At 65.9% G+C, this 57,671-nt stretch carries 48 protein-coding genes and 1 tRNA gene (1 of these 49 running past the window's edge); 23 read left to right on the top strand and 26 right to left on the bottom strand.

Features of this window, described 5'->3' with window-relative positions:
• Window positions 1-713: 713 nt before the first annotated feature.
• Window positions 714-1,535 (bottom strand): 3'(2'),5'-bisphosphate nucleotidase CysQ, encoded by an 822-nt coding sequence (locus G6035_RS11415; protein WP_256127917.1) that lies wholly within the window; start codon window positions 1,533-1,535, stop codon window positions 714-716.
• Complete coding sequence (locus G6035_RS11420; RefSeq protein WP_176617220.1) at window positions 1,535-2,431, bottom strand: hypothetical protein; 897 nt, start codon at window positions 2,429-2,431, stop codon at window positions 1,535-1,537. Before G6035_RS11420 ends, G6035_RS11415 begins: the two co-directional genes overlap by 1 nt.
• Window positions 2,432-2,931: 500 nt before the next feature.
• Here G6035_RS11420 and G6035_RS11425 point away from each other — a divergent pair, with 500 nt between their 5' ends.
• Window positions 2,932-3,906, top strand: coding sequence for a sulfite exporter TauE/SafE family protein (locus G6035_RS11425; protein ID WP_256127918.1), 975 nt, complete (start codon window positions 2,932-2,934; stop codon window positions 3,904-3,906).
• Window positions 3,896-5,257 (top strand): adenylyl-sulfate kinase, encoded by a 1,362-nt coding sequence (cysC, locus tag G6035_RS11430; RefSeq protein ID WP_176617221.1) that lies wholly within the window; start codon window positions 3,896-3,898, stop codon window positions 5,255-5,257. Before G6035_RS11425 ends, cysC begins: the two co-directional genes overlap by 11 nt.
• Here the strand turns inward: cysC and G6035_RS11435 are convergent.
• The 15 genes from G6035_RS11435 to G6035_RS11505 all read right to left on the bottom strand — a co-directional run bounded on the left by G6035_RS11435 (window position 5,220) and on the right by G6035_RS11505 (window position 26,733).
• Window positions 5,220-7,937, bottom strand: coding sequence for a LuxR family transcriptional regulator (locus G6035_RS11435; protein ID WP_176617222.1), 2,718 nt, complete (start codon window positions 7,935-7,937; stop codon window positions 5,220-5,222). The two genes, cysC and G6035_RS11435, sit on opposite strands and share 38 nt — an antisense overlap.
• 222 nt (window positions 7,938-8,159) lie before the next feature.
• Window positions 8,160-11,054, bottom strand: coding sequence for a LuxR C-terminal-related transcriptional regulator (locus G6035_RS20620; RefSeq protein WP_371130986.1), 2,895 nt, complete (start codon window positions 11,052-11,054; stop codon window positions 8,160-8,162).
• Entirely contained in the window at window positions 11,051-13,708 is a 2,658-nt protein-coding gene (locus tag G6035_RS11445; RefSeq protein WP_176617223.1) for a LuxR C-terminal-related transcriptional regulator, read from the bottom strand. The genes G6035_RS20620 and G6035_RS11445 overlap by 4 nt, the downstream gene beginning before the upstream one ends.
• A gap of 230 nt (window positions 13,709-13,938) precedes the next feature.
• Window positions 13,939-14,523, bottom strand: coding sequence for an aminoacyl-tRNA hydrolase (pth, locus tag G6035_RS11450; RefSeq protein WP_176617224.1), 585 nt, complete (start codon window positions 14,521-14,523; stop codon window positions 13,939-13,941).
• Window positions 14,524-14,533: 10 nt separating this feature from the next.
• Window positions 14,534-15,115 (bottom strand): 50S ribosomal protein L25/general stress protein Ctc, encoded by a 582-nt coding sequence (locus G6035_RS11455; protein WP_176617225.1) that lies wholly within the window; start codon window positions 15,113-15,115, stop codon window positions 14,534-14,536.
• Between the two features lie 356 nt (window positions 15,116-15,471).
• On the bottom strand, window positions 15,472-16,308 hold the full coding sequence (locus G6035_RS11460) for a type IV toxin-antitoxin system AbiEi family antitoxin domain-containing protein (RefSeq protein WP_176617226.1): 837 nt from the start codon (window positions 16,306-16,308) through the stop codon (window positions 15,472-15,474).
• 314 nt (window positions 16,309-16,622) lie between these two features.
• Window positions 16,623-17,603: a ribose-phosphate diphosphokinase gene (locus G6035_RS11465; protein ID WP_176617227.1), complete on the bottom strand. Its 981-nt coding sequence runs from the start codon at window positions 17,601-17,603 to the stop codon at window positions 16,623-16,625.
• 31 nt (window positions 17,604-17,634) lie between these two features.
• Window positions 17,635-19,083 (bottom strand): bifunctional UDP-N-acetylglucosamine diphosphorylase/glucosamine-1-phosphate N-acetyltransferase GlmU, encoded by a 1,449-nt coding sequence (glmU, locus tag G6035_RS11470; protein WP_176617228.1) that lies wholly within the window; start codon window positions 19,081-19,083, stop codon window positions 17,635-17,637.
• A 158-nt stretch (window positions 19,084-19,241) separates the two neighbouring features.
• Window positions 19,242-19,313 (bottom strand) — tRNA-Gln (locus G6035_RS11475).
• Window positions 19,314-19,529: 216 nt separating this feature from the next.
• On the bottom strand, window positions 19,530-20,363 hold the full coding sequence (locus tag G6035_RS11480; RefSeq protein ID WP_176617229.1) for an endonuclease domain-containing protein: 834 nt from the start codon (window positions 20,361-20,363) through the stop codon (window positions 19,530-19,532).
• Window positions 20,364-20,518: 155 nt separating this feature from the next.
• Window positions 20,519-22,306, bottom strand: coding sequence for an ABC-F family ATP-binding cassette domain-containing protein (locus tag G6035_RS11485; protein ID WP_176617230.1), 1,788 nt, complete (start codon window positions 22,304-22,306; stop codon window positions 20,519-20,521).
• Window positions 22,307-22,330: 24 nt separating this feature from the next.
• Complete coding sequence (locus tag G6035_RS11490; RefSeq protein WP_176617231.1) at window positions 22,331-23,341, bottom strand: 4-(cytidine 5'-diphospho)-2-C-methyl-D-erythritol kinase; 1,011 nt, start codon at window positions 23,339-23,341, stop codon at window positions 22,331-22,333.
• Window positions 23,342-23,350: 9 nt separating this feature from the next.
• The gene (gene rsmA, locus G6035_RS11495) at window positions 23,351-24,229 is read right to left on the bottom strand and encodes a 16S rRNA (adenine(1518)-N(6)/adenine(1519)-N(6))-dimethyltransferase RsmA (protein ID WP_176617232.1); all 879 of its coding nucleotides are present in this window, start codon (window positions 24,227-24,229) and stop codon (window positions 23,351-23,353) included.
• 198 nt (window positions 24,230-24,427) lie between these two features.
• Window positions 24,428-25,582 (bottom strand): transglycosylase family protein, encoded by a 1,155-nt coding sequence (locus tag G6035_RS11500; RefSeq protein ID WP_371130987.1) that lies wholly within the window; start codon window positions 25,580-25,582, stop codon window positions 24,428-24,430.
• Window positions 25,583-25,824: 242 nt separating this feature from the next.
• Entirely contained in the window at window positions 25,825-26,733 is a 909-nt protein-coding gene (locus tag G6035_RS11505; RefSeq protein ID WP_176617233.1) for a TatD family hydrolase, read from the bottom strand.
• A 102-nt stretch (window positions 26,734-26,835) separates the two neighbouring features.
• Between G6035_RS11505 and G6035_RS11510 the strand changes: the two genes are divergently transcribed.
• Genes G6035_RS11510 through G6035_RS11520 form a run of 3 tightly spaced genes read left to right on the top strand, consistent with a single transcriptional unit; the run spans window position 26,836 to window position 31,863 of the window.
• Window positions 26,836-27,906 (top strand): MoxR family ATPase, encoded by a 1,071-nt coding sequence (locus G6035_RS11510; protein ID WP_176617234.1) that lies wholly within the window; start codon window positions 26,836-26,838, stop codon window positions 27,904-27,906.
• A 13-nt stretch (window positions 27,907-27,919) separates the two neighbouring features.
• Window positions 27,920-29,317 carry a DUF58 domain-containing protein gene (locus G6035_RS11515; protein WP_176617283.1) on the top strand — a complete coding sequence of 466 codons (1,398 nt, stop codon included), beginning with the start codon at window positions 27,920-27,922 and terminating at the stop codon, window positions 29,315-29,317.
• Window positions 29,314-31,863, top strand: a complete 2,550-nt coding sequence (locus tag G6035_RS11520) for a DUF3488 and transglutaminase-like domain-containing protein (protein ID WP_176617235.1) — start codon at window positions 29,314-29,316, stop codon at window positions 31,861-31,863. The genes G6035_RS11515 and G6035_RS11520 overlap by 4 nt, the downstream gene beginning before the upstream one ends.
• A gap of 22 nt (window positions 31,864-31,885) precedes the next feature.
• On the opposite strand, the gene G6035_RS11525 is transcribed toward G6035_RS11520, so the two are convergent.
• The gene (locus G6035_RS11525) at window positions 31,886-33,379 is read right to left on the bottom strand and encodes an NAD-dependent succinate-semialdehyde dehydrogenase (RefSeq protein WP_176617236.1); all 1,494 of its coding nucleotides are present in this window, start codon (window positions 33,377-33,379) and stop codon (window positions 31,886-31,888) included.
• 300 nt (window positions 33,380-33,679) lie between these two features.
• The gene (gene rsmI / locus G6035_RS11530) at window positions 33,680-34,687 is read right to left on the bottom strand and encodes a 16S rRNA (cytidine(1402)-2'-O)-methyltransferase (protein WP_176617237.1); all 1,008 of its coding nucleotides are present in this window, start codon (window positions 34,685-34,687) and stop codon (window positions 33,680-33,682) included.
• Window positions 34,688-34,810: 123 nt separating this feature from the next.
• Here rsmI and G6035_RS11535 point away from each other — a divergent pair, with 123 nt between their 5' ends.
• The 4 genes from G6035_RS11535 (at window position 34,811) to G6035_RS11550 (ending at window position 38,201) form a co-directional block, all read left to right on the top strand.
• Complete coding sequence (locus G6035_RS11535; protein WP_218063143.1) at window positions 34,811-35,413, top strand: DUF1214 domain-containing protein; 603 nt, start codon at window positions 34,811-34,813, stop codon at window positions 35,411-35,413.
• A gap of 1 nt (window position 35,414) precedes the next feature.
• Window positions 35,415-36,071 carry a DUF1254 domain-containing protein gene (locus tag G6035_RS11540; RefSeq protein WP_176617238.1) on the top strand — a complete coding sequence of 219 codons (657 nt, stop codon included), beginning with the start codon at window positions 35,415-35,417 and terminating at the stop codon, window positions 36,069-36,071.
• Between the two features lie 11 nt (window positions 36,072-36,082).
• Window positions 36,083-36,388: a hypothetical protein gene (locus tag G6035_RS11545; RefSeq protein ID WP_176617239.1), complete on the top strand. Its 306-nt coding sequence runs from the start codon at window positions 36,083-36,085 to the stop codon at window positions 36,386-36,388.
• Window positions 36,389-36,467: 79 nt separating this feature from the next.
• Window positions 36,468-38,201, top strand: a complete 1,734-nt coding sequence (locus G6035_RS11550) for a dolichyl-phosphate-mannose--protein mannosyltransferase (RefSeq protein ID WP_176617240.1) — start codon at window positions 36,468-36,470, stop codon at window positions 38,199-38,201.
• Between the two features lie 290 nt (window positions 38,202-38,491).
• On the opposite strand, the gene G6035_RS11555 is transcribed toward G6035_RS11550, so the two are convergent.
• Both G6035_RS11555 and G6035_RS11560 read right to left on the bottom strand, forming a co-directional pair.
• The gene (locus tag G6035_RS11555) at window positions 38,492-39,841 is read right to left on the bottom strand and encodes a TIGR01906 family membrane protein (RefSeq protein WP_371130988.1); all 1,350 of its coding nucleotides are present in this window, start codon (window positions 39,839-39,841) and stop codon (window positions 38,492-38,494) included.
• Window positions 39,842-39,926: 85 nt separating this feature from the next.
• A complete protein-coding gene (locus G6035_RS11560; RefSeq protein WP_176617241.1) occupies window positions 39,927-40,919 on the bottom strand; it encodes a stage II sporulation protein M in 993 nt (330 codons plus the stop codon).
• A 54-nt stretch (window positions 40,920-40,973) separates the two neighbouring features.
• On the opposite strand from G6035_RS11560, the gene G6035_RS11565 reads away from it, so the two are divergent.
• From G6035_RS11565 to G6035_RS11615, 11 genes are all read left to right on the top strand, one after another.
• Window positions 40,974-41,777: an RDD family protein gene (locus G6035_RS11565; protein ID WP_176617242.1), complete on the top strand. Its 804-nt coding sequence runs from the start codon at window positions 40,974-40,976 to the stop codon at window positions 41,775-41,777.
• A 182-nt stretch (window positions 41,778-41,959) separates the two neighbouring features.
• On the top strand, window positions 41,960-42,187 hold the full coding sequence (locus tag G6035_RS11570; protein WP_256127919.1) for a Flp family type IVb pilin: 228 nt from the start codon (window positions 41,960-41,962) through the stop codon (window positions 42,185-42,187).
• A 476-nt stretch (window positions 42,188-42,663) separates the two neighbouring features.
• A complete protein-coding gene (locus tag G6035_RS11575; RefSeq protein ID WP_256127920.1) occupies window positions 42,664-42,897 on the top strand; it encodes a Flp family type IVb pilin in 234 nt (77 codons plus the stop codon).
• A 125-nt stretch (window positions 42,898-43,022) separates the two neighbouring features.
• A complete protein-coding gene (locus G6035_RS11580; RefSeq protein ID WP_176617243.1) occupies window positions 43,023-43,400 on the top strand; it encodes a TadE/TadG family type IV pilus assembly protein in 378 nt (125 codons plus the stop codon).
• Entirely contained in the window at window positions 43,388-44,398 is a 1,011-nt protein-coding gene (locus G6035_RS11585; protein WP_256127921.1) for a pilus assembly protein TadG-related protein, read from the top strand. The genes G6035_RS11580 and G6035_RS11585 overlap by 13 nt, the downstream gene beginning before the upstream one ends.
• Before the next feature lie 23 nt (window positions 44,399-44,421).
• On the top strand, window positions 44,422-45,186 hold the full coding sequence (locus G6035_RS11590; protein WP_176617245.1) for an RcpC/CpaB family pilus assembly protein: 765 nt from the start codon (window positions 44,422-44,424) through the stop codon (window positions 45,184-45,186).
• Complete coding sequence (locus G6035_RS11595; protein ID WP_176617246.1) at window positions 45,183-46,382, top strand: AAA family ATPase; 1,200 nt, start codon at window positions 45,183-45,185, stop codon at window positions 46,380-46,382. Before G6035_RS11590 ends, G6035_RS11595 begins: the two co-directional genes overlap by 4 nt.
• Window positions 46,379-47,848, top strand: a complete 1,470-nt coding sequence (locus G6035_RS11600) for a CpaF family protein (protein WP_176617247.1) — start codon at window positions 46,379-46,381, stop codon at window positions 47,846-47,848. Before G6035_RS11595 ends, G6035_RS11600 begins: the two co-directional genes overlap by 4 nt.
• Complete coding sequence (locus G6035_RS11605; protein WP_256127922.1) at window positions 47,845-48,804, top strand: type II secretion system F family protein; 960 nt, start codon at window positions 47,845-47,847, stop codon at window positions 48,802-48,804. Before G6035_RS11600 ends, G6035_RS11605 begins: the two co-directional genes overlap by 4 nt.
• Window positions 48,805-48,814: 10 nt before the next feature.
• Window positions 48,815-49,708, top strand: a complete 894-nt coding sequence (locus G6035_RS11610; RefSeq protein ID WP_176617248.1) for a type II secretion system F family protein — start codon at window positions 48,815-48,817, stop codon at window positions 49,706-49,708.
• A 64-nt stretch (window positions 49,709-49,772) separates the two neighbouring features.
• Window positions 49,773-51,128 carry a glycosyltransferase family 87 protein gene (locus G6035_RS11615; protein WP_176617249.1) on the top strand — a complete coding sequence of 452 codons (1,356 nt, stop codon included), beginning with the start codon at window positions 49,773-49,775 and terminating at the stop codon, window positions 51,126-51,128.
• Here the strand turns inward: G6035_RS11615 and G6035_RS11620 are convergent.
• The 3 genes from G6035_RS11620 to G6035_RS11630 form a co-directional block, all read right to left on the bottom strand.
• The gene (locus G6035_RS11620) at window positions 51,125-51,628 is read right to left on the bottom strand and encodes an A24 family peptidase (RefSeq protein ID WP_176617250.1); all 504 of its coding nucleotides are present in this window, start codon (window positions 51,626-51,628) and stop codon (window positions 51,125-51,127) included. The genes G6035_RS11615 and G6035_RS11620 overlap by 4 nt on opposite strands.
• Before the next feature lie 30 nt (window positions 51,629-51,658).
• Window positions 51,659-52,903, bottom strand: a complete 1,245-nt coding sequence (locus tag G6035_RS11625) for an Ig-like domain-containing protein (protein ID WP_176617251.1) — start codon at window positions 52,901-52,903, stop codon at window positions 51,659-51,661.
• A 220-nt stretch (window positions 52,904-53,123) separates the two neighbouring features.
• Window positions 53,124-53,693, bottom strand: a complete 570-nt coding sequence (locus G6035_RS11630; protein ID WP_256127923.1) for a hypothetical protein — start codon at window positions 53,691-53,693, stop codon at window positions 53,124-53,126.
• Between the two features lie 48 nt (window positions 53,694-53,741).
• On the opposite strand from G6035_RS11630, the gene G6035_RS20145 reads away from it, so the two are divergent.
• The 3 genes from G6035_RS20145 to G6035_RS11645 all read left to right on the top strand — a co-directional run bounded on the left by G6035_RS20145 (window position 53,742) and on the right by G6035_RS11645 (window position 54,827).
• Window positions 53,742-54,050, top strand: a complete 309-nt coding sequence (locus G6035_RS20145; protein WP_256127924.1) for a helix-turn-helix domain-containing protein — start codon at window positions 53,742-53,744, stop codon at window positions 54,048-54,050.
• Window positions 54,051-54,162: 112 nt separating this feature from the next.
• The gene (locus G6035_RS20625; protein WP_176617254.1) at window positions 54,163-54,393 is read left to right on the top strand and encodes a helix-turn-helix domain-containing protein; all 231 of its coding nucleotides are present in this window, start codon (window positions 54,163-54,165) and stop codon (window positions 54,391-54,393) included.
• A 44-nt stretch (window positions 54,394-54,437) separates the two neighbouring features.
• Complete coding sequence (locus G6035_RS11645) at window positions 54,438-54,827, top strand: hypothetical protein (protein WP_176617255.1); 390 nt, start codon at window positions 54,438-54,440, stop codon at window positions 54,825-54,827.
• Between the two features lie 557 nt (window positions 54,828-55,384).
• Here G6035_RS11645 and G6035_RS11650 read toward each other — a convergent pair.
• Together G6035_RS11650 and G6035_RS11655 are read right to left on the bottom strand one after the other, a co-directional pair.
• On the bottom strand, window positions 55,385-56,302 hold the full coding sequence (locus tag G6035_RS11650; protein ID WP_176617256.1) for a diacylglycerol kinase family protein: 918 nt from the start codon (window positions 56,300-56,302) through the stop codon (window positions 55,385-55,387).
• Window positions 56,299-57,671: the 3' portion of a glycerol-3-phosphate dehydrogenase/oxidase gene (locus G6035_RS11655; RefSeq protein ID WP_176617257.1), read on the bottom strand. It continues 199 nt past the right edge of the window; the window shows 1,373 of its 1,572 coding nt (coding positions 200-1,572); its start codon lies beyond the right edge, outside the window; the stop codon is at window positions 56,299-56,301. Before G6035_RS11655 ends, G6035_RS11650 begins: the two co-directional genes overlap by 4 nt.

Raw genomic sequence — 57,671 nt, forward strand, 5'->3', positions numbered from 1 at the left:
CAATCAACCAACTCGTTGCTTCGAGGGTATGACACCGCCCACCCGTTCTTCCATATCGTCTAAGCAAAACGGTTATAGATAACGAACCTGCACAGCTCGTCCGCGCCACTATCGTATTCTCCTGCGCCAGGAGCGCCCGGCAGCTCGGCTCCGTGTTGCGCGGCCACTTCCTCGATCGGGTCCGGATACAGCCCAGATCGGTGAAAGCGGTCATCCACGACAACAGCGCCTTGGAATACCCAAGCTCCTCGGTGAAGTACTACATTGTGGCCGGCGAGGCGGTCGGGTCGATTTCCTGAAAGGGGACGTCCAGGGTGGCGGGCTCCACGGTCCTTTACTACACGTTGCTGACCGACGTGGGTTCGCCCTAGGTGGGCGGGCAGAATCGGTTGGCCGCAAACCACATGCCGTTCCGTTCGGAGACTGCACCCCGATGCGCATAATAGATGGGCGGGACGGCGGATTCCTTCTGGGTGATGTAGTCCCAGACATCAAGTTCAGGCCTGCTGGACGACAGGCGTTTGGAACCGGTTCCTGGCACCGCCGCGGCCCTCATAGACGAGGTTCCTACCGTTTGCGTCCCGCGCGAAGGCCGCCACTCCCCGGATGCTGTAGGCGGCCTCCTCTTTCAAAACCAGCAGCTGGGAATTGTGCCGGCTTGGGCCCGCGTCAAAAGCATGGTTCACGTCTTGTTCTTGCCCCCCGGGAGGGTTTCACTCGTCGGTGCCTTGGTTCACCCAGGCAAGGCCATGGAGCATCAGGGCGGCGATGTCTTGTTGACACAGCAGCAGGTCAGGCAGGTACGGCACCGCCTGGTTGTACAGCAGCGCCGAGCCGTCAATCCTGCTGGCGTGCATGCCGGCATCGCATGCTGCAAACACCGGCGCTGCCGAATCCCATTCGTACTGCCCTCCGGCATGGACGTACGCGTCCGCTTCACCGGTGGTGACCAGCCAGGCCTTGTACCCGACCGAGCCCATGGGCAGCAGGTCGGCCTCGAGATATTCGGCAAGCCGTTCCGCGAAGTCCGGCGGCCTGGTGCGGGAAACCGCGATGCGCAGGCGGTCCCGGCGGCCGCCGCCATGAATGGGCTGCCGGTGTCCGTCGCCAATCATGCAGCCTTCGCCTGGCACGGCCACCGCGCCGGCCACGAGCTGCCCGCTTTCCCACAAGGCCACGTGGACCGCCCAGTCCGGTCTCCTTTCGGAGAACTCCCGGGTTCCGTCCAGCGGGTCGATGATCCAGACCCGGCTGGCCGATAGGCGCTCCGGGCTGTCCGCCGCTTGCTCGGAGAAGATGACGTCACCCGGGCGCTCACGCCGCAGCGCCGAGTCCAGGAATTCCTGAGACATGGCGTCACCCGTGTTCTTCAACGCGCGGCCGGACAAGTGGCTGGCGGCAGCATGTTCCTGCAACTGCACCAGCAGCTCGCCGGCGTCGCGGGCCAGGCTGACGGCAAGCGCCTGGTCCTGGCAGGTGCGCAGCATCGCCAGGACCCGTCTGCCAGGGTCCTGCACTATCTGGTGGACCGTCATTAGTACGCCCCCTTCGGAATGGTATGCATCCCGGCCGGGCCGCGGGCCACCACGGCAAAAACGGGCAGGAGCACCACCGATCCGGTGGCGGATCCTTCCAGGTCCCAGCCCAGCCTTTGGAGGAACTTGCTGCCCCGGTTCACGGGCCCGGCCACAATCACGGCGTCAGCGTTGAGCCGCTCCACGGCCTTGACCGCGGTCAGGATCGAGGCCACGACAGGTATGCCCTGGCCGCCCACCTCCAGGAATTTTTTTCGGTTCCCCTCCGGCAGGGCGGCCCCGATGACCTCGTAGGCGGCCCCGGACTTTTTCTGGATTTGCCCGATCACGTATTCCACGTCACCGCGGCGGCCCAGGACAATGACGCGGGAGAGGAAGTGGCCAAACTGCCGTTGCCGGGTTAGCCACTGCCGCAGGCCCCAGCGAGAGACAAGGAGCCCGGCAATGCCCAGCGGAAGCGCCAGGCCAATGTAGCCCCGGGCCACTTCGAGCTCAAACGCGAGCGCCAGCATGGCCATGGTGCCCAGCACGGACACCGTGGCCGAGGTGACCCGCCGGTATTCATCCAGCCCGATCCCCACCACGCGGGCATCGCGGCTGCGGTAGGCACTGAGGATCGCCAGCCACAGGACGGCCACGGCGAAGGACAGGTGCACGTAGTCAACCTTCAGCGGGCCGAGGACCATGTGGCCGCCGGCGGCGCCAAACCGCAGGAATGACGCCAGCAGCAGGACGGCGGCCAGCACAATGATGTCTGAGGCCCACAGCAGGTACCGGTAGCGTGCGGCCCAGGGGGCCCCGGACTCGCGGGCAGTGGATCGAAGGCCGGCCGGGTGTTGTGCCCGGCCGGTTTTTTCCTGGGCAGCCGCATCAGCGGGGCCGTCCAGGGGGCTCAAGGCAGTCCCCTGGGATCTGAGACGGTGAAACGGGGGACCGGCGACGGCTGGGGGAAAGCCTTGGTCTCAGAAGGCTTTTCCGCCGCCGGCCCCGACCTGGGGAGCAATCCATCCACTGGGAGGTATTTCCCGGGATGAACGGCTCGGGTGCGGGGATCGCGAATCAGGGCCGCGAAGGGGATGGATTGGGGCGTCTGCCAATTGTGGTTCCAGTTGCCAGACAGCATTCCCAAGACCCCCTGAGACCCGACGATTCGTATCGAAAAGTTGCTATGGCTCAACGCTATTGCGGCCTGCCGCGCTGCACACGCGTAGCCTTCACTCGACTTCAGCCCGGCTGCTACGCGGACGGCATGCGGGACTACTTGCTTCGCTCCCGCCGTCCACCGATTGCCGCGTGGGTGCCCCCGGCAGGGGCCCGGGCCCCTCGTGCCCACCACTCGGGAGCGGCAAAAATTACGCATTTCCGGTGCCCGGCCGGGCTGGCACAATCTCCGGATATGGACATCTGGATGGGAGCCGCCGCCTTCGGTGTGGGGATCGTCGTTGGCCTGACCGGCATGGGAGGCGGGGCGTTGATGACGCCGGCCCTGGTGCTGGTTTTTGGCGTGCCCCCGCTGGCTGCCGTGTCCAGCGACCTGGTGGCCAGTGCCGTGATGAAACCCGTGGGCTCGCTGGTGCACCTGCGCCGCAGGACGGTGAACCTGGAGCTGGTCAAGTGGCTGGCGGCGGGTTCCGTGCCGGCGGCGTTTGGCGGCGTCCTCATCCTGAAGTGGATGGGTCCGGGCGACGCCGTGCAGGACGGTGTGCGCAACGCCCTGGGCGGCGCCTTGCTGCTTTCCGCGCCGCTGTTGGCCGTCCGTTCCTACCTCAAGCTGGTCCAACGGTCCGCGGCACGCCCGGGCCCGCCGGCGTCGGACGCGCCCCCGGGCCTTCGTCCCCGGCCGGTGCCCACCGTGTTGCTGGGCATGCTTGGCGGCGTGGTGGTGGGCATGACCTCCGTGGGTTCCGGATCCATCATCATCATCGGCCTGATGGCGCTGTACCCGGCCATGAAGGCCAGCCAGCTGGTGGGGACGGACCGGCTTCAGGCCGTCCCGCTCGTGGCTGCGGCCGCCCTGGGGCACACCCTGTTCGGGGACCTGGACCTGGCCCTGACCGTTCCCCTTCTGTTGGGCAGCATCCCGGGCGTGTACCTGGGGGCCCAGCTCTCCAGCAGGCTGTCCGGCGGGTTCATCAGGCGGGCCCTGGCGTTTGTGCTGCTGGCCTCCGGGCTGAAAATGCTTGATTTTCCCGACCAGGCAACGGCGATTGCGCTGGCACTGCTGCTGCTTGCGGCCCCGCTGGCGTGGATGGCGGTGCGCCGCCGGCACGGCCTGCCGGCCCTGGCCACCACGGAGAACCGACGACGCCGGGCGGCCGCCGCTGTAGGCACCGGCCCGGCGGAAGGGGGCACTGCCCACCATGGCGACTGAACAATCCGGGGCCCCCGCTGCCGTGCTGGCCCTCTCCGGCGCACGCCTCGATGAACTGGAACTGCTCACCGGCGGGCTCCTGGCCCCGGCCGACGGCTACTGCCTGCCGCACGCCGTCCCCGGCCACTGGCCCGCACCGCTCACCCTGGCCGTCCCGCCGGACCTGGGGCGCGACGCCGTTGCCCGGGGCTGGCTGCTGGTGGGCGACCCCGACGGGACACCGCTGGCCCGCCTGGGCGTGGAGGGTTCGCAGGCCTCCGCCGACGGCAGCTCCCTGTACCTGGCCGGCCGCCTGACGGGCCTGCGCAGCGCCGAGCACCCGCCGGCCCGCAGGCTGCGCGTGACCGGGCCCCTGCACGCCATGGGCCCTGGCCGTCCCGGGACCGTCGCTGCCGTGTTCTCCGAGACGCCCCGGCCGTGGCAGCTGGCCGAGGCCATGCCCACGGCATTGCGCGCCAAGTCCGTTCTCTGGCTCATCGCCCTCTGCGGACCGCAGCCGCACGGCCGGTACACCGTTGCACCGCTGCTGCACGAACTCGAATCCGCGGCAGCCCACATCGACGGGGCCCGGACAGGCCTGCTGGTGCTGCCCGCAGACCCGGTGGGCCCTTCCCCGCAGGACCGGGTGCTGAGGAAGCGGGTGTTGGCCAACCTGGGGGCGGACCACACCCTGGACTACACGGTTGCCGGTTCGACGCCCGGCCGGTCCCGGACCGGCGTCGGGAACCGGCACGACGGCGCCGGGAACCGGCACGACGGCGGCACCCCGGCACCGGCCGGCACCGTGGTGTTCCTGACCGGCCTCTCCGGTTCGGGCAAGTCAACCGTGGCCCGCGCCTTGGCGGAGCGGCTGCAACGGCACGCACCGTCACCGCCCATACTGCTCGACGGCGACGACGTGCGCAGGATCCTTTCGCCGGGACTCGGCTTCTCCCGGGACGAGCGGGAGGCCAACATCCACCGGATCGGCTGGGTGTCGTCGCTGGTCGCGGCCGCGGGCGGGCTGGCCATTTGCGCCCCGATTGCCCCTTTTGACGAAACGCGCAGGCAGGTGCGGGCCATGGCGGAGGGCGTGGGCCGGTTTGTGCTGGTGCATATTTCAACGCCCCTGCCGGTGTGTGAGGCCAGGGACCGGAAGGGCCTGTATGCCATGGCCCGGCGCGGCGAGGTCCGGGACTTCACGGGGATTGATTCGCCGTACGACCATCCGCAGGATGCCGACCTTCACCTGGACACGAGCCGGATCACGGTTGGGGAGGCGGTGGAGCAGATCGTGCGGTTGCTCCAGGGCCCGGCCGGCGCAGCCCGTCAGGCTACTCCAGGGCCGCCCGCAGCTCGTTGCGGGACGTGACCCGCAGTTTCGAATAGACCTGGTACAGGTGGCCCTCCACGGTCCGGACCGAAATGTGCATCTTGGCCGCGATTGCCTTGTTGCTTTCCCCGGAGGCAGCCTCGGCGGCAATCTCCTGTTCCCGGACGGTCAGCACCTGGCCGTCTTCGCTCGTGACCCGGACACGGCCCAGCCTGAGCACACCCTCACGGATGAGCTGCTGGGCCAGCCGGCCGCCTTCCCTGTCTGCGTTTTCATTGGCGATCCGCAATGCCGCGCGGGCCACATCGCGGGCCAAAAGGTCATCCCCCTGGTTGGCGGCCGCCCCTGCGGCCTCCAACAGCGTGGTGACATTCCTGGCCATGAGGCCCTTGCCAAATGCTTCACAAATCCGTGAGAGCGGGCCTTTCACCCGGCTGGCAACAGCCACCAGCCGTTGCGCACTCACGGCACTGCCCAGCCGCACGGCGGCGTGGCACAACATCATCTCCACGGTGGCCGTACGGAATTGCCGTTCCTGGTCGGCCATGGCCAGCAGCCTCACGATTGCCTTGTCCGCCGAGGACAGCTCGGCCGTGGCCAGCTCCACGAAGTACCTGCACCCCACCCCCACGAGCCGCGACGATGCGGGGGCGGCGGGCACCTCGTTCAAGTGGAGCCAGGCAATGTCGATGTCGCCCTTCAGCGCATAGGCATACGCGATGGCTGCGCACGCCAGCGCATGGGTCCCCGACTCGCCCAGCTGGGCCAGTTGGCTGGCCACGGGCACCAGGTGTTCCAAGGCCTTGTCCGCCCTGCCGCAGCAGGCGTCCACGAGTCCTTCCGCCAGTTCCTCATAGGCGGTGAAGCGTGCCCCTACGAAAGTACAGGCCGGCGCGCGGGACAGTCCCGGGGTGGGACCCTCGGCCGTCAGCGAGACCACCACGGCGAACATCAGTGCGGAGTCTGAAATCCTGGGAATGTCCCCGGACATGTCCGGAGGCAGCTCGCGGAGTCCAATTTCCTCCGCAACGTTGAAGGCGTCGGTGACCCGCCCGGTGAGGATCCAGGCTCCCACCAGCCAATGCGCGGCCCGGGTGCGCATCCCGCTGCTGCCGTTGCGGTACAGCCGTTCAAGCTCCAGGGCGGCCTCATAGTAGCGGCCGGCGTGCATCAACTGCTTCACCGTCGCCATGGCCAGCTCTTCACCCAGGAGGCTGGGGACGGTCCCGTCCCCAGCGTTCCCGGGCACATCCCCGCCGGACGGACCCGCCACGGCTTCCTCGGCGTCGAGCCGCTGCCGGACCTGCTCCAGGATGTCAAAGGGATCGAAGCCGGCATGTTCCTGCCCGCGGGAGAGGCCGCACCGCAGCAGCATCAGCTCCGTCCATTCCGCGAGCGGCAGGTGGCCAAGCTCAAGGTCGGGGTCAAACGCCACACTGCGTGCCTTGGCATATTCGCCCAGGGCCACCAGCGCCCGGACTGTCTCGGTCACCCTGCCGGCCTGCCGCGGACGGCGGGAGACGGTGTTGGCAATCCGCAGTGCTTCGCCGGGAAAGCCGGCCGTGGTGGCGTCATGTGCCGCCGCAATGGCGGCTTCGTCGTCGAGCGGGATGCCGCAGTCGATCGCCCACGCGGCCAGGTCGAAGCTCATGCCGCCCGGCCCCGATGCGCTGTCCATGGATCGCTGGACCATGCCCAGGAGTTCGCGGCTGTGCCCCGTGGGCACCTGCGCGCGAAGCACCTGTTCCATGAGCCGGTTGGCGAGCCTGACCGTGGCTGACTCGTGGTGGTCCACCACCAGATAGCCGCGCTGCTGCAATGAATCGACGTGCTCGCCGTCGCACAGGGCCATCAGTTGGTTCAGCGGCAGCCCCCCGGACAGCGCCAGCAATTCGGCCACCGTGCGCTCCCCCGCGGAAACGGACCGGAAGGCCGCCATGACGGTGTCAATGCTGCCGGGGCCGCAGGCAAAGGGGGCACCCGTGACAATCCAGATCCCCTCCCGCTTGACCAGCGTGCCCGCGGTGACCTGTTCGTGGATGATGACTTCCAGGAACCGGGGGTTGCCCCCTCCCCCGGCCCACAACGCCCGGACTGCCGATTTGGAGACCTTCGCCCCCAGCAGCGCCTCCAGCCATTGCCCCGTTTCCACCTCGGTAAACGCATCCACGTCCACCCGTTTGATGAGCCCGTCCCGCCACAGGCCCACGATCTCGGAAGGCGCCGCGGGAAGCGACTCGCTGGCGGCCAGCAAAAACACCACCCCCGTGGCGGCCAGCTGCGTGATGACCATGGCGGAGCGTTCGTCGGCCTGGTGGATGTTGTCCACAAAGAGGACAATGCTGCGTCCCTTGGCACGGTCCTTGAGAAGCTGCGTCACGCTGCGCAGGACCACCAAGGGGTTGTCGGGCGGCATCTCCCCCAGATCGGCCATGATGGGGTTCAGGGCCCCGAACTCCATCCTGGCGGTGACGGAAGTGCACCGGAGGGACAGCACCAGGACGTCCGGGCCAATGTGCTCAATGATCTCGCGGGCAATGAACGTTTTGCCCACCCCGTAATCCCCCACGAGGATGACGCCGTTGCTCTCCTCGTTGCGGAGCTCTTCAAGGACCGAGTTGACCACGGCCTCGCGGCCCAGCGCAGCCGTGGCACCTTCGACTTCGCTGCCAGGAACAGCCCTTTGACTTCTGGTGCCTGCAAATAATGCAGTAGTCATGTGTGCCACGGGTGAGACCTTCTATTCACTAACAAGAGTCATTTGAATGCCCAATGAATAGACTATGAAGCCGCGGCCGCGTTGACACGAGTGGTCGCTACTCGACTTCCAAGTACTCAGCCCGGCGGCGACGCGCAAGTGTACTTGTTTTTGACCAAGTGGAGCGGCCGCCACACCCGTACCCGGGCAGCTTTCCGCCCCGCATCATCCCCTGGGCGGCCGCTATTCCAGCGGGATCCCGGGCAGGTCTTCGCGGCCGCCCACGCCCAATTTCGCGTAGACCCTGTACAGGTGGCCCTCCACGGTGCGGATGGAGAGGTTCAGCTGCGCCGCGATTTCACGGTCGGTGCGTCCGTCCACAGCCAAGGTGGCCACCTCGCGTTCGCGCCGTGTCAGCCTGGTCGACTCCGGCCCTCCGGCGTGCCCCGCCGGTTTCACGGCTGTCTGCCCCGCCGTATGCCGCGCCGTGGCCGCCGCCGCATGTCCCGCCGCTGTATGTCCCGCCGTTGCTGCGGGTGTTTTTGGGGTGGTGCCCCGGACACGGCCGGATTCCGGCATTCCCAGCCGCTCCGCCACCTTGCGGAGGCCCTCGCGGGCACGGCGCAGGTCCTCCTGGTTTCCGGCCCCTGCCAGCAGCGGGACCGACAACGCCAGGGCCCGCTCGGCAAAACCGAAAAGGCCCGCAGCAGCCAGCGCCTCACCTGCCGCGGCCAGGAGCTGTCCGTCCCCGGCCCCCAGTGCCGAGGCGTACCCGCACAGGGCCCGTGCCCACTGGCCCTCGACGCCGGACGCCACCCGCTCCAGCCGGGGCACCACGCTTTCATCGCCGAGTTCCAGGGCAAGGGCCAGTGCGTTCAGTTCCAGGGTGGTGGAGCCCTCGGCGAGTGCCGCGTCGGCGAGGGCCACCAGCCCAACGGGGGTCCCGGCGTCGTGCCTCAACAAGTACCGCGCGGCAGCCAGGTAGGCGCGCTCGTGCGAGAGCACCACGAACATCCCGGTCCCTTCCACGTAGGCACCGGCCAGTTGTTCCGCCAGCTCCCACCGCCCCAGCCTGGCCGCGGCGTAGGCCGCCATGGCAGTGCAGAGGCCCAGCAGCTGCTGCGGGTCGCTGAGCCTGAGGGCATCCACACCGGCCAGGAGCAGGTCCAGGCCGTCGGCAACCTTGCCCCCGCGCAGGAACGCCATGCCGCGGACCACGTTGGCGCCGCCGCCGAAGGAGAACACCACGGGGCCGTCTTCCAGGGAAAACTCCTCCAGCACCTTTGCCGCCCCCTGCCAGTCCCCGCAGCACATGGCCGCGGCCAGGTGGCGCAGCAGGATGGTCTCGGGGAGGAAGAAGACGTCGTTGTCCTCCTCGTGCTCAATGGCATAGGCCTCGGCGGCCCGCGCCATGCCCTGCTCGGGGAAGCCCTGCGCGGTCAGGCGCTCGGAGTCCATGGTCAGGACCATGGCACGGTTCAGGCGGATGGCTGACTCGCTCATCCCTTCGCTTTCCACAACCCCCGCCATGGGCGCCTCCATGGCCGAATAGTGGCCCTGGCGCGAAAGCATCATGAGTTCGATCAGCAGCGCCCCGGACTCGCTGAGGCCCCTGATGGCCTCGGCCTCCGCTGGGTTCGCCTGCGCCAGTTCCTCACCCTTGCTGCGCAGGACGGCGGCATCCCCGGCCAGCGCATCGACGGGCATGCCCAGGGCAGACCGGGTGGAGGCGCGCAACAGGCTGCCGAACAGCAGTTCCTGGTGGTTCCGCGACTCCTGGACCGTCGATTCCATCAGGGCCAGGGCGCCCTGGTAGTCACCCATGTTGTAGTGCGCCCGCGCCCTCACCACGGTAGCGCGGAGCCGGTGGTCCCGGCCGCGGATCTGGTTCGCCAGTTCCAGCGCCGTGGTGGACTGGTGGATCTTGCTGGCCAGCACGGCGGCCGCCAGCAGCCTGTCGTCGGGGACCTCAATGCCGATCTCCAGGGCCCACACCACGCGGCGCAGCATTGCCTCGGTGTTGACGGGATCGTCGTCCAGGCGGCCGATCAGCTGTTCGTGGAGCCGCCGGCTTTGCGTCATGGGCACCATGTCCCGCACCGCTTCGCCGTAGATGGGGTTGGCCAGTCCCAGCAGGCGGGAGGGCGGGGCGCCGTACTGGACCAGGTGCCAGTCCAGCAGTTCCCGGACCGCGGCGGGGCCCACCAGCTCCTCAATGGCGGCATCCTCCACCGGCTCGGAAAGTGCTATCAGGTTCAGGGCCTCCGAGGCCGTCTTGGAAATGCCACGGAGCTCGCGGCGCACCGCCTCCTCCAGGTCGGGGCTGTGGATGGGCGCATTCGGGTCAACCGACCAGCTGCCGCTGCGCCTGGCCAGCGAACCGAGCTCCACGGCCTGTGTCACCAGCAGGCGCAGGAAGAGCGGGTTGCCCCCGGACAACGACCAAAAGTGCCAGCCCGTGGCCCGCAGCACCCGCCCGCCCAGCATGGCCTCACAGAAAGCGTGCGCCTGTTCCTGGTCCAGCGGGCCCAGCACAATGTTCTCCGCCATCCCCGCGGTCCATAGTTTGGGCAGCGGATCCGGCAGCCTGTGGTGGCTCCAATGGGTCGCCACCAGGTTCACCGTCCCGGAGCGGACCAGGCTGACGATCAGCTCGGCCGTGGCCGGGTCCATGGCATGGGCGTCGTCGACCAGGATGAGGGGCAGGTCCTGGCTGGCGGGGGCTGGACCTTGGCTGGCCGGGGCGGCGTCCGGGCCTGCTTCCGGGCGGGCCTGGGCGGCTGGCGCCAGCCCTTCCTGCCTCCGGCGCAGTTCTGCCAGCACCGCCCGCAGCACGGCCATGCGGATGCTCGCCGAGCCGCCGTCGACCGTGGAAAAATAAGGCGCCATGACGCCAAACGGGACCTTCGCCAGCGAGTGTGAGCCGCGGAGTGACAGCACCGGAACGTGCTCGCGCGCGACGGCGGCCAGCTCGCGCAGGATCGTGGACGCGCCAAAGCCGTTTTCGGAGGTGACGAAGACGGCCCGGCATCCCTCGGAGCGGATGGCCGAGACGATGTCGGCCAGTTCGCTCTCCCGGCAGAACGGCGGTTTCAGCAGTGTCCGCGGTTTGCCTGCCGGTGTGCCGGGTCCCGTCACAAATCCATCCCCTGCTCAAGTTCCGAACGCGACGTGATGCCCACCTTGGCAAAAACCTGGTACAGGTGGCCCTCGACGGTGCGGATGGAGACGCCGATCCGGGAGGCAATTTCGCGGTTGGCCATGCCCTTGACGGCCAGCGCGGCGACCTGCCGTTCGCGCGCGGTCAGCGGGACCGCCGCGTGGTGGGGCATGATAGGCAGCACCGGGACCTGCTGCGCCAGCGCGTCGAGGCGGCGCTGGGCCTCGCGGGACAGGCGCGCTTCGCCGGCGTTCCGGGCCAGGTCCAGGGCCACCACGGCACACCTGGATTCGACGGCGGCCAGCTCCAGGGCGTGCGCCCCTTCAGCGGCTTCCAGCGCCAGGGCGGCGCTTCCCCTCCGGTGGGCCCGGGCCAGCGCCACGTTCACGGCGGCCATGGGCCCCTGCCGCTTGAGCGAGGTTTCCTCCAACAGCCGGTACTGCTCGTTGGTGCCGTTGGTGGTGGCCCCGAAAAGGCTGATGGAGGCGGAGGTGAAGCGGCCCTTGGCAATGTCGATTTCCGCGCTGGCGACTAGTTTCGCCGCGGCATGCGGGTCATCCAGCCAGCGCAGGGCCATCAATTGGAAGAACTCGGCCATGGAGCGGTTCACCCACATGGTTTGCGGTGCGGTGTTGCCGGCCTTCGACAGGTAGCGGCGGGCACTTGTCACGTCATTAATTTGCGCAAAGGCGAATGCCAGGGCGGAGTAGACCAATTCCAGGCTGTTGTAGGTGTCGCGGATTTCCAGTTGGGCTGCTGCCACAAGCAGCACGTCCGCTGCCTGTGCCCCCCGCCCGGCGTAGACGTAAGCCAGCCCCAGTGCCAGTTCCATGACTCCGCCCCGGTACTGTGCCAGGTGGGAAGTCTGCTCAACGGCATCCTTCATGATTGATTCGCAGGCCCTCCACTGCCCTGTCCATGTCAAGGCCAGGATCAGGGCCTTCAAGTGCCAGTCCCCGCGGCGCAGCACCACGTCGTGTTCGGCAGTTTCCGCGCGGACGGCCTTCGAAAGGGCCATCGCGTCAAGCTCGCGGCCAGTTGTGACCAGGACCATGGCCAGCATGCTGGTGCAGTTAAGCCGGTATTGCCGGTCACTCGGGTCCTTGCTGCCGGCCAAAAGCTCGGGTCCGGCCTGCGAAAACTCCCCGCGATGCACCTGGAACTCAAAGCGGGCCAACTTCAGGAGCTTCCCTGCCCGGACGGTCACCTCATCGCCAGGGTCTGCCTGTTCAATGCGCCAGGCGAGGTCGGCCAGGAGCTCTTCAATTCGCGAATAACCGTCCGGCACCCAGAGCAGCGAACTTGACAGCTCCGCGGCCCAGGCCGCGTACTCCTTCAAGGTCAGGCCCGACAGAACGTCCGGGGAAACGCCGTCGAGCGCCTCCACGGCCTTGGCGTAGTTCGCCAGGAGCCCATACGCCTGGCTGCGGACCTGCGCCGCCTGGACTTCGCGGGCGTGTCCGCGCGGAATGTGGGCACAGCACGCCAGGGCAAGCTGCGGGTCAAAATAGTTCACCGCAGCGCGGGCCGCGGCCAGCGCGGCCTTTGGTTTCAGGACCATGCCGGCGTCGTGGACCCAGGCGGCGAACGTCAGCAGCTGCTGCTTGTCCATGGAGGCCGGGTCCAGCCCCAGCACCCCGGACATTTCCTGGAACCGCACGGCCTTTTCATCCGCGGTGAGCTGGTTCCGCAGGGTTTCGCCGATGTACGGCTCGGCCAGCGTGACCGTGCTGTTCAGCCCCGGGCTGATGGACAGGAACCCCCGTTCCTCGAGCTCGGACACGGTTTCTGGGCCCAGTGCGCGCAGTGCCACCGACAGCGGCACCTTGCGCAGCAGCGCGAATTTTTCCAGCCCGACGCGCACCGGTTCCGGCAGGCGGGCCAGCCTGGACCTGACCAGCTCCGGCAGAATGTTGCCCGATGGGGTGCGCCGCGGCCCCACCAGCACCCAGACGCCGCCGTGCTGCCGCAGCGTCCCGCTGGTGTAGTGCTCATGCACCAGGGCCTCGAGCACCAGCGGATTGCCGGCGCTGGAGGTGTAAAAGGTGGACACGACCGACTCGGCCACGGCGCCGTCGAGGGCCCTTGACAGCAAGATGCGCACCTCCGCCCGTGAGAAGACGTCGATGCGCTCGGTGGCCATGAGCCCGTCCTTGACCATCCAGACCAGGTCCTCCGGCAGTTCGGCCGTGCTGCGCACCGTGACCAGCAGCTTGGCCGTGCCGCTGAGCACCAGCTGCATCAGGACGCCCATGCTCGCCGTGTCAATGCCGGGCAATTCGTCCAGGAAGATGACCACGGGCCGGCCCCTGGCATCGTCCCTGATTAGGTCCACCAACAGTTGCAGGACGGCCGCGGGCGTCTCCAGCTGGTGGTCACTCAGCCTGGCCATCAGGACATTGAAGGCGCCGTAGGGTATGTCGGTGTCCGAACCGCTGCCAAAAAGGCGGATGACGTGCGTGGTTGCCAGGATCCGTTCCTCAACCCGGCGCGACAAGGTGGTTTTCCCCACCCCGCCGGGACCGATGACGGCCACGCCTTGAAGATGTGCGTTGTGGAGGTGGCCCATGACTGCGTTGACGGCGTCCTGCCGCACCAAGGAAGACCAACGGCGCCGTTCCTCGGCACCCATGGCCCTCCGCTGAGACCGCAGCTCCCGCCCGTTGTTACGTTGAGGTGCTACGTCTCCCCACACGCTTGTCATGCCCAAACAACCCCTTTGCCACGAGGGACCCGTGCGAACCCCAATATCCGCACGTCTGTGACTAAAGCCGATTATAACAGCGATATTTCGTCGTCTGTGGGCAAGATAACAATCCGTGAAGCACCATCCGCCTCCCCGGGCACCGCATTTGGGGCAGCTCAGCCCCCGGCGCCGTGGAATTTTTGCTGGGCGGAAACCAGTCCGTCAATGATGAGTTGCTCGGCAGCGTCGGCTGCGGCGCCGATGAGGAACGGCAGGTCCTTGTTTTCCGTGGAGGAAAAATCCTTCAACACGTGGCTGGCGGCATCCGACCGGCCGGGCGGGCGTCCCACGCCGGCACGGACGCGGTAGTAGTCCTTGGTGCCCAGGGCCCGGGACATGTCCCGCAGGCCGTTGTGGCCGCCTTCGCTGCCGCCCAGTTTTAACTTGACCGTGTCAAAAGGGATGTCGATTTCGTCGTGGATGGCGACCACATGGTCGGGCGGGACGTCGAAGAATTTGGCGAGTGCCGCCGTCGGGCCTCCAGCCAGGTTCATGAAGGTGCCCGGTTTGGCCAGGATGAGCTTGGGGCCGCCAATGCCCAGGCGGGCCTCGGCCACGAGGGCGCGCGCCTTGTGGGTCTTGAAGGTGGCGCCGAGGCGGGAGGCAAGTTCCTCAACCACCATGTAGCCAATATTGTGCCGGTTGCGGCTGTAGCCGGGCCCGGGATTCCCGAGCCCGACTACCAGCCAGGTGTTGCCCATTGTGTGGAGGCTACTCTGCTGCCGCGGCTTCCTCGACGGCTTCGGCTTCGGCCACAACGGCGGGCTCGGCCAGGTGCACGATCAGCAGCGACGCGTCGGTCAGCAGCTCAACGCCGGCCGGCAGGACCAGGTCGCTGGCGTGGACGTGCTCGCCGGCTGCGCGGCCGTTGATGTCGATCTCGACGTGGGCCGGCAGGTCGGTGGCGTCGGCGGAGAGGCTGACGGACATTTCTTCCTGGTTCACGACGACGGACGGGGCCGGCTCGCCAACAATGATGACGGGGACGTCAACGATGACCTTCTCGCCCTTCTTCACGGTCAGCAGGTCGATGTGCTCGACGATCTGCAGTACGGGGTCGCGCTGGACGTCCTTGACGAGGGCCAGGTGCTTTTCGCCGGCGACCGTGATGGTCAGCAGGGCGTTGGCGCCGCGGATGGCGCGGACGGTGGCGCGCTCCGGCAGGACGATGTGCAGCGGCTCGGCGCCGTGGCCGTAGATGACTGCGGGGATCTGGGCTGCGCGGCGGATGCGGCGGGCAGCGCCCTTGCCGAATTCGCTGCGGAGTTCGGCAGTGAGGTTCAAGTCAGACATGAAAATGCTCCTTCAGTGGTGTAGGCGTGGACTAAAAAGGTCAACACAATCCGACACACGTGAAGGAGCTGTGGGACCCAGTCGATCACGGACGCCGCGTGGGCGTCCCTCGCCAAGGTTTACCGTGCAAGTTTAGCAGAGCGGCAGCGGCGGGAGCGACGCGGGCTCGGGCGCGGGCTGCTGGGCTGCTGGGCTGCTGGGCTGCTGCCGGACCTTATGCGCCGGACTGACATGGCAGTCCGGCGCATAAGGGCACGGAACTTTTCTTATGCTCCAAACCCACTCCCGGTTTGGCTCCAGTGAACGGGCTGCGCCAAACCCACCCCCGGTCCGGCGCATAAAAACCGGAACGCCGCCTATTTTTGCGAGCCATTGATCATCGCCAGGGCCTGCTGCACCCAGCCCAGCATGATGTCGGGGCGGCCCAGCACAACGGCAGCAGGAATGCGAAGGCACCACATTCCCTTGACGACGAGCAGGTTGTCCCGTCGCAGGTCTTCAGCCCATCCCTTGGCCGTGTTGTGGTACTCGGCGCCGTCCGTTTCCACGCCCAGGATGCCCTCAACCAGCAGGTCGAGGTGTCCAACGCCGGGTACGTAAAACTGGCCCTGGACGTTAAGCCCGGCCTTGCGCACGTAGTACCTGGCCACGGTTTCAACGATGGACATCGACTGGGGATCGATCATGTCAATGACGGCCCGCCCCCGGGTGTCCTCCCGTCCGGCAAATGCGGCACGCAGCTGGGGAATGGTGCATTCCTTCAGCACCACCGCGGACTCCAGGACCACGAGCGCGTCGACCTCGGAACCGCACTTGACGCATTGGCGCAGAATGTCCATCAGGGTCTGCTGCCCGCTGACCTTGTGCACCACGCATCCGGGAACGGGCCGCCCGTGGGCCGCAGCCACATGCGGCACGGGCGGCGACTTGATAATCCACAGGCCCAGTTGTTCAGCCTTCGTGAAACATGTCCGCCGCGCCTGGTGCCGGGCAAGGCGGACATCAAGGGGATCTGCGTCCGGCAGCGCATAATAGCCCCGGCCGATCCGTTGGATTTGCCCCGCGTCCTCGGCCTTTTTCATGGCCCAGGGCGTGCATCCCCGGACCAGCAGGTCCTTGCGCCGGGCAACCTTGCCGTACCAGGCCACTTCCTCTTCAACCGAGCGGGAATTGAGTGCCTTTGAATTCTCCATGCCACCCATGGTGTCCACACGCCGGCGGCCGCGGCAGCCCCGTCGTCGTAATTGTGGAAGAGCATGGCGTCCACCCAGCATGTGGAGGCATGGACGGCGTACCTTATGCGCAGAACCCGGGCACGAATCCGGAGCATAAAAGCCGGACAGTTGGCTTATGCTCCGGACCCATGGCCGGTTTGGCGCCAGTGGACTAGCTGCGCCAAACCCGGCCCGAGTCCGGAGCATAAAGGCAGGGCCGTTCCCGCATGCGCCAAACCCAGCCAGAGTCCGGAGCATAAACGCCGGGCCGAAACCGAACCCGCCGCCAGCAGTTAGGCGTTGCCGTCAAACAGGGACGTGACGGAGCCGTCCTCGAAGACTTCCTTGATGGCGCGGGCCAGCAGCGGGGCGATGGAGAGCACGGTCAGCGTGGGGAAGCGCTTTTCGGCCGGGATGGGCAGCGTGTTTGTGACCACCACCTGGCGCGCGCCGCAGTTGGCCAGGCGTTCGGCGGCCGGATCGGAGAACACGGCGTGCGTGGCGGCGATGATGACGTCCTTGGCGCCGGCGTCCTTAAGCACGCGGACGGCGCCGGCAATGGTGCCGCCGGTGTCGATCATGTCGTCAATCAGCACGCAGGTGCGGCCTTCGACCTGGCCCACCACGGTCTTGGACACGGCCTGGTTCGGCACGGTGAGGTCGCGCGACTTGTGCACGAACGCCAGCGGCGCCCCGCCCAGCCGCTCCGCCCACTGCTCAGCCACACGCACACGTCCGGTGTCGGGCGAAACAACTGTGACGGCGTCGTCCCCCACAATTTCACGAATGTGGTCGGCCAGCAGCGGGATGGCGAAAAGGTGGTCCACGGGGCCGTCGAAGAAGCCCTGGATCTGGGCGGTGTGCAGGTCCACGCTCATGATGCGGTCGGCGCCAGCGGTCTTGTAGAGGTCCGCGACCAGGCGGGCGGAGATCGGCTCGCGGCCGCGGCCCTTCTTGTCCTGGCGGGCGTACGGGTAGAACGGGGCCACCACGGTGATGCGGCGGGCGGAGGCGCGCTTCATGGAGTCGACCATGATGAGCTGTTCCATGAGCCAGTTGTTCAGCGGGGCCGGGTGGGCCTGGATGACGAACACTTCCTTGCCGCGCACGCTCTCCCCCGAGCGGACGTAGATCTCACCGTTGGCAAAGTCGTAGGCAGACATTGGCAGCAGTTCGGTCTTCAGGCAGCGAGCCACTTCCTCGGCCAGCTCGGGGTGTGCTCGGCCGGACGCCAACACCAGTTTTTTGTCGCCGTTGTAGCTCAGTTCGCTCATGGGATCGCTTTCTCGCGGGTGGTGGGGGTCTTTAGTTGGACTTGCCGGCTGCGGCGGCGGAGATGCTGCCGGGCCGGTGCGTCTCGGTCCAGCCTTCGTCGTTGCGCTGCGGTGCCACGCTCAGCGTCAGTGCGCCGGCGGGCACATCCTTGCGCACAATGGCGCCCGCCCCGGTGAAGGCACCGTCCCCCACGGTCACCGGGGCCACGAAGACGGTGTTGGAGCCGGTGCGCACGCCCGAGCCGATCACGGTGCGGTGCTTGTTCACGCCGTCGTAGTTGGCCGTGATGTTGCCGCAGCCGATGTTGGTGTCCTCGCCTATTTCGGCGTCGCCGGCGTACCCGAGGTGGCTGAGCTTGGAGCCGCGGCCGATCGTGACGTTCTTCGTTTCGTAGAACGCGCCGATCTTGCCGTCCGCGCCCAGCACGGTCCCGGGTCGCAGGTAGGTGAACGGGCCGACGTGCGCGCCCTCGCCGATGACGGCGCCGGAGCCGTGCGTGCGCGTGACCTCGGCGCGCTCGGCAATCTGGACGTCCGTGAGCGTGGAGTCCGGGCCGACGACGGCGTCCCTCGCCACCGTTGTTTTCCCGTGCAGTTGGGTGCCGGGCAGGATGGTGACGTCCTCATCGAGTTCCACGGTGGAGTCAATCCACGTGGTGGCCGGGTCGATCACGGTGACGCCGCGGCGCATCCAGGACTCGACGATCCGGCGGTTGTGCTCGGCGCCCAGCGTGGCGAGCTGGACGCGGTCGTTGGCGCCTTCCACTTGCCAGCGGTCCGCGGTGGCCACCGCGGCGACGCGTCCGCCGTCGTTCCTGGCCAGGCCCAAAACATCGGTGAGGTACATCTCGCCCTGGTTGTTGTCCGTGGTGACGGACTTGAGCGCCTCGCGGAGGACGGCGGCGTCGAAGGCGTAGATGCCGGAGTTGATTTCCTTGATGCCGCGCTCTGCGTCGCTGGCGTCCTTGTGCTCGCGGATGCCCAGCACGGTGCCGTCAGTGGCGTCGCGGAGGATGCGGCCGTAGCCGGTGGCGTCGTCAAGGACCGCGGTGAGGACGGTGACGGCGTTGTTGTCCTTTTGGTGCGTGGCGGTGAGTTCTTCGAGGAGTTCGGTGGTCAGCAGCGGAACGTCGCCGTATGTGACCACCACGGTGCCTTCAATTTCGTTTTCGGCGTCCAGGGCTTCGAGGGCGGCCTGCACGGCGCGGCCGGTGCCGGGGATTTCGTCCTGGTCGACGATCAGTGCCTTCGGGTCCAGCTGCGCAATGTGGGCTGCGACCTGGTCGCGTTCAAAGCGGACCACGACCGCGAGCCGTTCCGGGTTCAGCCCGTGCGCCGCGGCGAGTGCGTGGCCCACCATGGAGATTCCGCCAATGGGGTGCAAGATCTTCGGGAGGCGGGATTTCATCCGGGTACCGGCGCCGGCTGCCAGCACGATCACGGCGGCGGGATTGGACGAATTGGTGTTTTGGGGGCTCACTAAGTGGCACTCCTGCCCGGACAGAGGTCCGTGAAGAAAACGTACGCAATGGGAAACAATCCAATGTTACCCGCTCGCAGCCGGTGCCCGTTCATCGCGCGGGGGTCTGGGCTGGGTGCCGGGGCCGCGTTGGGCGGGTGCCGGGGTGGGCCGGAATGTTCCGCCCATAGGATTCGAACCTATACTCCACAGCTCCAAAGGCTGGGGTGCTGCCGTTACACCAGGGCGGAATGGGCACTGCTGCCTTACCGGCGCGGCCCACGAGAATCTAGTGTGCCACGGCCGGGACGTGTTTCGCGACTCGGGGCCCGCCAACGCGGTAATTTTGGCCGTTCCGGCGTGGCAAAGTTCATATGCTGCCGCCGACTTCCGTCAGGGGCTGGACGCGGTGGGAGTTGTGCCCCCGGTGTACCAGGCGCACAATTCGGCTCCGGTCCTACCCCGCTTCACTTGCCCTCAATCTTTTCAAGCGCCTGCCGCACCCACTTCATCATGAGTTCCGGTTCTTCAAGCACCATTCGGGCAGGTATGCGCAAACACCACACCCCGTTGACCACCAGCAGGTTGTCCCGTCGCAGGTCCTCTGTCCAGCCCTCCTGGGTGTTGTGGTAGGTCTCGCCGTCCGTCTCAACGCCCAAGATGCCGTCCACCAGTAAATCCAGGTGCCCCACGCCCCTGACGAAGAACTGCGCTTGGACGTTGAAGCCTGCCTTCCGAAGGTAATAGCGGCCAATGGTTTCGACTATTGACTGTGCTTGCGGGTCGATCATGCCGATGATTGCCCGGCCTGCCCCGTCTTCACGCCCGGAGAACGACTGCCGAAGTTGGGCAAAGGTGCACTTCTTGAGAACGATCGCGGATTCCAGGACACACAAGGCTTCCACTTCCGAACCGCATTTCACACATTGGTGGAGAATGTCCATCAAGGTCTGCCTGCCGCGAACCCTGTGAACTATGCAGCCCGGCACGGGATGGCCGTGTGCCACGGCAATGTGGAGTCGTTCGGGCTCGCTGATGACCCACAAGCCGAGCTGCCTGGCCTTGCTCAGGCAACTTCGCCGCCCACGCTTCTTCGCCAACAACACGTCCATGGGATCGGCATTCGGCAACCCAAAGCATCCCGGCGCCACCATCTTGATCCGCCCCTCAAGCTGGGCCTGCGACAACTGCCATGCCGAGAAGCCGGCAGCGGTCAGATCCTTGCGCCGGGCGACAGTGCCGTACCCGGAAATGACAGCTTCCAACGTAGGGCCTGTCCGTTTTCTGCTCTGGTCCGCCATTACCCCAGTCTGGCGTGCAGGCAATGTCCTGGCTGGCCCAACTTGTGGAACTGTGGATAAGGCATCGGGCCCGGAGGAAAACTCCGGACGGGTTGTGCCCCCGGTGCACTTGGGGCACAACCCGTCGCAAGTTTTGCCCGGCTCGGCGCGAAGCGCTACTCGAGGACCTCGGAAGCTTCGAGCCACTCGAGTTCCAGGGCTTCCTTCTCCCCTGCCAGCTCGCCCAGCTTCGCGTTCAGTTCGCCGAGGGCCTCGTAGTCGCCCACCTTGTCGGCCATCTGCGCGTGCACCTTGGCCTCCGCCGCGGCGATCTTGGACAGCTGGCGCTCCACGCGGTTCAGGTTCTTGCGGGCCTCGCGCTTTTCCGCCTCGGACGGCCCGGACGGCGCCGCCCCGCCAGCAGCCCCGGAGGCAGCCGGGCGGGACGCTGCGGACAGCGCCTCCTCGCGCAGCTCCAAATACTGGTCCACTCCCCCGGGCAGCCCGCGCAGCTTGCCATCGCCCAGCAGCGCCATCTGGTGGTCAGTGACGCGCTCGAGCAGGTACCTGTCGTGCGAGACCACCACCAGCGTCCCCGGCCACCCGTCCAGCACGTCCTCCACAGCCGCCAGCGTGTCGGTGTCCAGGTCGTTCGTGGGCTCGTCAAGCATGAGCACGTTCGGCTCCCCGACCAGCAGCCGCAGCAGCTGCAGACGCCGCCGCTCGCCGCCGGAAAGGTCCCGCACGGGCGTCCACTGCTTGTCCTTCGTGAAGCCAAGCTGCTCCACCAGCTGCCCGGCCGTCATGTCCTTCCCGCCCACCTCAAAGGAGCGTTTCTCCCGCTCAATGACCTCCAGGACGCGCAGGTCCAGGACGTCGTCCAGCTCGCGCACCTCCTGCGTCAGCACGGCCGTCTGCACCGTCTTGCCGCGCTTGAGCCGCCCGGACGACGGCGGGACCTCGCCGTTGAGCAGGCGCAGCAGGGTGGTCTTGCCCGCACCGTTCACGCCGACCAGCCCCAGCCGTTCCCCGGGTGCCAGCCGCAGCGTGATGTTCTTGAAGATCTCCTTCTCCCCGTACGTCAGCGAGACGTTTTCCAGGTCCAGCACGTCCTTGCCCTGCCGGGCCGTGGCCATGCGGGACAGCGCCACGGTGTCGCGCGGCTCCGGGACGTCGGCAATGATCGCGTTGGCGGCCTCGATGCGGAACTTCGGCTTGGCCGTGCGGGCCGGGGCGCCGCGGCGGAGCCACGCGAGCTCCTTCTTGACCAGCTGCACGCGCTTGTTTTCCATGACGGACGCCATGCGGTCACGTTCGGCGCGGGCCAGCACGTACGCCGCGTATCCGCCGTCGAACGGGTCAATCATGGCGTCGTGCACTTCCCACGTGCGGTTGCAGACCTCGTCGAGGAACCAGCGGTCGTGGGTGACCACCACGAAGGCGCCCTCGTTGGCCCGCCAGCGCCCCTGGAGGTGCTTGGCCAGCCAGGCGACGCCCTCCACGTCGAGGTGGTTGGTGGGCTCGTCGAGCATGATGACGTCGTCGTTGCTGATGAGCAGCTTGGCCAGGGCCACGCGCCGCTTCTGCCCGCCGGAGAGCGAATGGATGTTGGCGTGCCAGTCCACCTCGCCCACCAGTGCGCCCATGATTTCGCGGATCTTGGGGTTGGACGCCCACTCGTGGTCCGCGGCCTCGCCCACAATTGCGAAACCCACGGTGCTCTCGCCGTCGAGCACGTCCGACTGGTCCAGGTAGCCCACGTGCACGCCACCGCGCACCGTGACCCGGCCGGAATCCGCCGTCTGCCGCCCGGCCAGCAGGCGCATCAGCGTGGACTTGCCGTCGCCGTTGCGGCCCACAATGCCGATGCGGTCGCCTTCTTCAAGCCCCACCGTGACACCGTCCAGGACAGTGCGGGTGGCAAAGGCGATGCTGAGATTTTCCCCGCCAAGGAGATGTGCCACGTCAAACCACTTTCATTAAGGAATTCATGCGTCAAATATTCGTTGCGCACCGTGCACGGGGCCTTCCACGGCCTGCGCGTCCAGCCCGTCGCCGGCCAGCTGCGCCACGAGGTCCTGCGCGTGCGCCTGGTCCCTGGCGAGCATCGCGACCGTGGGCCCCGACCCCGAGACCAGGGCGGCCAGCGCACCCAGCCGGGTCCCGGCGTCGAGCACGTCCGCCAGGCCGGGGGCCAGGTGCACGGCGGCGGCCTGCAGGTCGTTGGCCAGGCAGGGCGCCAGCCGCGCCGGGTCCGCCGCGCGCAGGGCCGCGAGAATGGCCGGGTCCACCTGGCCGGGTTCATCCGGGCCGGCCCCGGCGCGCAGTGTGTCGAGGGTGCCGTAGACCACGGGCGTCGAGAGCCCGAAGTCCGACTGCACCAGGACCCAGTGCAGCGGTTCCGGGGCCAGGGCGGAGGTGAGCCGGTCCCCCACCCCAAGCCCGACGGCGGCGCCACCGAGGAGTGCGAACGGCACGTCCGCGCCCAGCTCGGCCGCGAGGTGCGCCAGTTCCTCCCGCGACAGGCCGGTGTGCCAGAGGGCGTCGCACGCCACGAGCGCCGCCGCCGCATCCGCGGATCCGCCGCCCATGCCGCCGGCGATGGGCACGCGCTTGGTGATTTCCAGGTGCACGCCGGACGCGTTTTCGCTGATGTCCGCCACGAGCAGGGCCGCCCGGACGGCCAGGTTGCTCCCGTTCAGCGGGATGCCGGCGAGCAGTTCGGGTGCCAGGGTGCTGTTCCGGCTGATGCTCACGGTGACGTCGGTGGGCGGGGTGCCGGGCTTGGCCGTGGCCTGGATTTCCTCGTACAGGGACACGGCCAGGTAGGTGCTGGCCACGGAGTGGTAGCCGTCCGGGCGGAGCGGGCCTGCGCGGAACGAGGCGTTGATCTTGCCGGGCGCCTTGACGCGGACGTGCCGGGGCTGGCCCGTCCAGTCGTAGTCGGCGCCCAGGGCGTCGGTGAGAAAGTCCGCGGGCGTGTTTTCGCCGGGGTTCATGGACTCCATTTACGCCGTCATCGGGATCTTGGCCTCGGCGATGCGGGCGAAGGCTGCCACGTCAATCACTTCGCCGCGGGCCGTGGGATCCACGCCGGCCTCGCGCAGGCAGCGTTCGGCCTCGGCCGCGCCGCCGGCCCAGCCTGCCAGGGCGGCCCGCAGGGTCTTGCGGCGCTGGGCAAAGGCGGCGTCGATCACGGCAAACACCTGCTGGCGGCTGGCCCGTGTCACGGGAGGCTCGCGGCGGGTGAACTCCACGAGCCCGGAGGAAATCTTCGGCGCCGGCCAAAACACGTTCATGCCGATCACGCCGGCCTTGCGCATGTGCGAATACCAGGCGCCCTTGACCGAGGGGACCCCGTACGTCTTGGAGCCGGGGCCTGCCACCATCCTGTCCGCCACCTCGTCCTGGACCATGACCAGCCCGTGCTGCAGCGACGGGAAGTGTTCCAGCAGGTGCAGCACCACGGGCACGGCCACGTTGTACGGCAGGTTTGCCACCAGGGCAGTGGGTTGCGCCGGAAGTTCGGTCACGCGCATGGCGTCTGAGAGCACGACGTCGAGATTGCCCGCCTTCTCCGGGCGGAACGCAGCGACGGTTGAGGGCAGCTTTGCGGCCAGGACGTGGTCGATCTCCACGGCCACCACGCGGGCGGCGGCGTCCAGCAGGCCCAGCGTCAGGGAGCCCAGCCCGGGGCCCACCTCCAGCACGGTCTCCTCCGGGTCGACCTTCGCTGCAGCCACAATCCGGCGGATGGTGTTGCCGTCGATGACGAAGTTCTGGCCCAGCGTCTTGGTGGGGCGGACGCCGATCTCCTCCGCGAGGCGGCGGATCTCAGTGGCGCCGAGGAGCGGCTGGGTCGCGGGGCTGGGCTGGGTCGAGGTCACTGGACAATCGTATCTGCTCCGGGCTGCCGACCCTGCGGGAGCGCCCTTCGGTCCCCCGCTGTTCCCGCCGAGTGTACAGATACGGCCGGTCCGCACGCCGCGAACCCGCCACAGGTGTGCACTCGACCCAAAGGCTGCGCTAAACGCAGAGGCTCCCCGCAGCTTCGACAGCTGCGGGGAGCGGGGGTTTCGACACGCTCAACCAGCGGCGCCGGCGCAGCCCCAGGGGCCCAGGCCGCGCTGGGCGTAAACCTTGTTGGCGATGGCAATCTGCTGGGCCTTCGTGGCCAGGCTGGCGTTGGGGGCATACGCGCCGCCGCCGTTGCTGAGCCAGGTTCCGCTGTCGAACTGCAGGCCGCCGTAGTAGCCGTTGCCGGTGTTGATGGCCCAGTTGCCGCCGGACTCGCACTGGGCGATGGCGTCCCACATGGCCGTGTTGGCCATGGCCGGGGCTGCAGCGCCGGTGTTGGCGGGCTTGGGGGCGGGCTTCGGAGCCGGGCGTGCCTTGGAACCGACGGTGACCTGCGCGTCGATCGGAGCGGTGAGGACCTTGGTTCCCGTTTCGCTGCGGCTGACTACCTGGCCGTCAATCGCCACGGTGCGGAAGTTGGTCTGCAGGGTTCCGGCCACGCCGGCGCGGACGGTCTTCGACTGGTCCTTGTACATTGTGGGGTCGACCGTCTCGGTGGTCTTGAAGGCCAGGGGCGAAGTCTCGGAGACGGTGCCGGAGTTGTTCACGCGGGAGACTTTGACCACCATGTTGGCCACGACGTCGGACTCGGCCGGGACGGAGACGAGGTCGGCGGCGCCGAGCTTGATGCCGGCCTCGGTCAGGACGTCGGCCACGGTCGCCGCGGTGGTGGTCTTCACTGCCGTCTTGCCGTCGGCAATGAGGGTGACGGGCTTGGGGGTGATGATGCTGATGTCGCTCGCGCTGGCCAGGAGTGCGTCGGCCGGTTCGGAGACGCGGGCGTTGGCTGCGACTCCCAGCTGGCTGATGAGGCCCTTGATCTTGTTCGAGGTGGTGGTGACGGTGCGCTCGGTGCCGTCCAGGTTCACCTTGACGTTCTTGGCCGTGTCTACCGTGATGGCCGTGCCGCTTTCCACTTGGGTGCCCAGTGCGGGGGTGACGCGGTCTTCGGGACCAACCGTGACGTGGGCCTTGTTCAGGACGTCCGCCACGGATCCGCCAAACGTCGAAACTGAACTTGCCGTGCCATCCACCGTGAGGCTGATGGATTTGTTGGCTCCCATGAAGGTCATGAGCCCGGCTACGAGGGCGATGAGCACCGCAGCCTGCCCTGAAATCTTCAAAAAGTTCAGTTTGCCGTTGGTGGCGAAGAGGTTGGTCACTTGTTCCCGTAACTACTAGAGCACCCGGGCACGGGGAGTGGCGGAGCAATTTGGCACGGACCTGCCCCAAGGCAAAATCACTGCAAAAAATGTCCGCCGCGAACGGCTGCCACGGGGCCCAATTGAACGGTGGATTCCGTGGCATTTCATCCGTAGGCCTTCCCCGACCCCGGCTAATAGTCCCCCAGCGTAACCCAACCGTTATCAAATAGACAAGATTTGATAACGGCCGCCACCCCGTTTCAGGCGTCCCAGGAACCGTAAACCGACTCCGTATTTGCCCGTAAAAGCTCTCCCAGCCCGTCCAGCGGACGGCCCGTCAACTGTGCCATGCTTTGCACCGTATACGGCAGCATATAACTGGCATTCGGCCGTCCCCGGTGCGGATGCGGAGTCAAAAACGGGGCGTCCGTTTCCACCATGACCAGGGCCGGATCGGCGACGGCGAGCGCCTCCCGCAAATTTCCCGCATTTTTAAAAGTGAGGGTGCCCGAAAATGACATGTACCAGCCGTTGTCGTTACATATCCTGGCCAGTTCGGCGTCCCCGGAAAAGCAGTGGAAAACCACGCACGACGGCGCCCCCTCCTCCCGCAGGACATCCACCACGTCGCTGTGCGCGTCACGGTCGTGGATCTGCAGCGCGAGCCCCTGCCGTTTGGCTATGTCAATGTGCCGGCGGAAGGAGTATTTCTGGGACGCAACGCCATCCGGGCCGGTGCGGAAATAGTCCAGGCCGGTCTCGCCGATGGCACGGATGCGCGGGTGCGCGGCCAGCGCCTCAATTTCAGCCAGCGCGGCCTCCAGGGCCCCCTCCCCCGCCAGTTCGGGCGCGTCGTTGGGGTGGATGGCCACGGCGCCCAGGACGCGCGGGTCCAGGTCCACTGCCTGCACCGTGAAGCGGGAGGATTCCAGATCGCACCCCACCTGCACGGCGCCGGCAATGCCCACGGCCCCGGCGGAATCGAGCGCGTCCTTCAAGGTGACGGGAGAGTCGCCAAAGTCAAAGTGTGTGTGGTTGTCGTACACCGGCACGGGCAGCGGCGCGGGGGCGGGCCCAAAGCCCGGGCGGCGCTTCCCGCCGCCGGACGTGGGGCCGGCCTCCGGGGATTCATCACGGCGGTAGGGGCGGGGTACGTCGGGGGAGCACATGTTTGCCAATTTTAGCCGGGATTATCCACCGCTTCCCAGCCACTTTCGACGCAAACCGGAGATACTAGTAGCGTAGGTCACAAACGGACCGAAAGGTTGGGCATGCATCCGCGCGAGACATTGACGGCGGCACAAGGTCCGGGCACGGAACCGGACGGCTTGGAGCCCAACGGCCGGCGGCCCGCGCAGCCCGCCACGCGCCCGCGGCAGCAGCCCATGGACGCCGAACGGTTCGCCGGGCTCAGCCGGGACATCATGGCCGCCATGAACACGGTGATCGACGGCAAGGAAGAGGCCGTGGACCTGGCCCTGACCGTGCTGCTGGCGCGTGGCCACCTGCTGCTGGAGGACGTGCCCGGGGTCGGCAAGACACTGCTGGCCAAGACGCTGGCGCGGGCGCTGGACTGTTCGGTCAGCCGCATCCAGTTCACCCCCGACCTGCTGCCCAGCGACATCACCGGTGTCTCCATCTACAACCAGTCGGCGCAGACCTTCGAGTTCCGCCCCGGCGCCATTTTCGCCAACCTGGTCATCGGCGACGAGATCAACCGTGCCTCCGCCAAGACCCAGTCCGCGCTGCTGGAATCCATGGAGGAGCACCAGGTCACGGTGGACGGGACGTCGTACCGGCTGCAGGAACCGTTCATGGTGGTCGCCACGCAAAACCCGATCGAGATGGAGGGCACCTATCCCCTGCCCGAGGCCCAGCGCGACCGCTTCATGGCCCGGATTTCCATGGGCTATCCGGACACGTCGGCGGAGCTGGCCATGCTGGAGACCCACCAGTCCGTGAACCCCCTCGATGCCGTGCAGCCCGTGGCGACGACGGCGGACGTTGCGGCCATGCTCGACGTCGTGGCGGGCACGCACGTTTCCGCCGCCGTCAAGGAATATACGGTGGCGCTGGGCCAGGCCACCCGCACCAGCGACAAGCTCCGCCTCGGTGCCAGCCCGCGCGCGCTGCTGCAGCTGCTGCGCGCCTCCAAGGCGTCGGCGGCGCTGGCCGGGCGGCGCTTTGTGCTCCCGGACGACATCCGCAAGCTGGCCGAACCCGTCCTGGCGCACCGGCTGCTGGTGGACCGCCGGGCCGCGAGCCTGGGCACCACGGCGGCGGATGTCATCGCCGAGGCACTGGCCCGGCTCCCCGTCCCCGCCCAGCCGGACACGAGGTAGGCGCAGTCCCGTGATGAGCTGGATTCCGGACCGCATCTTCCGGCCCCGAGGCTGGGTCATGATGGCCGCCGGCCTGCTCGCCCTGTTGTTTGCGCAGGTCCTGGGCCGCCGCGACCTGTTGGTGCTGGCCGTGTTCCTGCTCGCGCTGCCGCCGCTGGCCAGTGCGGGCCTGCGGCTGCTGGCCCCGGGATTCACAGTCAAGCGCCGCTTCTCCCCCGCGTTTGTGGAGGCCGGCACCGCGGCGTCCGTCACCCTGGAGGTGCACGGCAGCACCCCCGGCGGAGGCAGTGCGCGCCTGACCGAGCTGCTGCCCCCGCACCTGATCGACGTACCCCGCTTTGACTACCCCAACCCGGTCACCCCGCGCAGCCTGATCAGCCGGTACAGCTACACCCTGCACCCTTCCCGCCGCGGCGTTTTCACCATCGGCCCGCTGACAGCCAAGTTCGGCGACCCCTTTGACGTGGCGCTGCTGGCCCGGGACCTGGACGCGGGCGAGCAGCTCACGGTGGCGCCGGCCGCCGTGGTGCTGCCGGAAATTTCGCTCACGGGCGGGCGCGGGCAGGACGGATCGCGGATGACGCGCCAGCAGGCGAACCCGAGCGACGACGACGTCATGACGCGCGAATACCGGCACGGGGATCCGCTGCGGCGCGTGCATTGGCCCGCCACTGCGAGGCAGGGCAAACTCATGGTCCGTGCCGAGGAATCCGTGACCACCCCGGAGGCGGCACTGGTGCTGGACCAGCGGAGGTGGGCGTACGGCGGGGCGGCGAAACCACAACGGCGGCCGGACGCCCTGGCCACGACGCCGGCCTTTGAATGGGCGGTGACCGCCGCTGTGTCGATTGCCGCGCACCTGCTGGAGCGCTCCTATACGCTGCGCGTGCTGGACGACCAGGGCCGCCCCGGCTTCGCGTCCTCACGCTCCGCCGCCGAGCCGGGCCGGGAGGATTTTGCCGGCCAGTCCGGCGCCCTGGCCGTGGCGCAGTCGCTCGCGGCGCTGGAACTGGGGTCCCGGGAACTGGGGGCCCGGGAACTGGGGGCACCCCGCGGCTCCGAGGCGGCGGTCCCGCTGGCGGACGTCCTGGCCGACCGCCTGATCCAGACCCGCCGCCGCGGCCCGGTCATCGCCGTCACCGGGGCCCTGTCGGAGCCCGACGCCATGATCCTCGCCGCCGCCATTGAGGCCGCCGAGGGCGCCTTCGCCTTCATCGTGTGCCCCGACCCGGCACAGGTGGCCGAACCGCTGAACATCCTGCGCCGCGCCGGCTGGCAGGCCCTGGCCGTGGCGCCGCACACCCCGCTGCTGCAGGCCTGGATGGAACTTGACGAGCCCGCCGTCCTGCCCGCGCCGACCACCGGCAGCCTGCCCCGCGTCCATGCCCCGACCGCGGGAGGCCCGCCGTGACCGGGACCATCGCGGGCACGCGCCCGCCGTTTGGAACGCACGACGGCGGAGGGCCGGGCCCCGGGGTGGGCGGCGGTCCCGGACGTGGCTGGCGGGCCCGGCTGCGCCTCTTCCTGGGCCCGCCGGAAACCGGCCCCGCCCGCTGGGTGCTGGCCGTGGCCGTGCTCGGCGCCGTCATGGGCGCGTCGCTGGGCTTCCGCAACGTCATGCTGGATTACAGCTGGATGCCCCAGGCCTTTGTGGTGGCCGGCATGACGGCGTTCCTGCCGGCCGTGGTCCGCCGCTGGCCGCGCCTGGCCCCCTTGGCCCCGCTGGCCGCGCTGGCCGGCTGGATCATGGGCCTGACCCTGACGTTTTTTGCCGGCACGGCCTACCTGGGGCTGTTCCCGTCGGCGCGGACCGTGGGTGCGGCGGTGGACCTGGCCACGCAGGCCTCCGTCAGCATCATGGTGAACAACACCCCCGTGCCGGTGGACCCCGGGCTGGTGTTTGTCATCTGCGCCGGCGTGGGTTTCGCGGCCCTGCTGGTGGACACCCTGGCCGTCACCGTGGCCATGCCCGCGGCCAGCGCAATCGGCTTGGCGCTGCTGCTGCTGCCGGCCTCGCTCACCACGCAGGACGGCGTCGGGGCGCCCGGCTTCTTCGGCGCCGGAGCGGGCTACCTGCTGCTGCTCGGATGCTGCCGCTGGTATGCGCCGGACGGGAAGCTGCGCCCCGCCGCCAACCGGGCCAACAGCGGGACCCTGGCCCGGGCAGCCATGCTGGGGGCCGCCGTCGTCCTCGTGGCAACGGTGCTGCCGGCGGCCGTTCCGGGCTTCGAGAACGGCGCCTTTCCGCAGGGCACGCGGCTGGGTTCGGCGGGCAACGTGGCCGGCCTGGACCCGATGATTTCCCTCGGCAACGACCTGCGCGCGCAGTCCGGCGTGGTGAACATGACGTACCTGAGCAGCTCGGACATGCCGCTGTACATGCGCCTGAGCACGCTGGAGGACTTTTCCGGCAGGGTGTGGAAGCCGTCGCCCGTGCCACGCGGGCTGTCCTCCGGGCTGTCCGGGCTGAAACCGGCCTTCGGCGCCAACACCGCCGTCCCGGTGGCGCAGACCGTGACCCAGGTGGCCGTGGTGAACCTCGCCAGCACCTGGCTGCCGGCGCCGCTGAGCGCCATCAAAGTGGCGGACTTGCACGGGCGGTGGAGCTGGAATCCGGCCACCCAGACCATCAACGCCGACGGCGCCGCCAACACGCGCGGCCAAGTGTACACGGTCACCAGTGCCATGCCGGACCTGACGCCGGGGCTGCTGGAGGCGGCCACGCAGAAGCCGGATTCCAAGCTGGATCCGATCTTCACGGAACTGCCCAACAACGTCCCGTCGATCATCAAGGACACGGCGAAGGCGGTCACGAAGGGCATGACCACCCCCTATGACCGGGCCATGGCCATCCAGGACTACCTGCGCTCCCCCCTCTTCACCTACAGCGAGAAAACGCCGGTGGAGAAGGGCTACGACGGCGCGGGGATGAAGGTACTGGCCAAGTTCCTGCAGGTCAAGGCCGGCTACTGCGTGCACTTTTCCGCTGCGATGGCCGTCATGGCGCGCGAGGTGGGCATCCCGTCGCGCATTGCCGTGGGGTATGCGCCGGGCGACCGGACGGGCGAAACGGCACTGGCCGACGGGAAGACGCTGCAGGGCTACGAAGCGACCGGCCGCGACGCCCACGCCTGGCCGGAGCTGTACTTCGAGGGCCTGGGCTGGGTGCCGTTTGAGCCCACCCCCTCCCGCGGGGCCGTGCCGTCCTACGCCATCGACAACATTCCGGGGGCGCCCGGCGCCGGCCGGAACGACTTCCTCAACGGCGGCAACACGAACGCGATCCCCACGCCGGCGCCCACGGCTTCCGCGTCCACCGCAGTCCACTCCGCCGTGGCGGCCCCCGTTGCGGCCACCCCGCGCCCGGAACGGATCAGCGCTTCGGTGGTGGGCGTGCTGCTGGTGCTGCTGGCGCTGGCCGCCCCGGCCTTTGCCCGCAGCCAGCTACGACGCCGGCGCCTGGCCCAGGTGCGCGGCGCCGGGTCCGGCGGGCGCAGGCCTGCCGGCGGGCCGCGTGAAGCGCCGGAGCTGCTGGCGTGGCGGGAGTTCATCGACTCGGCCATCGACTACGGCTACCGTTACAACCCTTCCGAGACGCCGTCACTGCAGGCGGCCGGCATTGCCCGGCTGGCCGGGCTCGGGGGCCCGGAATTCGCAGGCGCCGCGGAATCCCCCGGCACCCCGGCCGGCGTCCCTGTCGGCACCCCGGGGTTCGCCCCGGCAGCGGGCAGCGCCCCGGCCAGCACCAGGACCGCCGCAAAATCCGCCGCGGAGCTGCTGTGCGATGCCTACGAAAACGCAGTCTACGGTCCCCCTCCGGAGGAGCCTGCCGCCGCCCGCGACGACCTGGCCGACGCCGTCGAAACCGTCATCGGGCGGCTGAAGGGCCGGGCGGGAACGTGGGCGCGCCTCCGGGCGGCAGCGTTGCCGCCGTCGCTGTTCAGCCGCAACCGCTGATTCCCGCCCCGGTCAGTGCAGGTCAGGCGTTCTGCGGGTTCGGGAAGCCGATGTACTGGGTGTACTGGTATTCCTCGATGCCTTCCACACTGCCTTCGCGGCCCAGGCCGGACTGCTTGACGCCGCCGAACGGTGCCGCGGCGTTGGAGATGACGCCTGCGTTCAGGCCCATCATGCCGGTCTCGATGCGGTTGGCCATGCGCAGGCCGCGGGCGTAGTCCTTGGTGAAGACGTAGGCGACCAGGCCGTATTCGGTGTCGTTGGCCAGGGCCACGGCCTCGTCCTCGTTCTTGAACGTGACGATGGGCGCCACCGGGCCAAAGATTTCCTCGCTCAGGATCCGGGCGCCGGGCTCCACGCCCTGCAGCACGGTGGGCTGGTAAAAGTAGCCGGGGCCGTCCACGGGGGCGCCGCCCACCACCGCACGGGCGCCGTCGGCCACGGCGTCGGTGACGAGTGAGTGCACCTTGTCCCGGCTCTTGGCGTCGATCAGCGGGCCCACCTTGGTTTCAGGTGCCGTGCCGCGCCCCACGGCGGCGCCGCCCATTTTCGCGGCGAACTTGGCGGCGAATTCCTCCGCGACCGATTCGTGCACCAGGAAGCGGTTGGCGGCCGTGCAGGCCTCGCCCATGTTGCGCATCTTGGCCGCCATGGCGCCGTCCACCGCGGCGTCGAGGTCGGCGTCGTCGAACACCAGGAACGGGGCGTTGCCGCCAAGCTCCATGGAGGTGCGCAGGACGGTGTTGGAGGCGTCGGCGAGCAGGCGGCGGCCCACGGGGGTGGAGCCGGTGAAGGACAGCTTGCGCAGGCGCGGGTCCTGGATCAGCGGTCCGGTGACGGCGCCGGCGGTCGACGTCGTGACGACGTTGAGCACCCCGGCCGGCAGCCCGGCCTCGAGCAGCACCTTGGCGAACAGCTGGCTGGTGAGCGGGGTGAGGTTGGCGGGCTTGAGCACCATGGTGCAGCCGGCGGCGATGGCGGGGGCGATCTTGCGGGTGGCCATGGCGAGCGGGAAGTTCCAGGGGGTGATCAGCAGGCACGGGCCCACGGGCTTCTTCTGGACCAGGATCTGCGCGGTGCCTTCGGGGTTGCCCGAGTAGCGGCCGAACGAGCGCACCGCCTCCTCGGAGAACCAGCGCAGGAATTCGGCGCCGTACTTGACCTCGCCCATGGACTCGGCCAGCGGCTTGCCCATTTCCAGGGTCATCAGGAGGGCAAAGTCGTCGGCGCGGGCCGTGACGATGTCGAAGGCGCGGCGCAGGATCTCGCCGCGTTCGCGCGGTGCCGTAGCGGCCCACGCGTCCTGGGCGGCGACGGCGGCGTCAAGCGCGGCGGCCCCGTCCGCGGCGCCGGCGTCGGCCAGCGTCAGCAGGGCCTTGCCTGTTGACGGGTCCTCGACGTCGAACGTCTTGCCGGATGCCGCCGGGCGCCACTGGCCGTCGATCAGCAGTCCGGTGGGGACGCCTGCCAGGAGGGCGCTTTCGCGTTCGGTCAGTTCGGTGGCGGTCACAGTCATGATGACTCCTTCGTCTGTCGGCGGGCCCGGGCGTGGCGCACTGGGCAGCAGCATGGTGCTATGCGTCCCACGCTAGTTCTCCGGCGCCGGGGGTGTCTACGCATGCACGCACTACTGGCACGGGTTTTGCTGTGCATTTGTCCAACGGGGGTTGCGTGCTTCCGTGCGCCGGCGGTCCGCGCTGGGGGGCCTTGCTTTATGCGCCGGATTCGCCGCGGGTTTGGCGCACGTTGTCCTGTGGCGCCAAACCCGGAATGGGTCCGGCGCATAAGAAAACCCGCCGTACCTTATGCGCCGGGACTACCCCCGGGCGGCGAGCACGGCGCTGTACAGTTCGCGCTTGCTGACGTGGACGTCGTGGGCAATGACGGCCACGGCCTCCTTCATGCGCATGCCCTGGCCCATCAGTTCGTTCACGGCGGCCACGTGGTCCTCGGGCGTGCCGGGGTCGGCGGCGGGTGCTCCGGCCACCACGATGGCAATTTCGCCGCGGATCTCCGCCGCCTCGGCCCATTCGAGCAGGCCGGAAAGCGGTTTGCGGATCACTTCCTCGTAGGTCTTGGTCAGTTCCCGGCACACTGCGCCCTGGCGCGACGGCCCAAAGGCGGTGTGCAGCGCCCGCAGCATGGCCTCGAGCCGGTGCGGCGCCTCAAAGAACACCATGGTGCGTGGTTCCAGGGCCAGCTCGTGCAGCCGCGTGGCGCGCTCACCGGACTTCCGTGGCAGGAACCCTTCAAAGCAGAAGCGGTCGGTGGGCAGCCCGGACAGGGCCAGCGCGGTCAGCACGGCGGACGGCCCCGGGGCAACCGTCACCCGGATGCCGGCGGCCACGGCGGCTTCCACCAGCCGGTAGCCGGGGTCGGACACGGAGGGCATGCCGGCGTCGGTCACCATGAGCAGCACCTTGCCGGACTGCACCTGGGCCAGCAGTTCGGGGGTCTTGGCGGCCTCGTTGTGCTCGTGGTAGCTGACAATGCGGCCGGAGACGGTCACGCCCAGCGAGGTGACGAGCCGGTGCAGCCGCCGCGTGTCCTCGGCCGCCACGATGTCCGCGTGCCCGAGCCAGGAAACCAGCCGGGCGGAGGCGTCGCCCATGTTCCCGATGGGCGTGGCGGCCAGGACAATGTACCCTTCGCCGGGAGCCGTTGCGGGCGCCAGCGACGCATCCAGCACGGCGTCTGACACGGCGCCCGGCGCATCCGATTCGTCACCAAAATCCGCCTCAGCCGGGCGGCTCCCGGGCCCGCCCGTCACCGGGCCAGACCCTGAGTCGTTGCCGGCGGGTTCGGGGTCCAGGTGTTCTTCCATGACTCAAGCGTAGTTGGCCCCGCCCGGCCGGATGCCCGCGGCACCACGGCGGTGCTGCCGGCCGGCAGATTCGATGATGACGTCCACCGGCTAAAAGGGCTGGCCAGCGGGTACTGTGTGGACATGACGAACGTCCTCGCGTGGGTCTCGGGTTCCGGTGTGGTGCAGGGCATCATCATCGGCGGCACACTGGCGTTCCTATCAGCGGTGGTCACCATGAACGTGGTGGGCAGGACCCTCACCACCACGGTCAACGGCTGGAGCAGCATCCGCCAATGCGGCCAACCGGGCAACGGGATCCTGGTACGTGCCGCCTGCGCCAAGGCGCTGCCCGCCGTGAACGTGTTTGAAGAGGCGGCGTATTGGACCAGCACCACGGATGCCTCGGGACAACGGTTGAACAGCAGCCATGACTACGTCCTGCATTTTCCGGCCGGGCAGTTCCCGCCGAATGACGCCTTCTGGACGCTCACGGCCACCGACATGGTCGGCTACATGGTGAACAATCCGGCCAACCGCCTGGGCATCGGCAGCCGGTCAACCCTCGCAAAAAACCCTGACGGTTCCACCGATATCCATCTCCAGTCGAAGGCGCCGGACAGACACGCGGAGAACTGGCTGCCGACGCCGTCCGGGAACTTCAAGCTCATGCTGCGCGCCTACCTGCCCGGTGCGGCCATTCTTGACGGCAGCTACCAGGTGCCGCACGTTGCCAGGACGCAGTGACATGAACCGCCTGATCCTGAAATACGGGTATCCCATAACGGCAGTCATACTGCTCGTCTTCGCATGGGTGGTGTACCGGCGCATCGCAGTCGGGAGCACGATCCTCCCGCTCGTCGTCGCGGCCGTCGTCGTCTGGGTGATCGGTGCGCCTGCCTTCATTTACCTCTGGCCGCGCCTGACGGTCGGCGGCTACAAGCGGGCGATCCTCAAGCATGGTTTCGGTGCCGGCCCCATCCCCGTCAACAGCCTGTACGCCGTGCCCGGCACCTTTTCCCCGTCGACGGCGAGCGGGAGCCTGCTGGCCACCGGAACCAACGACCTGCTCTACATCGGCGGCTGGATCGACCTGAAGGACAGGCCGCAAGTCCTGCACGTACCGGACATGGCCGGCCGTTACTACAGCCTGCAGTTCATCGATCCGTCGACGGGCGCCAATTTTGCCTACGTGGGCAAGCGCACCACCGGAACCCAGGCGGGCGACTATGTCCTCACCGGGCCCGGTTGGAAGGGATCCCTGCCGGCTGGCATGGCCCGGATTTCCGCGCCCACTAATTCCCTGCTCGCCATCGGCCGGGTAATCATCGAGAACGACGACGACGTTCCCGCCGCGTATGGGCTGGCGAAGCTAATTCAGCTCGCACCGATGCAACAACCATAAGGAGATCGGCCATGTCCGCAACGCTGAAACTGGCACACAGGGCCATCGGGGTGGAGGTCCGCCGCGGCCCCTACGACGCCGTGGTCGACGGCAAATTTGTCCGGAGCCTGAATATGAATGAGACCATCGACATTCCGGTGGAACCCGGACACCACACCCTCCAGGTCCGCAGCGGCCGAAACTCCAGCCGCATCAGGACCTTCGACGTCGCCGACGGCGAAGTTGCCAGCTTCCGGTGCACCGGCAAGAGCATCCTGCCGGTCTTCCTCCTGTCCTTCGTGGTGCCCAGCCTGGGCATCTCGCTCAAGCGAGAGTAGCGCCAGCAGCGCCAGTAGCGCAACCAGTCCGGGTGGCGGGAACGCGCCACGCAAGGCCCATCGCCGCCAGAAAGGTAGCATGGGCAAGGTGCATACCAACGCCGCGGAACCCGACGTCCCCACCCCGGGCCTCCCCGCAGCAGCGTCCACAGCACCGTCCACGGCAACGGAAGCAACGCCCGTACTTCAGGCGCCCGCCGCACGGCGCTGGCTCGTCGACCCGGCCCAGGCGTTCACGCGGACGGCCCTCGCGCAAAGGCTGAACGGCGTCCGTGCCGGCTTCCGCCAGACCCCGGCCAGCCTGCGCCTCTGGTTCTGGCTGGCACCGGTGCTGACGGCGGTGGTCGGCGGCGTGCTGCGCTTTGTCCGCCTCGGCCAGCCGCACTCCCTCGTGTTCGACGAGACCTATTACGTCAAGGACGCCTACAGCCTCCTGCAAAGCGGCTACGAGCGCAATTGGGCCGAGAAGGCGAACGACCTCTTCACCAAGGGGGACTTCTCCGGCCTCCAGGGCACGCCCGAGTACGTGGTGCATCCGCCCGTCGGCAAGTGGATGATCGCGTTCGGCATGTGGCTGTTCGGCCCGGACAGCTCGTTCGGCTGGCGGTTCTCGGCCGCACTGGTGGGCACCCTTTCGATCTTCCTGCTCGCGCTGATCGCCCAAAAAATGTTCCGCTCCACCATCCTGGGCGCCGTCGCCGGGCTGCTGTTCGCCGTCGACGGGCACGCAATCGTGCAGTCGCGCACCTCGCTGCTGGACATTTTTGTCATGTTTTGGGCGCTGGTGGCCTTTGGCGCCCTGCTCCTGGACCGTGATGACGGACGACGCCGGCTGGCCGCCCGGCTCTCCCATCTCGCCTCCCCGGACGGCCGGGTCCCGGCGAAGAACCTGCTGCATGGCCCGTGGCTGGGCATGAGGTGGTGGCGGCTGGCGGCCGGAATTTCGCTGGGCCTGTGCACGGGCACCAAGTGGTCGGGGGTGTTCTTCCTGGCTGCCTTTGGCGTGATGACCGTGGTGTGGGACATGAGCGCCCGCCGCATCGCGGGGGTCCGGTACTGGGCCACCGGTGCCATCGTCAAGGACGGCGTGCTTGCGTTCGTCAGCATGGTCCCGGTGGCCGCGGCCACCTACCTGGCCTCGTGGACGGGCTGGTTCCTTTCCACGAACGGGTACGACCGCAACTGGGCCGCGACCAACCCGGGCGGGGCGTGGGACTGGGTCCCGGCGTCGCTCCGGTCCTTGTGGCACTACCACCTGACGGCCTACAACTTCCACACCGGGCTCGAGACGGACCACCCGTACAAGGCGAACGCGTGGTCGTGGCTGGTGATGGGCCGCCCGACGTCGTTTTACGCGCAGTATCCGCTCAAGGGCCAGTCGGGCTGCACGGCGGACAAGTGCGCGGCCATGGTCACCAGCCTGGGCAACCCGCTGATCTGGTGGTGCGGCACGCTGGCCCTGCTGTTCCTGGTGGGCGTCTGGGCCGCCCGGCGCGACTGGCGCGCGGCCGCCATCCTGGTGGGCTTCGCGGCCGGATTCGTCCCGTGGCTGCTGTACCCGGAACGGACCATCTTCTTCTTTTATGCCATCGCGTACGAGCCGTACATGATCCTGGGTGTCACGCTGGTGCTGGGCATGATCATGGGCAAAGCGTCCGCTCCCCCATGGCGCAGGCAGCAGGGCGCCCTCTTCGCCGGGATCTTCGTGGTGCTGGCGATGGCGTTGAGCGCCTACTTCTACCCCTTGTGGTCCGCCGAGGTGATCCCGTTCGACTACTGGCGCCAGCACATGTGGCTGCCGTCCTGGATCTAGGCGTTCGGCGGCCGCAGGCGGTTGCTCATAGGATCGCGGCCCACTTTTATGACTAAGTCCTGAAAGTCAAAAAACCGGGGTTCATGGTTCGGAGTACACCTCCCGTCCATCCGCACGGACATCACCCGACTGATCCAGCGTCTGAATTGCCGCGAGCCGCCAACGTACTTCCTTGCCGGTCCCACCTCGACAAGGACGACGAAACGCAACATGGCGCCAAACCATACAGGGGTCACCGACTCCGCCGCCGCGAGGCGCCCTAACCTCGACGGCCGCGGGCGGGTGGTGCGTTACTGGGCGGCGGCGCGGCGTCCGGGGCGTTTGGCGCGGACCACGGCCTGGCGGCGGTCCTTCGTGGGCCAGGTGAAGGCCAGCGTCAGGGAGGAGACCACCAGCACGAACGCGCCGATGAAGATGCCGGCGTCGGACCAGAACTGGCTCGGGAACAGGCGGATCAGGGTGTCGTCCGTGTAGAACGTCCAGGTGCCGTTGGCGAAGAAGATCCGGTGGAAGTCGGTGAAGAACGTCTCCCAGCCCATGAACGCCAGGACGCCCAGGCCAATGATCAGCACCAGTGTCACAATGGACCCGGCGAACAACCCGCGCCGCACCCCGCCCGTACTGCGCCGGGACAGGTAGATGATGCCGATGACCATGACGATGGCCAGCACCAGGCCCAGCAGGAACGCAAAGTCGATCAACGACTTCACATCCGCCATGTGTGCCACCTCCCGTTCCAGGAACAGCGGGGTGCCCTGCGGGTTGACCAGGTCGCCAAGGTAGCGGCGGCCGGCAAAGTTCAGCAGGTAGTCCACGGTGTAGGAGCCGTAGGTGAGGCGGTCGTCCGTGGAGAAGCCAAAGGAATCCACCGGGAAGCCCGGGCGGTGGTACTCGATCCAGAGGAACGCGTTGGTGGTGACGAGCCGGATGGCCAGCACCAGCAGCACCACGGGGTAAAACACGGCCAGCAGCACCTGGAACACGCGGGGCAGCACGGGCTTGGTGTTGGCGGCCTGTTGCCGGGCGGCCAGGCGGCGGTCCACCTCCTCCTGCGGCGGGCGGACCTGCAGCATGCTGGTGGGCGACTGCTCCACGTATACGTCCTCCGTGCCGGCGTCCACCGCTTCGGCCTTGGCGGGCCCGGCGTTATTGCCGGCCGACGCCGGTGCCGTTGCGTAAGTGCCCTGCGTGGCGGAAGGCGCCGTGGCCGCGCCCGGCCCGGATGCACGAGCCGCCCCGGCCTGGGCGCTGTCCGCCGATTCCGGATCGGAGTCGGCGGGCAGCTTGGGCATGCGTGTGGCGGGGCGCATGGGTTCGGGAATGCCGTCGGCGGGCATGTCGATCTTGATCCTGCTGGCGGAGGACTGTGCCGGGGCGGGACGTTGCCCCGGGGCGCCGGCAGGTGCAGCTGCGCCGCTGCCGGCAGTGCCCGGAGCCCCCTCGGCACCCGTGGAAGCCGCGGAATCGGCAGAAACCGCCGGCTCCGCCGCGGGCGTGCCGGAGCCGGCGCCGGGGTATGCGGCGGGCGCAGCACCTGACGGGGCAGCCCCGGAAGGTGCGACCCCGGGCTTGGCAGGGGTTGCGGGGGTGGAGTCGGCGGCGGGCACGGCGGGGGCTTTTTGGGGCTGGTTCTCTGTCACACCCGCAAGGATACCGGCGGATCCTGCCCCGGTGCTGGTGCCACCCCGGGCGGCGCCAAACTGGCGCCGCACTCACAGGTGTGGTTCAGGCGGAAGGGGCGGCAGCCCCGGCGTCGTCCGCGGAAAGGTCACCGCGCTCCCCGGCCAGCCAGGCGCGCCGGCCCAACACCAGGGTGTACGTCCAATACGCGGCCAGGACCAGGGCGCCGATGGTGATCTTGGCCCAGACGGGCAGCGGGCTGGGGGTGACGTAGGCTTCAACGAGCCCGGAGATGAACAGGACAAAGACCAGTCCGACGGCGGTGGTCATCAGGGAGCGGCCCTCCTGTGCCAGGGAGTCGAGCCGGCTGCGCGGCCCGGGGCTCACCCAGGCCCAGAAGATGCGCAGCCCGGCGGCGGAGGCGATGAAGATGCTGGTCAGTTCCATGAGCCCGTGCGGGAGGATGTAGCTGAAGAAGGTGTCGCCGCGGCCGTAGGCGAACATGACGCCGCCGGTGATGCCCACGTTTTGGGCGTTCGTGAACAGCGAGTACGGCACAAACACGCCGGTGATACCCAGGGCCACGCATTGGGCGGCGATCCAGGCGTTGTTGGTCCACACGGCGCCGGCGAAGGAGGCGGCGGGGTTTTCGGAGTAGTAGTTGACGAAGTCGTGGTTGACCAGTTGCTGGAGGCTGGCGTCGCTGCCCAGCGCGGCGAGCACTGCCGGGTTGCCGGCGGCCCACGCCGCGAAGAGCGCTGCGATGACGATGAAGACGGCGCCCACAATGACCGTCAGCCAGCGCAGCCGGTAAAAGGCCGCGGGCAGCGAGATGGTGAAGAAGCGGGCCACGTCCACGAACACGTTGGACTTCGCGCCGGTGAAGCGGGTGCGGGCGTTGGCCAGGATGGCGGAGAGGGATGCGGAGAGGGCGCCTTCGGCGGCGACGGAGCGGATCAGGGACAGCTGGGCGGAGGTGCTTTGGTACAGCTCAAGGAGTTCGTCCGCCTCGCCGCCGGTGAGCCGGCGTTTCCGGGCAAGCGAATTCAGCCGCTCCCACTGCGGGCGGTGCACTGCGGTAAACGCGTCCAGGTCCACGCAGCCAGCCTACCGGTCCGTGTGCCTTGGCGGCGGCCTCACTAGACTGGTTTCATGTCCGCGATCATTACCGGCGAGGCCGTTGTCCTTGAGCTGCGGCCGGCCTCGTTTGCCGCCCGCTCGCTGGGTTCCGCCATCGACGTCCTGGTGACCGTGGTGCTGGCCGTCGGCGCCATTTTTGTGATGGGCGCCGTGCCGGGGCTGCTGGACGGGGCCGCGGCCCGCGCCGTCGTCCTGGTGACGTTGGTGGGCATTGTGGTGGCGCTGCCCGTCGCGGTGGAGACCGTGTCGCGCGGCAAGTCCGTGGGCAAGCTGGTCATGGGCTTGCGCATAGTGCGCGACGACGGTGGCTCCATCCGCTTCCGGCAGGCCCTGGTCCGTGGTCTGCTGGCGGTATTTGAGATTTACATGTCCCTGGGCTCCGTGGCGTTTTTGGTGTGCCTGTTCAACGACAAGTCCAAGCGCCTGGGTGACATGATGGCCGGTACCTATGCCATCCGCGACCGGGCACCCAAGTACCAGCCGCTGCAGGTGCACACCATGCCGGCGCTGGCACCGTGGGCACAGCTGGCGGACATCGGCCGGCTGCCGGACCCGCTGGCCCGGCGCATCTCCGTGTTTCTGCGGCAGGGCGCGCGGATGGCGGAGTCTTCGCGTAGCTCGATGGGCCTGGCGTTGGCGGACGAGGCAGCGGCCTTTGTGGCACCGCTGCCGCCGGCCGGCACTCCCCCGGAGATGTTTCTGGCCACCCTGATTTCGGAGCGCCGGGACCGCGAATTTGCCCGGTTGACGGCCGGCGAAGCGCAGGCAGCGCAGCTGCGCATCCGCCTGAACGCCCATGGCGTTGGAAGCAAGTAGTGGGTCCGAGTACTTGTTTTTCTGCTGCTTCGCGTAAACGAGTGCCCGCCACTCTATAAGGCCGAGTACTTGCCGGTGTTTAGTTGGTCCTAATCGGGCCGGCTGCTTGCCGGCACGGGGGCAGCTTCCAGCCGAGGTTGCCTGGTCTCAGGCGGGAAACCGCCGCTTTGAAGGGCACTGACATGTTGATGATGTACGTGTTTGCTTCCGCGCTTCCGGCCGCTTGGTGGGCCAGGATGCGGTTGGCTGAAGGGGAAACCGGGGAAAAGGGCGCCACCGCCACTGAGTACGCGATTCTTGTGAGTCTTATTGCCATAGCCATAGTCGGGGGCGTGACGACGTTCGGTTCTGCATTGAGCGGGTACTTCGAAGCGATCACTGAATCGCTCCGCACCTCACTCAATCTGTAGCCGCAATTTTTCATCGATTGCAATAAATCCTTTATTCATTCCGCGGTCCATAGGCCGCCAATTTGTCATGCCATAAATTAGTTTCAATAAACATTCAGTTGAGAGCTGTTCCACACTTGGACTTTGATCACGAAACCAAACAAGTACTGACCGAAGTCACTCAATCTTCAAGTTCACCGTTATCCCCTCTCTAGGTGGGGATGGCACATGTTGCCGATGTTTACGCGGAATTTGATGAATGAGATCAGAAATTAAAAAGTAGAGTGTTGACCACTCTAGAGACGGACAGGCCGGCTGGAGTTTAGTTGTTCTCAGCCGGGGGAAAAGATTTCACCGGGTATCAACCGAAGCTCCACAGCAGGTCTCAGAAGGTCTCTCGCAAGGTCTCCAACAGGTGTCTCTCACTACGTTTCACATTGACCCTCGCATGATTCCCCAAGACCCGCCTACGGTCTTCGGCCAAATTGGTCACCTTTATGAAAGCAGGCAAGACAATGTTGAAGATGTATGTAACCCTCCAGTCCCTGTTCATCGCCGGCGCCGACCGTGTCAAGGACAGCGAGCGCGGAGCAACCGCAACTGAGTACGCGCTGCTCATCGCATTGATCGCCGTCGTCATCGTCGTCGGTGTCTCGTTCTTTGGTTCTGCATTGAGCGACTTCTTCACGACCCTTGGTGGCAAGGTCACCGGGTGGGGTACTTCTCTCTAGTGGAGATCGGCTCAATCGAGGACTTGCCGGCGTGCGGGATCGTAGCATCAAGCACGCCGGCATTTCCTCACCCAATCTTTTATGTACACGAGCAAGACAAATAGCTTAGATCGGTGTGATGCACAATGGCCGTCAAGGAAGGCTCGCAAAACGGTGCCGCCACTGTCGAATTTGCCTTGGTGGTCCCGATACTTCTTGCCATCATTCTTGGCATCATTCAATTCGGCTACGTTTTTTTCATGCAAATCTCCATGACCCAGGCAGCGCGAGCCGCTGTCCGAAGCATGGTTGTGGAAAATGATCCGACCAGTGCAAAAAATATCGCAGTCGCAAACGTCGTAGGGCTAAGCACGGACGAAGTCAGCATTCCGGCCAGCTGCCCCAACCCGGCGACCATACCAGCGACCACCATCACAGTCACAGTCACACATACGGTGAACGCGATCGGTGATCTACTCCCAATATCACTCGTCCGGAAAGCGACAATGCAATGCGGTGGCTAAAGTCTGTAGCTGATCGAGCTATTTCTCCACACGGCCAGGGCGCGTCTGAGACCGGTGCGGTCACCGTCCTGACTGCGCTCCTGATGGTCGCAATGCTCGTCATGGTGGCACTCGTCGTAGACGTCGGCATGGTGTATTCAGAAAAAGGTCAGCTGCAAAATGCCGCAGATTCCGCTGCCTTGGCCGTGGCCGGCGAATGTTCGAAGAATCCGCCTCCTTGCGCGGCATCAACGTGGCAAACCACAGCCAACACACTGGCAAACCAGAACTCGAGCGACGGTCAAAGCACCGTGGAAATAGAAATAGCCGACAGTGTGGTTACGGCGACCACATCAACCTTGAACAATGGCGGAGACTCACTTTCCCTTCCATTTGGTTCGTGGACCGGACTTTCGTCGGCCAAGGTCGAGGCCGTCGCCCAAGCCGCATGGGGCGGTATCTTTTCCGGGCCACCGACGTTGCCGCTAACCTTCGGCAATTGCGAACTCAACCCAGACAAGTATCCCCTGGACGGCCCAGACCGAACAATCCTGCTTCACAGCAAATCAAAGTGTTCGGGAATTACATCCTCAGGCATTAATATGCCGGGCGGTTTCGGCTGGTTGGCAACGAATGGCACCTGCAATTTGATTATCAGTGTCGACCAGTGGGCAGCAAATGATCCCGGCGGAAACAATCCCTGCCCGGATCTGTTCACTCCCAGCCTTGTAGGGCAAACAGCACTAGTGCCCATCTTTGGCGACGTCACCGGAACTGGCGCAGGCGCCCAATACAAAATCGTTGGTTGGGGTGTTTTCCTGGTGAAGGGCTGGAGTTTTGGAGCCGGTTTAGTAGTCAACTGGCCGGCATGTGTAAATCCCGACAAAGCGGCAGGTCTTTGCTCTCCGAGCGACACCGGTTTGTACGGACATTTTGTCAAGCAGCTGACCTACGAGGAGGGCCTCACCTATGGCGGGACCACCGAATACGGGGCCACTGCAGTCCATCTCATCAAATAGTCAATCAGCAAGGGGGAAGCGCCGTGAAAACACGCCTTCTGGGGGGCATTGCAGCAGTTATTTTAGCCATTCTTGGCACTGTGATGCTGGTCAATTATGTCAACGGGGCCGATGCCAGGGCCCTTGAAGGGACGCAGACCACGAACGTGGTCGTCGTACAAAAGGAAATCCCATCGGGGACGGCCGTTTCAGCTTTCGGCAACTCTGTCGCCGTTAAACAAATACCGACAAACATGCTGGTCAATGGAGCCATGACGGACTTGAAATCTGTACAGTCCAAGGTGGCAGCGATGGAACTTCTGCCTGGCGACCAAGTTTCCAATGCCAGACTCACGGACCCCGCCACATACAAAGGGAGCAACCCCGCCAAAATACCTGACAACCTGCAGGAGCTGAGTTTCTCAGTCACAGCGGACCGTGTGTTGGGCGGACAGTTGAAACCCGGTGACTATGCGGCACTCTACCTGTCCTACAACGACGGCACTGGTACAGGTGCCGGCAATGTCCCCGCCACCAAGAACTCTTTAAGAAAAGTACTTGTAGTCTCCATGCAGGCCTCAGGTCAGGGATCATCAACTTCCCCGGCACCCACGAGCACCCCTGCCCCTTCAACCGCACCGGCGACAGTGGGGGCTTCCAGTTGGGTGGTCACAGTTGCTTTGACTCCCGCGGACGCAGTCAAATTAGTCCACGCGGCCGAATTTGGGCACGTGTGGGTGGCCAAAGAAGTCTCAGGCGCTGTCGGCACGACTCCTGCGCCACTCTTCCAAGGTGATGTATTCAAATGAGCCGATTCAACGTAGTCACCACAGTCCCAGATTTTGAGCGGCGGGTTCGAGCGGCGGCCGGGGGGAATCTGACGGGAACTGTACAATCCATCCCGAGTGTTCCATTTCCAGCCGGTCCCGAGGAGATCTTGGCCCGGCAAACAGGCGAGCCGCTTGAAGTTCTCCTTCTTGGCCCAGGCATCCCGGTGGATAAGGCCATCAAACTGGCCTCCGTGTTTGATCTCATGTACCCAGAGATCAGTGTGATTCTGGTCCATGAAACCACGGAAACCGTTGCGGTCCAGGCAATGCGCAGCGGCGTTCGGGATCTCTTGGGCCCTGACTCGGACATCGACGCCATCAGAGTGATGTTGGAGCGGGCGAGCCTGGCTGCCGCCAGCCGGCGGCGCGGCCTCACACCGCCAAATGAACCCGCCCGGGAAGCTGGCCGAGTCATCGCCGTCATGTCGCCAAAGGGCGGCGTGGGCAAGACTACAGTGTCAACCAATCTGGCCATCGGTCTGGGCAAACTGGCACCGATGTCCGTTGTTTTGGTTGACTTTGACGTCCAATTTGGTGACGTGGCCTCAGGATTGCAGTTGAGTCCCGAACATACGCTGTCAGATGCAGTGACCGGTGCGGCCTCCAATGACTCAATGGTTCTGAAGGCATATCTGACCGTGCACCCGGCAGGCATATACGTACTTGCCGCCCCCCTCAACCCGGTGGAGTCGGAGCACATCAATGGCGACCAAGTCGGACACGTTCTTCGACAACTCGCAGCTGAATTCGCTTATGTGGTAGTTGATTCCTCCCCCGGACTGGGTGAGCATGTTCTGGCAACACTCGAACAAGCTTCCGACGTTGTGTGGGTGTGTGGCATGGATGTCCCAAGCATCAAAGGACTTCGAGCCGGGTTGGGTCTTCTGCATGAGATAGGTCTAGTGCCGTCTGGCCGCCATGTTGTGCTGAATTTTGCAGACAAGTTCACCGGGTTGAAAGTGCAGGACGTCGAAGAGACCCTCGGCGTACCTGTAGACGTGGTCATTCCACGTTCTCGTGAAATCCCGCTGTCTACGAATCGCGGCGTCCCGCTGCTGCAGGAAAATGTCCGCGGCGGAGCCGCTAAGGGAATGCGTAAATTGGTGGCCCGCTTCGATCCGAAGGTACTGGCCAAGCCACAAAAGAAGGTCCACAGAAGGGTTGAGATCTCATGAATCTTTCAGAACGTCTCGCTGCCGCTCGAGGCCAGTCACCTCTGGCTACTATGCCAGGTTCTACACCCAAAGCCGATCCGGAGCCAAGTGCGACGTACCAGCACCCCGGGCTATTTTTGCCCCCGGATCCTTTCGCCTCTGCTGACAAGACGGCCACCCCTGAAAATATCCAACCCCTCGCCGACGGACTGGCAGGCCTCAAACACAGGGCGACGGAAACCTTGTTCGAAAGGCTCGGCGCCAGGCTCAGTGATCCCACCATGGCTGAGGACGAACTCAACAAGATGGCCTCCGACGAGCTCGCCACCATTATCCAGGAAGAAAAGGCGGCACTGTCAACCGATGAACGGCGTCGCCTGATCAAGGAAGTCTCCGACGACGTACTGGGGTTCGGGCCACTGCAACAAATGCTTGATGACGTTTCCATCACGGAGATCATGGTGAACAACGTCGATGCCATCTACATTGAGCGGCTTGGCCAAATCACCAAGACCTCGCACAGGTTCGCCTCTGAAGCGCAGTTGCGACGGGTTATTGACAGGATCGTATCAAAGGTTGGCAGGCGCATCGACGAATCGTCGCCGCTGGTGGATGCCCGGCTTGAGGACGGTTCCCGCGTCAACGTGATTATCCCGCCGTTGGCTGTCAACGGGCCAACACTGACTATCAGAAAGTTCAGTCATGTTCCACTGACGGTCCAGAATTTGATTGATTTCGGCACACTGACGACGGAGATGGCAGAACTCTTGCACGCCTGCGTGTGGGCAAGAATGAATATTCTGGTGTCGGGTGGAACTGGAACAGGCAAGACAACCCTGTTGAATGTGCTCTCGTCATTCATTCCGCCGACGGACCGCATCATCACGATTGAAGACGCGGTTGAACTGCAGTTGCAGCAGGAGCACGTGATTCGACTCGAGAGCCGGCCGCCCAATATCGAAGGCAAAGGTGAAGTAGCCATTCGGGATCTCGTGCGGAACTCACTTCGAATGCGTCCGGACCGAATTGTGGTCGGCGAGGTCCGTGGTGGCGAAAGCCTGGACATGCTCCAGGCAATGAACACCGGCCACGACGGTTCAATTTCAACCGTCCATGCAAATTCGCCCCGTGATTGCATTGCCCGTCTGGAAACGTTGGTCATGATGGCAGGAATCGAACTCCCACTCAGGGCCATCCGTGAGCAGGTTTCATCGGCGGTAGACCTCATTGTTCAAATCACCAGGTTGCGCGACGGTACCCGCAGGGTCACGCACGTTACTGAGGTCCAAGGCATGGAGGGCGACATTGTCACCCTCCAGGATGCATTCCTCTTTGACTATTCAGCAGGAGTGGATGCGAACGGGCGGTTCATGGGCAAGCCCGTTGCCACGGGCATTAGGCCGCGATTCGTCGAGCGCTTCAATGATTTGGGCATCAAAGTCTCGCCAACCATTTTTGATGTCCCTGCCGAAGGAGCCCGGCGATGAACCAGGAAATGTTGGTGGCAATCGGAGCAAGCTGCTGCTTGGTTGCCGTACTGCTTCTGCTGCTAGTGGTATTCAAGCCGCGGCACGGCAGGGTTTCGCTATCGCAATTAATACAGCCGATTGACGGTCCTCAAGTCCCGAAGGCTGGAAGGGCTCTCGCCCGTGCTACAGGTTCAACGATAGAGACCATCAACCGCTTCCTCGATCGGCGTGGTTCGCGCTACACGATGGCGACAACGCTGGAATTGGCGGGAATCCGAATGCGGCCGGCAGACTTTATTATCAGGGTGGCGGCAGTCACTGGAGTTGCAGTCCTTGTCTTTTACCTTCTGGAGCTGCCAGGCATCGCGTTTATCATGTTGGCTGCTATTCCAATTTCTGCTTGGGCCGTCATCAAGATTTATACCGCTAGGCGCGAAGCCACATTTGACGACCAGCTCGGCGATACTTTGCAATTGCTCTCTGGCGGCATGCGCGCCGGGCACAGCCTGATGCATGCCGTCGATGCAGCCGCCATCGACTCAGATGCGCCTATGTCCGAAGAGCTGGCCCGGGTCGTCAACGAAACCCGCCTGGGCCGAGACGCGGGGCAATCACTGCAGGACACAGCATTGAGAATGCACAGCGACGACTTTAGTTGGGTTGCGCAAGCCATTGAAATCAACCGCGAGGTCGGCGGTGACTTGGCCGAGGTCTTGGACCACGTAGGCTCCACGATCAGGGACCGAAATCAAATCCGCCGGCAAGTGAAAAGCCTTAGCGCTGAGGGAAGGACTTCGGCTTTCGTGCTTTTCCTTCTTCCAATCCTGGTGTTTGCCGGCGTCATGCTCCTCAGTCCAAGCTACTTTTCGCCACTCTTTGCTACTCCGCTGGGAATAATCGTCGGCATTGTTTCCGTCATTCTCATGGGCGTAGGCGGGTTCTGGCTGCGGGCAGTAATCAAGATAAAATTCTAGGGAGTAGAAAATGTCACCCCTCGCCCTTGCGGCCATCCTATTCATCACACTTCCTTTAGCCACTCTTCTCTTCCAAGTCCTCGCCGCCGACACCGGAACCCGGAAATTGGTGCGACAAAATTTATTGGTTGGGCCGCTGGCTGTCAAGGAAAAACTTGCGCGATCCAGAAGTGTAGACCTTAGTGAAATTGCCGGCCGCTTGGCTCCCAAATCATATGAGGCCTGGCTTCAAAGACTTTTGAATCGGGCTGGCAGACCAGCAAAAATGCCATTGGCTCGCCTACTGGTTATTAAGCCACTCTTGTCCTTCGGGGTCTTTTTGGTTGGTATTCTGTTCGTTGCCTCAAATCCCACGAAGGTGACGGTACTGTCCCTTCTTGGCGCCGTGGTCCTCGTCTATTTTGCACCCGACATCATGCTTGATTCGCGAGCGAAAGATCGGCAGGAGAAAATTACTCTAGAACTTCCAAACACCCTCGATCAAATGTTGATCGCGGTGCAAGCGGGCCTAGGCTTCGAGTCAGCCATGACACGAGCAGCGTCGACAGGCACGGGACCGCTGGCAACGGAACTAAAGCGGACCCTCCAAGACATCCAAATGGGGCGAACCAGGGCAGATTCCTACCTTGCTTTGGCCCAACGTACTGAGGTCAAGGACTTGAAATCATTTGTCCGAGCAATCATCCAAGCTGATAAGTATGGTATATCAATCGGGAACGTGCTGCGCGCTCAGGCAGATGAATTGCGGGTCAAGCGTCGTCAAAGGGCCGAAGAGAAAGCCATGAAAATCCCGGTGAAAATTCTGTTTCCACTCATATTCACTATATTGCCGGTTCTGTTTATCGTCATCTTGAGCCCAGCAATAATTGGCATCATGCACATATTTTCAAATAGTGCGTTTTAGTTCTGAAAATGCGCCTGCCATAAATACAGATAATGGAATTATTTGAAATAACATTGGGGGCACCATGCATGAGGTAGTAAACAGACGTTCTGCGAGGTTGATGCTTCTTCCCGTTCATGTACTCATCAAGATCGATAATTTCATAACGTTTGAGCGAGTAAGGAACTACTCACTCATTTTCTGCTCCCTCGGCACCGTCATGCTTTTGGTGAATTCGCTCGTAAGGATTACGGATCCGGGCACAACAGGCGCCTTCCAGCCCGACTACCTTGCGCACTGGACCGGTGGTCGAATGCTCAGTCTGGAACAACTTAGTTCACTCTACAGCCCAGATGCACAACACCAAATCCAAAATTCGGTATTGGGGCAAACGCTTGCGCTCTCATGGTTCGTTTCCCCTCCTGTGACGGCTGCACTGTATTTTCCGCTCGCCATGCTTGGTTACAACCCCAGTGCGCTAATTTGGTTGGTAATAAATCTAATTTTGACTGTTTGGTGCCTCCGAAGAATGATGCGCATCGCCCCTCGACTATTCATTCGTTACCGCTGGGCTGTGGCATTACCCATTCTTGCGTCGGCGCCACTATTTGAGCTCCTTGGAGGTGGCCAAGACACCGCCTTCATGCTCGCGCTTTGGTTATTGGGACTGGAATGTCTCGAATCCCGCCATGAACTCAGCTCCGGCCTTCTCTTCGCACTGGGCACCCTGAAACCGCAGAACATTATCCTAGTTCCATTCGCGTTGTTCATCCAACGACGTTTCAAGGCGCTGGCGGCCTTCATTGCCGCCTCCGCCATGATTCTTTTAGCGTCTTTCCTGTTAGTTGGAGTCGAAGGTGTCAGTACGTGGGTGAAGACGATCACAGGCCCGCTTTACACTGAGCAAGTTCAACAAGTACAGCTTTGGAAAATGATTAGTATCCCAGCGTTTGCCCTCGCGGTTCTTCCCCCCGGCTGGGCCGTGTGGCTTGCCCCAAACCTCGGATGGATCTCCGTCACGGCAGGCATCCTAGTCCTGCTTTGGGTGCGGTATGTGACACGAGGGCGGACCGCCGACGTCAAGGCCTTGTGGATGGCCACATTGGCTACAACGGTGGTACTGTCCCCGCACGCACTCCTTTATGATGGTTTGCTGTTGGTCCCAGTCGCCCTCTTTTTGCTTGAACGGCGATCTTCTCGCTACCTCAGAGTGACCCTCTCGGCCGCCTTTGTCGCGACATGGCTGACGCCATTTTCGTTGATGCTAACGTCGCTATTTCCGTGGCCACTGGCAATACTTGGCGCTCCTTGGTCCGCTCTGCCACTATCCGCTTTATGGATTGCATCAATCCGGGAAGCACTCGGCTACAGGGCTCCGCTAAAGGCCTCGCGCCCATCACTTATGCTAGAAACCGGTCCGGTGAACAGCAATAGAGACTAGCCGACGGCCAGCATCACCAGCGCACCGGCCAGCATGAACGGCCCGAACGGGATCTGCGACTTGCGGCTGCCGCGCCGGGACACCATGAGCGCCAGCCCCCACAGGGCACCGAACACAAAGGCCAGGAACGTCCCCCACAGCACGGCGCCCCAGCCCACGAAGCCCAGGTACAGCCCCAGCACAAACGCCAGCTTCACGTCGCCGTAGCCCATCCCGGCCGGGTACACGAGCCGCAGGACCACATATACGGCCCACAGCACCGCTCCCCCAAGGACCGTGCGCAAGGCGGCTCCGGCGTCGAGCATGAACAGGCTGGCCAACAGCAGCAGCACCCCGGCAATGGCCGCGGACGGGAACACGATCCGGTTGGGCAGCAGCTTGCTCCTGATGTCGATAACGGTGAGCCGCCAGGCCATGACCAGGTAGTAGAGGCCGGCAATCAGCACCAGCCAAAAGGCGAGGGGGGCGCTCCCCCATAGTTCGCGCAGAACAGTGATCATCAGCCAGTCGTCCCGGGGTCGGTAGGAGGGTTACTTGTTGGCGTAGTGGGCGAAGGGGATGTTCCAGTCGCCGAAGCCGTCGGTTGGTGCAATGGTGTTGGTGGGGTCCAGCGTGCCGGTGGTGTGCACGAGGTCGCCCGGCTTCATGTTGTTGAACACCCAGGAGGCGCCTTCGCGGTCCAGGCCGATGCAGCCGTGGGAGAGGTTGACCTTGCCCAGGTACGGGATGGCAACGGGCGCCGCCAGGTGGATGAAGATGCCGCTGTTGGCCAGTCGCGTGGCGTATTCGACCTTGAGCTTGCCGTAGTAGGCGGGATCGCCGGGCTTGAGGCCGATGGTGGAGGCGTCGAACGTGGCGTGGCGCTGCTTGTCCGCCGTGAGCACCAGGAAGCCCGACGCCGACGGGAAGCGTTCGTCGCCCATCGAGGCCAGGAACGTCTTGGCCAGGTGGTCATTGACGTAGATGTGGACGATCTTGGCGGAGGCGTCGGCCTCCATGACCACCTTGTCGCCGATGTTGATGGTGTTGGTCTTGTTGAAGTTGCCGATCTGGCCGTTGCCGTAGTCGACGCCGAACAGCTTGATGTCAACCTTCAGGGCGGTATTGGCCGGCCAGTACGTGGCGGCGCGGTAGCGGGCCAGGGTGTCCGAATACCAATGGAACGCGCCCTTCTGCCCCGTCGCGGAGGTGATCCTGATGGCCTTTTCCACGGCGGCCTTGTTGGTCACCGGTTCACTGAAGTGGAACTCCAGCGGCTGGGCCACGCCCACGGTGGAGTTGTTGGCCGGGTACATCCACATGTCCGCTTCATTGGCGGCCGGGACCGTGGAGAAGGTGGTGGCGTTGGTATCCAGGTTGCCGTGCCCATCCATGGTGGTGACGCTGAACGTGTAGTTCGTGTCGAACGCCAGCGCGGAGCCGGAGACCCACTTGCGGCCGCCGTCGGACAGCTCGCCGTCGGTGGTGGCGCCGGTTTCGGTTTCCTTCAGGATGGCGCTGTAAATGGTGCCGGTCTTGACCTGGGCCGTGACGGGCATTGCCGGGTTGTAGCCTTCCGCGCCTTGCCCGGGGGCCACCGTAAGTTCAACGGGGGCGGCCGGCGGGGTGGTGGTGGGGACCGCCGACGGCGTGGGGGCGCCCGCCTCGTTGCCTGCGACCCACGAATTGGCCGTGGCGGCTCCGACGCCGCCCATGCCGATGGCCACGGCGACCGCCGCAACCACTGCGATCTTCCAGCCCCTGCGAGGCTTCCGGGCGGATTCCAACTCCGGCATTCAATCTCCCCAAAACTGTGGGTCAGCCCCACGGCGGAAGCACGTGACCTTACACGGCTAAGTCACAATTTTACGGCACGGCCTTGTTTTGGACGCGTAGGCCAAGGGTGTTTGGGGTTGCGATTGGGTAACCTCTGGGACACTCTGCCAGCACGTGCCGGGGTAGCTTGCAGCGGCCCACAGTGTGACCTCGACGCCGGTGGCACGTGCGCCAGAGTAGTCAGTAAAGCGCCTCCACGAGTTCTTCCTCACTCACCGGCCACTGAATCTCAGCCGCCCGGCGCTTGGCGCCGTCGATGAGCATCTGAAGCGCCGCTGTCTCCGTGGCCGCAGCCGGGCTGGGAGCCAAAGGGTCAGTGCCGCCGTCGTGCGTGAGAACTCCGCCGCGCAGCAGCCCGAGGGTCAACCGGATCGTTTCCGCGGGCAGGGCCGGAAGGGCGTCGGCCACAAAGTCAATGTACCCGGCCAGGCTGAGGGGCTGTCCGGCGGACAGAGCTACGTGGATGACGTCCGAGAGGATGAAGTGCCCCGGGTAGAGAACGGCCGGCATCCTCGGGCCCAGCACCATGCGAACAAGTTCCGGCGATTTCAGGTCCCGGTCCAGAAGGTGCGGCAGTGCGTCGCTGTAGTCCAGGTAATCGGCATGGACCACGGCCAGGGACTTATCTTCAAAACGGACCACGTGGTACTCAGTCCCGGCCAAGGCATATTGGAGCACCATGTAAAGCCGCGGAAATCCGGATTCCGCCGAAGGATAGTCCTGGATGGCTTCCCTCAGTTTGTTTCCCATCGATCCCAATGCCACTCTGTGGGATTCATGGTCCCGGACCGCAAGGGGTTGGCCGTCACCATCACTCCATGCTCACTCACGTTGACTACGCAACAGGCTGCCGTGCTCTTGGGTGTGACGCGGCCGACAATCGAACGCATCCTCGACGCTGGAAAGATTCCGTTTGAGAAGGCCGGAACGCATCGTCGCATCAAGCTGGAGGACATCCTGTCATTCAAGGAGGCCCGCAAGGCGGAACAATGCCGAGCCCTAACTTCCCTTGGCACACCGGGTGATGAAGACCCGAAAATCGCCCTTGCCCGGATGAAGCACGCCCGCACCGAGGCGGGCCTGAGGCGGCGGAGGCAAAGCAAATGAGACCAAACGGCACGGCGCCCGTAGAAGCGCGGCCTGCTCATTGCCTTGAACATTCGCCACACATGTGTGGACGACTATTTCACAAACCACCCGACTACGGCAGTATCGTGCAATGGTTTTGGGAGCAAACGATGTCGCAAAAAGGCTGGGCGTGGGCCCCGAGAGGGTTCGCGAACTAATCCATGAAGGCCGCCTGAAGGCTCAAAAGGTCGGCGGACAATGGGTTGTCGACGAGGGAGACGTCGTCGACAAAATATGGAACAAATCTGCGGGACGACCACTGTCCCCCAAAATGCCATGGCCCTGGCGCAAGCGTTGGAGGGGAAGGACTCGCCTGGTCTAAGCGCAGTGGAGCGACATAGGCTGCGGAGGCATATCCGAAACCTCATGGCTCATGGAAACCCGGAGGGCCAACTGCGGGCGTGGCTGTCAGCCAGCGCCGGAGCCGTAGAATTCGCCATCGGCAATGCCGACATTCCAGAACTTAGGGAAGATCCCAATATCCGGCTCTCCGGCATCTCCGACGCCCGCTCCGGATTACTGCCCGGCAATGAAGTGGAAGCCTATGTAGCGAAGGCCGACCTCGACCGCATCAGGGCCGATTGTTTTCTGGTTCCGGCTGGCCGCGGCCGGCGGGCCAATGTGGTTCTTCGCGTCGTCGATAAGCTTCCCGATGAGGTGCCGGCCATCTTCTCGGCCATGGACCTTGCCGAGCGCCCCGGTTCCCGGGAGCAGTCAGCAGCCGATTCCATCATCAGAAGCGTCCTTGCCCATTAAACTGCCGCCCATGCTTTCGGAGCAGGAAGAGTCCTGGCGGGCCATTTTCGAAATCTTCGAAGCACTCCCCGGCCGGAGAGTCCCTTGAAGGGCATCAACATCGATGGCTGCGCGGCAATGCCATGGTCGATGTACTCATTCCCCGATTCACCGGCGAGCGCAGCGAGAGGCGACGCGGCGCGACCGGCGGAACAACAATTGCGGCACCGGCGTCCCAGCAGGCTTTCCACCAGGCAGAGTTCGTTGAAGTTCAGGCTGGATCCTCCAACGGCAAGGTCAATCGACCCAATCTCATGGCACTCCCATAGGCAAAGCCGCCGCTCTGGAGATCATGGACAATCCCGGCAGAGAACGCCATGTCACCGCTTTTCTGACACTGGCCAGCGTGGTTACGGCCCGTGATCTCCGTTGCCATCATTACCAGCCAGCGGCACGACGTCACTTAGCTAATATGCCCGGCAACGTAGCCAGGAAGCCGCAATGGATGAACCTCGTTCCCGAGGGCGCCGAAGGCGTTGAACGCTTGCGAATGTCCCTAACACTCTAAGCTAGGCCCGTCACCCTACAACCCCTGCCCCCTCCGGCACCAGCACCTTGACCGCCCCGGGCGCAATCCCCACCGTCACTGGCAACGCGGATACGCGCTCACCGTCCGCATAAACGTTCAGCGGCCTGTTGGCACTGACCACCACCTCACTCCCCCGCCGCAGGCTGACATTGGCCCGGCCCAGGTGCGCCCCGCGGTACGAGCGCAGGAACGTTGCCGCCACCTCCAGGATCGACGCCTTCGCCAGCGAGACCACGTCCAGCAGTCCGTCGTCGGCCCTTGCCTGCGGGCAGATCCGCAGCCCTCCCCCGTACTGGCCCACGTTCCCCACGGCGACAAACCAGCCCGGAAAACTTGTTTCCCGGCCGTCCACGGCCACCGTAAACGTCACGTTCCGCCACTCCCTGAACGCCTTGAGCCCGCCGTACAGGTACACAAACGGGCCCAGGTTCAGCCGCGCGCCGTTGCCGTATTCATTGGCCAGCCCGTCGAAGCCCACATTGGCCACACCCAGGTACGGGTGCCCGTTGACCAGCCCCAGGTCGAGGTCCCGGACCGCCAGGCGGCCCATGCCCGCCACCGCCTTGACGGGGTCCAGCGGCAGTCCCAGCCGGCGCACCGTGTCGTTGCCCCGTCCCCCTGCCAGCGGAAGCACGACGGCGCCCGACTCCCGCGCCCCTGTGGCGGCGGCCCCGAGGAAACCATCCCCGCCCAGGACGGCCACCACGCTTCCCGGCGCTGCCGCGCAGGCCCGTGCCGTGGCGTCCGCCAGGCTGTCCGTGACACAAGCCGTGGGCGTGTACCCTGCGGCCCGCAGCGCGTCCGCGGTCCGGGGCAGCAGGCGCAGCGCGCGGCCGCGGCCCGATGCCGGATTGGCCAGCAGCAGCACCGGGCCGCCCGCCGGGGCCCGGCCAGGCGCCGCGCTCACCCTGCTGCCTCTGCGGTGCCGGTCCCAAAAGTGCCGGCGAGCGCCAGGATCTCGGCGGCCCGGCCGCGCGCCCGTTCGGCATCGGCGGGAACGAAGGACAGCCGGGTGCGCCGTTCCAGCAGGTCCTCCACGGAGGCAGCCCCCTCGGCCCGCACGGCAAACAGCAGCTCGGCGCCGGTGATCTCCGTGCCGTCAAACAGCGGTGCCGCCAGCAGCGGGTCCACCCGGGACAGCGCCAGCACGTCCGCGGCCTCCGTGCCGTACTTCGCCACCAGCCGGGCCGGCGCGGCCACGTCCGCAAGCTCCCGGACGGAGGCGGCGCCGGCCAGCGGCAGGTCCCGGGTCCGGCACGGGGCAAAAATCCCGAGCCGGCCAACCACGGCATCCACGGCGTCCTGGGCCATCCGCCGGTAGGTGGTCAGCTTTCCGCCCACCACCGTGACGGGGGTGCCGGGCACGTCCCGGACCAGGTGCCGGCGCGAGATGTCGGCCGTGCCGTCCGGCCCCTCGCCGTGCGCGGCCGCCGCCAGGGGCCGCAGCCCCGCAAAGGCACCCACCACGTCGTCGCGCGCCAGGGGCACGGCCAGGGTGGTGTTGACAATGTCCAGGAGGAAGCCGACGTCGTGCTCCGGGACTGCGGGATGGTGGCCATCGGCGCCGTGGTCCTCCTCATCCGTCAGCCCGATATACACAAGGCCGCCGGGCTGCGGCAGCACAAAGACGTAGCGTCCAAAGTGCCCCGGCACGGCGACGGTGTGGGCGGCGTGCGGATTGCCGAGGCGCTCCGCGCGGACCACCAGGTGGGTGCCGCGGCTGGGTGTCACCGTCAGCTCCGGCTCAAACCCGGCGGCCCACACGCCCGTCGCGTTCACCACCACCTTCGCCCGTAGCTGCAGCGGCGCCCCGGTCCGGACGTCGACGGCGTCCACCGTGGTGTCCGTGAGGGCCGCGGCCCTGACGTCGCGCAGCACGTGCGCGCCCAGGCCGGCGGCCGTCCGGAGCACGCCGAGCACCAGCCGGCAGTCGTCCACCGCCTGCCCGTCCCAGTACAGGATTCCGCGGCGCAGCGCCTGCGCATCGAGGGCCGGGACCAGGGCCGCCACGGCCTGGCGGGACAGCAGCTGGGGCCGCGGCAGCACCGTGCCTCCCATCCCGGTCAGCCAGCGCATCACGTCATAGAGGACCGCCCCGAACCCTTCCGCCCCCGATTCCCAGGCCGGGGCGCCGCGCGTGACGGGGATGACGAAGCCCAGCGGCCGGACCAGGTGCGGGGCGATCCGCTCCATGAGCCGGCGCCGCTCCACGGCCGATTCCCACGCCACGGCAAAATCCCCCTTGGCCAGGTAGCGCAGCCCGCCGTGGATGAGCT

It is taken from the genome of Arthrobacter sp. SDTb3-6 (assembly GCF_013376095.1).
Lineage (GTDB): Bacteria > Actinomycetota > Actinomycetes > Actinomycetales > Micrococcaceae > Specibacter.

Coding starts and splice junctions, on each gene's coding strand:
- G6035_RS11610 (WP_176617248.1), top strand. CDS start 48,815: ATGTCACCCCTCGCCCTTGCGGCCATCCTATTCATCACACTTCCTTTA.
- G6035_RS11505 (WP_176617233.1), bottom strand. CDS start 26,733: ATGTGCTCCCCCGACGTACCCCGCCCCTACCGCCGTGATGAATCCCCG.
- cysC (WP_176617221.1), top strand. CDS start 3,896: ATGGCGACTGAACAATCCGGGGCCCCCGCTGCCGTGCTGGCCCTCTCC.
- G6035_RS11600 (WP_176617247.1), top strand. CDS start 46,379: ATGAATCTTTCAGAACGTCTCGCTGCCGCTCGAGGCCAGTCACCTCTG.
- G6035_RS11480 (WP_176617229.1), bottom strand. CDS start 20,363: ATGGCGGACCAGAGCAGAAAACGGACAGGCCCTACGTTGGAAGCTGTC.
- G6035_RS11565 (WP_176617242.1), top strand. CDS start 40,974: ATGTCCGCGATCATTACCGGCGAGGCCGTTGTCCTTGAGCTGCGGCCG.
- G6035_RS11460 (WP_176617226.1), bottom strand. CDS start 16,308: ATGGAGAATTCAAAGGCACTCAATTCCCGCTCGGTTGAAGAGGAAGTG.
- G6035_RS11515 (WP_176617283.1), top strand. CDS start 27,920: ATGAGCTGGATTCCGGACCGCATCTTCCGGCCCCGAGGCTGGGTCATG.
- G6035_RS20625 (WP_176617254.1), top strand. CDS start 54,163: ATGGTTTTGGGAGCAAACGATGTCGCAAAAAGGCTGGGCGTGGGCCCC.
- G6035_RS11630 (WP_256127923.1), bottom strand. CDS start 53,693: ATGGGAAACAAACTGAGGGAAGCCATCCAGGACTATCCTTCGGCGGAA.
- G6035_RS11615 (WP_176617249.1), top strand. CDS start 49,773: ATGCATGAGGTAGTAAACAGACGTTCTGCGAGGTTGATGCTTCTTCCC.
- G6035_RS11535 (WP_218063143.1), top strand. CDS start 34,811: ATGACGAACGTCCTCGCGTGGGTCTCGGGTTCCGGTGTGGTGCAGGGC.
- G6035_RS11545 (WP_176617239.1), top strand. CDS start 36,083: ATGTCCGCAACGCTGAAACTGGCACACAGGGCCATCGGGGTGGAGGTC.
- G6035_RS11625 (WP_176617251.1), bottom strand. CDS start 52,903: ATGCCGGAGTTGGAATCCGCCCGGAAGCCTCGCAGGGGCTGGAAGATC.
- G6035_RS11510 (WP_176617234.1), top strand. CDS start 26,836: ATGCATCCGCGCGAGACATTGACGGCGGCACAAGGTCCGGGCACGGAA.
- G6035_RS11465 (WP_176617227.1), bottom strand. CDS start 17,603: ATGAGCGAACTGAGCTACAACGGCGACAAAAAACTGGTGTTGGCGTCC.
- G6035_RS11645 (WP_176617255.1), top strand. CDS start 54,438: ATGGCTCATGGAAACCCGGAGGGCCAACTGCGGGCGTGGCTGTCAGCC.
- G6035_RS11455 (WP_176617225.1), bottom strand. CDS start 15,115: ATGTCTGACTTGAACCTCACTGCCGAACTCCGCAGCGAATTCGGCAAG.
- G6035_RS11580 (WP_176617243.1), top strand. CDS start 43,023: ATGGCCGTCAAGGAAGGCTCGCAAAACGGTGCCGCCACTGTCGAATTT.
- G6035_RS11585 (WP_256127921.1), top strand. CDS start 43,388: ATGCGGTGGCTAAAGTCTGTAGCTGATCGAGCTATTTCTCCACACGGC.
- G6035_RS11425 (WP_256127918.1), top strand. CDS start 2,932: ATGGACATCTGGATGGGAGCCGCCGCCTTCGGTGTGGGGATCGTCGTT.
- G6035_RS11550 (WP_176617240.1), top strand. CDS start 36,468: ATGGGCAAGGTGCATACCAACGCCGCGGAACCCGACGTCCCCACCCCG.
- G6035_RS11575 (WP_256127920.1), top strand. CDS start 42,664: ATGAAAGCAGGCAAGACAATGTTGAAGATGTATGTAACCCTCCAGTCC.
- G6035_RS11595 (WP_176617246.1), top strand. CDS start 45,183: ATGAGCCGATTCAACGTAGTCACCACAGTCCCAGATTTTGAGCGGCGG.
- G6035_RS11605 (WP_256127922.1), top strand. CDS start 47,845: ATGAACCAGGAAATGTTGGTGGCAATCGGAGCAAGCTGCTGCTTGGTT.
- G6035_RS11540 (WP_176617238.1), top strand. CDS start 35,415: ATGAACCGCCTGATCCTGAAATACGGGTATCCCATAACGGCAGTCATA.
- G6035_RS11525 (WP_176617236.1), bottom strand. CDS start 33,379: ATGACTGTGACCGCCACCGAACTGACCGAACGCGAAAGCGCCCTCCTG.
- G6035_RS11620 (WP_176617250.1), bottom strand. CDS start 51,628: ATGATCACTGTTCTGCGCGAACTATGGGGGAGCGCCCCCCTCGCCTTT.
- G6035_RS11435 (WP_176617222.1), bottom strand. CDS start 7,937: ATGACTACTGCATTATTTGCAGGCACCAGAAGTCAAAGGGCTGTTCCT.
- G6035_RS11415 (WP_256127917.1), bottom strand. CDS start 1,535: ATGACGGTCCACCAGATAGTGCAGGACCCTGGCAGACGGGTCCTGGCG.
- G6035_RS11570 (WP_256127919.1), top strand. CDS start 41,960: ATGTTGATGATGTACGTGTTTGCTTCCGCGCTTCCGGCCGCTTGGTGG.
- G6035_RS11445 (WP_176617223.1), bottom strand. CDS start 13,708: ATGGGTGCCGAGGAACGGCGCCGTTGGTCTTCCTTGGTGCGGCAGGAC.
- rsmI (WP_176617237.1), bottom strand. CDS start 34,687: ATGGAAGAACACCTGGACCCCGAACCCGCCGGCAACGACTCAGGGTCT.
- G6035_RS11490 (WP_176617231.1), bottom strand. CDS start 23,341: ATGAACCCCGGCGAAAACACGCCCGCGGACTTTCTCACCGACGCCCTG.
- pth (WP_176617224.1), bottom strand. CDS start 14,523: ATGGGCAACACCTGGCTGGTAGTCGGGCTCGGGAATCCCGGGCCCGGC.